Source organism: Novosphingobium sp. PhB57, from assembly GCF_004342985.1.
In the GTDB taxonomy this organism is placed as follows: Bacteria; Pseudomonadota; Alphaproteobacteria; order Sphingomonadales; family Sphingomonadaceae; genus Novosphingobium.
Map to the genome: position 1 here is coordinate 461,371 of NZ_SMBO01000004.1, position 57,671 is coordinate 519,041.

General features: G+C 66.7%; 39 protein-coding genes (2 of these 39 only partly in view). 19 read left to right on the forward strand and 20 right to left on the reverse strand.

Going from position 1 to position 57,671, the window contains the following annotated elements:
- Positions 1–2,135, forward strand: partial view of an indolepyruvate ferredoxin oxidoreductase family protein gene (locus tag EDF58_RS15150; RefSeq protein ID WP_132267051.1) — the 3' portion only. 1,327 nt of this gene lie to the left of the window's left edge; the window shows 2,135 of its 3,462 coding nt (coding positions 1,328–3,462); its start codon lies off the left edge, out of view; its stop codon occupies positions 2,133–2,135.
- A gap of 4 nt (positions 2,136–2,139) precedes the next feature.
- Here the strand turns inward: EDF58_RS15150 and EDF58_RS15155 are convergent, their stop codons facing one another.
- The 4 genes from EDF58_RS15155 to EDF58_RS15170 are packed head-to-tail and all read right to left on the reverse strand — an operon-like array spanning position 2,140 to position 5,528.
- Positions 2,140–2,469: a 2Fe-2S iron-sulfur cluster-binding protein gene (locus EDF58_RS15155; protein WP_207913001.1), complete on the reverse strand. Its 330-nt coding sequence runs from the start codon at positions 2,467–2,469 to the stop codon at positions 2,140–2,142.
- A 5-nt stretch (positions 2,470–2,474) separates the two neighbouring features.
- The gene (locus EDF58_RS15160; protein ID WP_132267052.1) at positions 2,475–3,320 is read right to left on the reverse strand and encodes a glucose 1-dehydrogenase; all 846 of its coding nucleotides are present in this window, start codon (positions 3,318–3,320) and stop codon (positions 2,475–2,477) included.
- 11 nt (positions 3,321–3,331) lie between these two features.
- On the reverse strand, positions 3,332–4,660 hold the full coding sequence (locus EDF58_RS15165) for a cytochrome P450 (RefSeq protein ID WP_132267054.1): 1,329 nt from the start codon (positions 4,658–4,660) through the stop codon (positions 3,332–3,334).
- Between the two features lie 16 nt (positions 4,661–4,676).
- The gene (locus tag EDF58_RS15170; RefSeq protein ID WP_132267056.1) at positions 4,677–5,528 is read right to left on the reverse strand and encodes an SDR family oxidoreductase; all 852 of its coding nucleotides are present in this window, start codon (positions 5,526–5,528) and stop codon (positions 4,677–4,679) included.
- 305 nt (positions 5,529–5,833) lie between these two features.
- On the opposite strand from EDF58_RS15170, the gene EDF58_RS15175 reads away from it, so the two are divergent.
- Together EDF58_RS15175 and EDF58_RS15180 are read left to right on the forward strand one after the other, a co-directional pair.
- Entirely contained in the window at positions 5,834–8,287 is a 2,454-nt protein-coding gene (locus EDF58_RS15175; RefSeq protein ID WP_132267058.1) for a TonB-dependent receptor plug domain-containing protein, read from the forward strand.
- A gap of 105 nt (positions 8,288–8,392) precedes the next feature.
- Complete coding sequence (locus tag EDF58_RS15180) at positions 8,393–9,364, forward strand: AraC family transcriptional regulator (protein WP_165921433.1); 972 nt, start codon at positions 8,393–8,395, stop codon at positions 9,362–9,364.
- Positions 9,365–9,401: 37 nt separating this feature from the next.
- On the opposite strand, the gene EDF58_RS15185 is transcribed toward EDF58_RS15180, so the two are convergent.
- Complete coding sequence (locus tag EDF58_RS15185) at positions 9,402–9,719, reverse strand: non-heme iron oxygenase ferredoxin subunit (RefSeq protein ID WP_132267062.1); 318 nt, start codon at positions 9,717–9,719, stop codon at positions 9,402–9,404.
- Between the two features lie 269 nt (positions 9,720–9,988).
- On the opposite strand from EDF58_RS15185, the gene EDF58_RS25915 reads away from it, so the two are divergent.
- From EDF58_RS25915 to EDF58_RS15195, 3 genes are read left to right on the forward strand one after another with little or no spacing between them, the layout of a single operon-like run.
- Positions 9,989–10,129 carry a hypothetical protein gene (locus tag EDF58_RS25915; protein WP_165921434.1) on the forward strand — a complete coding sequence of 47 codons (141 nt, stop codon included), beginning with the start codon at positions 9,989–9,991 and terminating at the stop codon, positions 10,127–10,129.
- Positions 10,130–10,158: 29 nt separating this feature from the next.
- Positions 10,159–11,973 carry a hydantoinase B/oxoprolinase family protein gene (locus EDF58_RS15190; protein WP_132267063.1) on the forward strand — a complete coding sequence of 605 codons (1,815 nt, stop codon included), beginning with the start codon at positions 10,159–10,161 and terminating at the stop codon, positions 11,971–11,973.
- 10 nt (positions 11,974–11,983) lie between these two features.
- The gene (locus tag EDF58_RS15195) at positions 11,984–14,068 is read left to right on the forward strand and encodes a hydantoinase/oxoprolinase family protein (RefSeq protein ID WP_132267065.1); all 2,085 of its coding nucleotides are present in this window, start codon (positions 11,984–11,986) and stop codon (positions 14,066–14,068) included.
- 38 nt (positions 14,069–14,106) lie between these two features.
- Here EDF58_RS15195 and EDF58_RS26355 read toward each other — a convergent pair whose 3' ends face one another.
- Entirely contained in the window at positions 14,107–16,527 is a 2,421-nt protein-coding gene (locus tag EDF58_RS26355) for a CoA transferase (protein WP_132267067.1), read from the reverse strand.
- 177 nt (positions 16,528–16,704) lie between these two features.
- Between EDF58_RS26355 and EDF58_RS15205 the strand changes: the two genes are divergently transcribed.
- The 3 genes from EDF58_RS15205 (at position 16,705) to EDF58_RS15215 (ending at position 20,355) form a co-directional block, all read left to right on the forward strand.
- Entirely contained in the window at positions 16,705–18,432 is a 1,728-nt protein-coding gene (locus EDF58_RS15205; RefSeq protein ID WP_132267068.1) for an FAD-dependent oxidoreductase, read from the forward strand.
- Between the two features lie 28 nt (positions 18,433–18,460).
- Complete coding sequence (locus EDF58_RS15210; protein ID WP_132267070.1) at positions 18,461–19,246, forward strand: enoyl-CoA hydratase/isomerase family protein; 786 nt, start codon at positions 18,461–18,463, stop codon at positions 19,244–19,246.
- 143 nt (positions 19,247–19,389) lie between these two features.
- Positions 19,390–20,355: an enoyl-CoA hydratase/isomerase family protein gene (locus tag EDF58_RS15215; protein ID WP_132267072.1), complete on the forward strand. Its 966-nt coding sequence runs from the start codon at positions 19,390–19,392 to the stop codon at positions 20,353–20,355.
- 10 nt (positions 20,356–20,365) lie between these two features.
- Here EDF58_RS15215 and EDF58_RS15220 read toward each other — a convergent pair whose 3' ends face one another.
- The 6 genes from EDF58_RS15220 to EDF58_RS15245 form a co-directional block, all read right to left on the reverse strand.
- Positions 20,366–20,932, reverse strand: a complete 567-nt coding sequence (locus tag EDF58_RS15220; RefSeq protein WP_132267074.1) for a hypothetical protein — start codon at positions 20,930–20,932, stop codon at positions 20,366–20,368.
- A 78-nt stretch (positions 20,933–21,010) separates the two neighbouring features.
- A complete protein-coding gene (locus tag EDF58_RS15225; RefSeq protein WP_132267240.1) occupies positions 21,011–22,711 on the reverse strand; it encodes a cation acetate symporter in 1,701 nt (566 codons plus the stop codon).
- Between the two features lie 14 nt (positions 22,712–22,725).
- Positions 22,726–23,049 (reverse strand): DUF485 domain-containing protein, encoded by a 324-nt coding sequence (locus EDF58_RS15230; protein ID WP_132267076.1) that lies wholly within the window; start codon positions 23,047–23,049, stop codon positions 22,726–22,728.
- Positions 23,050–23,280: 231 nt separating this feature from the next.
- Entirely contained in the window at positions 23,281–24,873 is a 1,593-nt protein-coding gene (locus tag EDF58_RS15235; protein ID WP_132267078.1) for an amidohydrolase, read from the reverse strand.
- A 5-nt stretch (positions 24,874–24,878) separates the two neighbouring features.
- Positions 24,879–26,483: an amidohydrolase gene (locus tag EDF58_RS15240; RefSeq protein WP_132267080.1), complete on the reverse strand. Its 1,605-nt coding sequence runs from the start codon at positions 26,481–26,483 to the stop codon at positions 24,879–24,881.
- Between the two features lie 75 nt (positions 26,484–26,558).
- Positions 26,559–29,432 (reverse strand): TonB-dependent receptor, encoded by a 2,874-nt coding sequence (locus tag EDF58_RS15245; RefSeq protein WP_207913002.1) that lies wholly within the window; start codon positions 29,430–29,432, stop codon positions 26,559–26,561.
- A gap of 641 nt (positions 29,433–30,073) precedes the next feature.
- Here EDF58_RS15245 and EDF58_RS15250 point away from each other — a divergent pair.
- From EDF58_RS15250 to gstA, 4 genes are all read left to right on the forward strand, one after another.
- Positions 30,074–32,527, forward strand: coding sequence for a zinc-dependent metalloprotease (locus tag EDF58_RS15250; RefSeq protein ID WP_132267081.1), 2,454 nt, complete (start codon positions 30,074–30,076; stop codon positions 32,525–32,527).
- Positions 32,528–32,612: 85 nt separating this feature from the next.
- On the forward strand, positions 32,613–33,161 hold the full coding sequence (locus tag EDF58_RS15255) for an Lrp/AsnC family transcriptional regulator (protein ID WP_243654277.1): 549 nt from the start codon (positions 32,613–32,615) through the stop codon (positions 33,159–33,161).
- A gap of 109 nt (positions 33,162–33,270) precedes the next feature.
- The gene (locus EDF58_RS15260; RefSeq protein ID WP_132267083.1) at positions 33,271–33,594 is read left to right on the forward strand and encodes a hypothetical protein; all 324 of its coding nucleotides are present in this window, start codon (positions 33,271–33,273) and stop codon (positions 33,592–33,594) included.
- Between the two features lie 19 nt (positions 33,595–33,613).
- A complete protein-coding gene (gstA, locus tag EDF58_RS15265) occupies positions 33,614–34,210 on the forward strand; it encodes a glutathione transferase GstA (protein WP_132267085.1) in 597 nt (198 codons plus the stop codon).
- Between the two features lie 47 nt (positions 34,211–34,257).
- Here the strand turns inward: gstA and EDF58_RS15270 are convergent, their stop codons facing one another.
- On the reverse strand, positions 34,258–35,667 hold the full coding sequence (locus EDF58_RS15270; protein ID WP_132267087.1) for a dihydrolipoyl dehydrogenase: 1,410 nt from the start codon (positions 35,665–35,667) through the stop codon (positions 34,258–34,260).
- Between the two features lie 397 nt (positions 35,668–36,064).
- Here EDF58_RS15270 and EDF58_RS15275 point away from each other — a divergent pair, with 397 nt between their 5' ends.
- The 6 genes from EDF58_RS15275 to EDF58_RS15300 are packed head-to-tail and all read left to right on the forward strand — an operon-like array spanning position 36,065 to position 43,867.
- Positions 36,065–36,154, forward strand: a complete 90-nt coding sequence (locus EDF58_RS15275) for a potassium-transporting ATPase subunit F (protein ID WP_132267089.1) — start codon at positions 36,065–36,067, stop codon at positions 36,152–36,154.
- Positions 36,155–36,165: 11 nt separating this feature from the next.
- Complete coding sequence (gene kdpA / locus EDF58_RS15280) at positions 36,166–37,869, forward strand: potassium-transporting ATPase subunit KdpA (RefSeq protein ID WP_132267091.1); 1,704 nt, start codon at positions 36,166–36,168, stop codon at positions 37,867–37,869.
- 10 nt (positions 37,870–37,879) lie between these two features.
- On the forward strand, positions 37,880–39,928 hold the full coding sequence (gene kdpB, locus EDF58_RS15285) for a potassium-transporting ATPase subunit KdpB (protein ID WP_132267093.1): 2,049 nt from the start codon (positions 37,880–37,882) through the stop codon (positions 39,926–39,928).
- An 11-nt stretch (positions 39,929–39,939) separates the two neighbouring features.
- On the forward strand, positions 39,940–40,530 hold the full coding sequence (kdpC, locus tag EDF58_RS15290; RefSeq protein ID WP_132267095.1) for a potassium-transporting ATPase subunit KdpC: 591 nt from the start codon (positions 39,940–39,942) through the stop codon (positions 40,528–40,530).
- The gene (locus EDF58_RS15295; RefSeq protein ID WP_132267097.1) at positions 40,527–43,172 is read left to right on the forward strand and encodes a DUF4118 domain-containing protein; all 2,646 of its coding nucleotides are present in this window, start codon (positions 40,527–40,529) and stop codon (positions 43,170–43,172) included. Before kdpC ends, EDF58_RS15295 begins: the two co-directional genes overlap by 4 nt.
- Positions 43,169–43,867, forward strand: coding sequence for a response regulator transcription factor (locus EDF58_RS15300; RefSeq protein WP_132267099.1), 699 nt, complete (start codon positions 43,169–43,171; stop codon positions 43,865–43,867). Before EDF58_RS15295 ends, EDF58_RS15300 begins: the two co-directional genes overlap by 4 nt.
- A gap of 46 nt (positions 43,868–43,913) precedes the next feature.
- Here EDF58_RS15300 and EDF58_RS15305 read toward each other — a convergent pair whose 3' ends face one another.
- The 7 genes from EDF58_RS15305 to EDF58_RS15335 form a co-directional block, all read right to left on the reverse strand.
- Positions 43,914–45,329, reverse strand: a complete 1,416-nt coding sequence (locus EDF58_RS15305; protein WP_207913005.1) for a glycoside hydrolase family 28 protein — start codon at positions 45,327–45,329, stop codon at positions 43,914–43,916.
- A 15-nt stretch (positions 45,330–45,344) separates the two neighbouring features.
- A complete protein-coding gene (locus EDF58_RS15310) occupies positions 45,345–47,558 on the reverse strand; it encodes a hypothetical protein (RefSeq protein WP_207913006.1) in 2,214 nt (737 codons plus the stop codon).
- Positions 47,559–47,712: 154 nt separating this feature from the next.
- A complete protein-coding gene (locus EDF58_RS15315; RefSeq protein ID WP_132267101.1) occupies positions 47,713–48,792 on the reverse strand; it encodes a PepSY-associated TM helix domain-containing protein in 1,080 nt (359 codons plus the stop codon).
- A complete protein-coding gene (locus tag EDF58_RS15320) occupies positions 48,792–50,936 on the reverse strand; it encodes a TonB-dependent receptor (protein WP_165921435.1) in 2,145 nt (714 codons plus the stop codon). The genes EDF58_RS15315 and EDF58_RS15320 overlap by 1 nt, the downstream gene beginning before the upstream one ends.
- A 265-nt stretch (positions 50,937–51,201) precedes the next feature.
- Entirely contained in the window at positions 51,202–54,150 is a 2,949-nt protein-coding gene (locus tag EDF58_RS15325) for a TIM-barrel domain-containing protein (RefSeq protein ID WP_132267105.1), read from the reverse strand.
- A gap of 38 nt (positions 54,151–54,188) precedes the next feature.
- Positions 54,189–55,826, reverse strand: a complete 1,638-nt coding sequence (locus EDF58_RS15330) for a DUF5597 domain-containing protein (RefSeq protein ID WP_132267107.1) — start codon at positions 55,824–55,826, stop codon at positions 54,189–54,191.
- Positions 55,823–57,671, reverse strand: partial view of a hypothetical protein gene (locus EDF58_RS15335; RefSeq protein WP_243654278.1) — the 3' portion only. Its footprint extends 422 nt past the window's final position; 1,849 of the gene's 2,271 nt are visible here — the last part of the coding sequence; its start codon lies off the right edge, out of view; the stop codon is at positions 55,823–55,825. Before EDF58_RS15335 ends, EDF58_RS15330 begins: the two co-directional genes overlap by 4 nt.

Below are 57,671 nucleotides of genomic sequence, written 5' to 3' on the forward strand. Positions count from 1 at the left end.
TGGCGATGGGCGCAACGGGCTGTCACGGCCTGGCCGCCTTCATGCCCGAGCGCCGCACGATGAATGTGGTCGGCATGGGCGCCGAGGGGCTGCCCTGGCTGGGCGCCCAGCATTTCACCGAGACCGGGCATGTCTTCTCGAACATGGGAGACGGCACTTATACGCATTCGGGCATATTGGCGATCCGGGCAGCGCTGTCGGCCTCGGCGAACGTGACGTTCAAGATCCTCTACAACGATGCCGTGGCGATGACCGGGGGCCAGCCGCTGGAAGGCAATATCCAGCCGGAGCAGATCGCCGCCGAATTGATCGCGGAAGGCGTCGATCCGGTGGTCCTGGTCTCGGACCGGCCCGAGCACTGGCACGGCAAGCTCCCGGCGCAAGTCCGCGTGCTCGATCGCGACCGGCTGGACACGGTCCAGCGCGAACTGCGCACGGTGCCCGGCGTCTCCGCCATCCTCTACGAACAGACCTGCGCCAACGAGAAGCGCCGCCGCCGCAAGCGGGGCGATGCGCCCGATCCGGACATGCGGCTCTACATCAACCCCGCCGTCTGCGAAGGCTGCGGCGATTGTTCGCGCCAGTCGAACTGCGTCAGCATCACCCCGCTTGAAACCGCCTTCGGACGCAAACGCGCCATCGATCAGTCCGGGTGCAACAAGGACTACAGCTGCGTCAAAGGCTTCTGCCCCTCGTTCGTTTCCGTGCGCGGCGCCCGGGTCGCGCGGCGCGGCGCCGATATGGGCGCGCTCAAACCGCTGATCGCAAGCCTGCCCGAACCGGCGCTCGCCGCTGTCCCGGATAGCTATGCCATGCTGGTGACGGGGATCGGCGGCACCGGCGTGCTGACGGTGGGCGCTGTGCTGGGCATGGCCGCGCATATCGAGGGCAAGGCGGCCAAAGTGCTCGACATGACGGGCATGGCGCAAAAAGGTGGCGGGGTGATGAGCCACATCCGCTTCGCCGCGGATCCTGCGCGCATTCCGAGCGCCCGACTGGGCACCGGCCAGGCCGACCTGCTGCTCGCCTGCGACCTCGTGGTCGCCTCCGCCCCCGATGTCGTCAGAACCTTGCGACCGGACAGTCGGGTGGTTGCCAACGCGGATGTCGTGCCGACCGGCGAATTCCAGACCCGCAAGGACATGGACTTCCGCGCCGCCACCTTCCTGCCTGCCGTCGCCGCACGGGTCGGGGAGGGAAACGTCGCATCGGTGCGCGCGCTCGCCCTTGCGGCCCGGTTGATGGGCGACACGATCTTCACAAACCTGCTGATGGTCGGCTTCGCCGCGCAGAGAGGTCTTCTGCCGGTGAGCGTGAGCGCCATTGCCGAGGCGGTGCGGCTGAACGGCACCGCCGTGGAGGCCAACTTGCGCGCGCTGGCGCTGGGCCGAATCGCTGCGGCGTTCCCCGAGGAACTGGAATCTGTCGCCAGGCTCGATCCGGTTTCGCCCATGCCCGCCGATCTGGGAACCCTGACGGAAAGCCGCAGCCGCCACCTAGCCGCCTATCAGGACGAGGCCCTGGCGGCAGACTATCGCGCGTTCCTGCATGATATCGCCGGACGGCTGGCGGCGCGCGGGATCGCCGATCCGCAGCCGTTTCTCATGGCCGCGGGAGAGCAGCTTTCCCGCCTGATGTCGTACAAGGACGAGTACGAAGTGGCACGGATCTACACCGCGCCGGCATTCCTGGCGGGACTAGCTGCGCAGTTCGACGGCGACTACCGGCTGGAGGTCAACCTGGCCCCGCCCCTCCTTGCCTTCCGCAAGGATGCGAAAACAGGAAGACCGCGCAAGATCGCGATGGGGCGCTGGATCTTCCCCCTCTTCGCGCTGCTCGCCCGCATGAAAAGCCTGCGCGGCACCCGGCTCGACCCTTTCGGCATGACTGCGGAGCGCCGCATGGAGCGGGCGCTGATCGGCGAATATCGCGCGCTGATCTGCTCGCTGGCGGATCGCATGACCGAGGACGGACTCGCCACCGCGACCGAAATCGCCGCATCGGCAGCGCTCATCTGCGGGTTCGGGCCGGTGAAGATGGACGGTGTCGCCGCCTATCGCGAACAGCTCGGCCCCTTGCTGGAACGGTTCGATGCCATCGCCACCGGCGCGGCGCCGAGACAGGCGGCGGCCTGACCGCTCAATAGCCGTTAGGCGCCACTTCGACGCGCAGCCCGTCCAGCTCTTCCCGCAAGCGGATCTGGCAGGAGAGCCGGCTGTTCGGCTTCTGGAATTCCGAAACGAGGTCGAGCATTTCCGCCTCGATCGCATCGGCGCTGCCGACTTTCTCCATCCAGGCATCGTCGACATAGACATGACAGGTCGCGCAGGCGCAGGCGCCCCCGCAGTCGGCCAGAATGCCGCTCACGCCGTGCGTGCGGCCCACTTCCATCAGGGACTGGGACGGCTCCACGCCCTCGAACTTCCGCTCCGCGCCGCCTTCCTCCACGAATGTCACTGTCACGCCCATCGCCATCACGCCCCTTCGCCCAGAGCCGCGGCACGCGCTGCCATCAGCTCCCTGAAATGATTGACCGGATCGCCTGCGGATATGCCGCCATCCACGGCGAGCACGGTGCCGGTGATCTGGGCCGACCGGTCTCCGGCGAGGAACAGGACCGCCTGCGCCACGTCTTCGGGCGTACCCTGGCGCTTCAGCGGCTTGTTCGCATCCCACACCGGCTTCATGGCCACCTGGATACGCGCGGCCGCCTCTGGCGATGCGCCCGGGGGCGCGAAGGCATTGAGATCGGTGGGAATATGACCGGGGGCCAGGCAGTTCACCCGGATGCCATATTGCGCCAGATCGATCGCCATGGACTTGCTGGCATGGATCGCGGCCATTTTCGAGGTGCGATAGGCGAGCATGGCCAGACCCGGAATGAGCCCGGCGATGGACGTGTTGTTGATGATAGATCCGCCGCCGTTCCTGCCCATGTGCCGCGCGGCGCGCTGCGTCCCCAGGATCACCCCCAGCACGTTGACGCGCATCACCTGTTCGAAATCCGCAAGATCGTCGTCGAGGAAATCGGCGCTCGGCCTGCACGAGACGCCGGCATTGTTGAACATCACGTCCAGGGCGCCGAAGCGGTCGACGGCCGCCGCCACCAGCGCGTCGATGTCCTCAGTCCGGCCGACATCCGCCTTTCGGAAGATCGCGGCCTCCCCCAGGGCAAGGGCGGCGGCCTGCCCGGCCTCCTCGTCGATATCGCCGATCACCACCCGTGCACCCTCCGCCACGAACAGCGCGGCGGTTGCGCGGCCGATGCCCCGTGCCGCGCCGGTGATCACGGCGACTTTTCCTGCCAGCTCCTGACCCAAGTGCCGCTCCCTCATGCCCGCTTGGAGAAGGCGATCGGCAGGCACTCGATCGAATGCGTGGCGACCGTGGGCAAGTACTTCAGGTCCCCCGCCGGAACGGTCAGCCTGAAATCCTCCATGCGCCGGATCACCTCGCGCGCCGCCACCCGGATCTCCATGCGCGCCAGCGACAGCCCGATGCAGCGGTGCGGACCGCCTCCGAACGAAACGTGACGGCCCAGGTTGGAACGCTCCATGTCGAACGTGCGCGAACAGGGAAACACGTCCTGCTGGTCATTGGCCGAGGCATACATGAGCAGCAGATGCGCGCCTTCGGGCAGGCTCCTGCCGCCCAGTTCCACCGGCCGCGTGGTCATGCGCGAAAGGCCGCGCACGGGCGGCTCGATCCGCAGAAGCTCCTCGACGAAGCGCGAGAGCAACCGGTCATCGTCGGCCGATTCCTTCAGCAGTTCCGCGACCTCCGGCTGCGTGGCCAGGATGTAGAGCATGTTCGACATCGCCGTCGCCGTCGTTTCGTTGCCCGCGATCATCAGCGCGCGCACCAGCGAGACGGCTTCCCCGAAAGCAAGGGTGGGGTTGTCCTCCCCTTCCGCCCGGGCGTGGACGAGATCGGAGATCATGTCCTCGCGCGGGTTCGCCTCACGGTCGCGCATATGGGCGATCAGGAAGTTCTGGAGGTCGCAGATGTCCCTGGCATTGGCGATCATCTGCTCGCGGTTCTGCATGCGGCCGATCTGCTGAGTCACGGCGATGGACCAGCGCTGGATCTTGTCCGCGTCGTAGACGTCGATGCCCAACTGCTCGCAGATGACGCGGATGGTGACCGGCACCGCGAAGTCCTTCACACCGTCGCACTCTCCGCGATCGATGAAGCCCTCGATCGTCTCGCGCACGATGGTCTCGATCAGGGGTTCCAGCTGCCGGACGCGGTGGGCCGAAAAGGCATTGTCCATCAGCTTGCGGATGCGCGTGTGGTAAGGCGGGTCGGACATGATGGCGTCGGGAAAATAGCCCTGCCCGTCGCGTTCCAGGATCTGCTGGAACTCCTCGAAGAAGCCCGCCGCATATTGCGCCTTGTAGCCATGCTCGACCGAATAAGTGATCGGATCGCGCTGGACGGTCTGGATGTCCTCGTAGCGCGAGACCAGGTACATCCGCAGCTTCTCGTCGTAATGGACGGGATCGAGCGCCCGCATCGCATCGTAATAGGCAGTGGGCTGGGCCGAGATGGCCGGATCCGTCAGCGAGGCACTGCCGAGAAGCGCCGATCCCTGCGCCGCGGGGCTTTGTCCCGCCTCACGGGGCGCGGAGCCGGTGACCTGAGTTTCAGCAGCAGCCATGTCGTATCTCCGCTTTTCAGAGGCTTGCAGCGGCACCGGCCGCCTGCGGAAGCACGCGGTCCGCGACGAGCGCCTCGGTTGCCAGGAACTTGGTGGTCGTCCAGCCGCCGTCCACGGCGATGGATTGCCCGTTGATGTAGCTGCCCTCCGGCGAGGCCAGGAAGAACACCGCATTCGCCACGTCCTGAACCGTGCCCTCGCGGTCGAACGGGGTCATTTCCTGGTTGAGGCGCCGGAATCCCTGCAGGTCCCAGTGGTCGCGGGTCATGTCGGTCTTGATGACGCCGGGCGCCACCAGGTTCGAGCGGATGCCCTGCGGTCCGTACTGGGCGGCCAGCGTCTGCGTCAGCCCCACCAGCGCCGCCTTGACGGCACAGTAGATGCCTCCGTCCAAGCCGCCGATCAGGCCGAAGGTCGAGCCCACCGTGACGATCGAGGAGCCGTGCCCAAGGGCGGGCACGGCCTCTCGGCAGAAACGGAACGTGGCCTTGAGGCTGATGTCGATCACTTCGTCCATCGCTGCGTCATCGGTCTGGTGGACGGGCGCCCAGCGGCCGGAACCGGCGTTGTTGACCAGGCAGTCGAGCCGCCCGAACCTGTCGAGCGCGAAACGGACGGCACGAGCGGCACTCGCGGGCTCGGCCACGTCGAGCGAGAGGGTCTCCACTTGCGTCAGGTGCGACAGGCCGCGCGCCAGCGCATCCAGCTTTTCCTGCCGCCGCGCCACGGCGACGATCCGGTAGCCCGCCGCCGCGAAACGATGCGCAATCGCCTCGCCGATGCCGGCGCTGGCCCCGGTGATCAACACGACCGGCACAGATGCCGGATGTTGCCCCGAACCCTTGCCCAAGCCCGCTTGCTCCCTCATCCGCCATCCTGCTCCGTGCTTCCGGTTTCCGGACGCAGCGCCTGCCTGCAAGGGCTTGGGCCACGTCCCCGGTGCCGCCACTTAGCCCGAGGGAAGAAGACATCGCCAAGGCAAAACGTGCCTTCGCAGAGCGCTGACAGCCCAGAGCAATTGCCATGGCAGTTTCCGGCAAGGCCCATCGATCGCGCGGCGGTATCTCGCCCACAGGCGCTTGCCGTTGCTGATGCAGGCATAGCGGATCACTCTGGGGCAACTTAGAGTCGAACCGAACTGGGGAAGGTTCCGGCAAGGACAACTTGCGGAAAATGCCAAGCGGGGAGGACCATCTGAAAACCTATCGCAGCCGCTCGCACGTTTCCGGCACAGGCACGGCCGGTCTCGCTTCGCCGATGGCCATGGCCGTGGCTATGGCAATCACCGCGCTGACGCCTGCGCCGGCCTTCGCGCATGAGGAACAGCCGACTGCCACCGTCCCGATCGGTCCCGACGAAAGCGGCGTCATCGTCGTCACGGCGCGACGGCGCGAAGAAAGCCTGGCCGACGTGCCGATCTCGATCACGGCAATCGGATCCGAGGATCTCGTCTCGCGCGCGGTGGTGACCGACGCCGACCTCCAGCGGACGGTACCCGGCCTGACGATCCGCCAGACGCAGGGCAACAATTCGCTGACCTACTCCCTGCGCGGGCAGAGCGCGGACATCTTCAGCGGCTCGCCCTCGGCAGTCGTCACTTACCTGAACGAAGTGCCCATGCCGGTGAGCGGCGCCTCCACCTTCTTCGACCTGCAATCGGTGCAAGTGCTGAAAGGGCCGCAAGGCACGCTGTTCGGCCGCAACGCAACGGGCGGCGCCGTGCTGTTCACGTCGGCCCGGCCGACCGACAGGTTCGAAGGCTATCTGCGCGGCCGCTACGGCAATTACGACCGCCGCGAAGTCGAAGGCGCGATCAACATTCCGCTGGTGGCGGACAAGGTGCTGCTGCGCGCCGCTTTCAACCTGACATATGCAGACGGATATATCCGCGATCTCTACACAGGGGAGGACCTCGGCAGGGTCAATCGCGAAAGCGGCCGCATCTCCCTGACGCTCAAGCCCACGCCCGACCTCGTCAATACGACGGTGGTGCAATACGCGCGCAGCGGAGGGAACAATACCGGCGCCTCCTATACCTACAGCGTCTACGGCTGCGGAGAGACGAACAACGGCTTCGCCCTGTCGTGCAGCGCGGGCCTGCTGTTCGGCCCCTCGCTGGACGGCGTGCTGGGTCCGGGCGCCTGGGCACGGTACCTTGCCGCGCATCCGAACGCCTATGCTCCGGGCCTGATCGCCTATGTCGAGGAGCAAAGACGTCTCGGCCTCTACAAGACCAACCACCCTGCCGGAGCCGATCATTTCGGCGAGAACTGGAACGTCTCGAACACGACGGAGATCGAGCTGGGCGGGGACTTGCGGCTGCGCAACATCTTCGGCCTGGTGGATTCCTACACGGATTCGCAGCAACCCCAGCTCGGCGCGCCCTTCGCCACCATCCTGACCGCCAATGCTCCCGCAGGCGAGTTCGGAAACGTGGAGGACCTGCGCTCCTATTCGGAAGAACTGCAGCTACAGGGCAAGGCTGCCGACGGCGCGCTGGAATTCATCGTCGGGCTCTATCTCCAGCGGCAGAACACCCGGTCGCTCTACCCGCAGACCTATTTCGATCTCTCGCCCAATCCCGGTTTCCCGACTTATGCGGTCAACCATTTCCGCATCAAGAACCACACCGACGCGCTCTACGCGCAGGGCACTTACGATCTCGGGCGCATCGGTGCGCCGGGCTTCCGGCTGACGGCCGGGCTGCGCTACACGCGCGAGCGGGTCTACGGGGTGCAGCTTGCCGGATCGGACAATTTCGGCCCGCCCCAGCAGAAGCGCACCTACCAGGATCCGAGCTGGGAAGTCGGCCTGGAATACAAGCCCGATACCGATTGGCTGCTCTACCTCAAGACGCGCGGCAGTTTCCGCAGCGGCGGGTACAACGGCACGCTCGATCCGGTAGGCATCGTCACGCTGGGCGGCAGCAACTTCTTCGATTCCGAAACGACGCAGGACATAGAGGCCGGCGTCAAGTACGGCGGCCGCGCCTTCGGCCGGCCCGCCTCGCTGAGTCTGGCGCTGTTCAACCAGTGGATCCAGCACGTCCAGCGCGTGGAGTTCCCGGATCCCGACGGCCCTGCAGGTCCCCTTGCCTCCATCGCCTTCACCACCAATGTGCCGGCCGAGCGGGTGCGCGGCATCGAGGCCGAGGGTACGGTGATGCCCATGGAATGGCTGCGCCTCGGCGGCCAGCTGGCCCTGACCGATGCGGACTTCACCCGCAACCAGGTAGAGCTGTTCGGCAGCACCTACTTCTACGGCCCGGTTGGCGACACGCCCAAGGCCTCTGGCACCGGCTGGGCGGAAGTGATCCTGCCGGTGGCGCAGGATGCCGGCGAGATCAGCCTGCGCGGCGAAGTCTATACGCAGACCGGCCAGTATTTCTCGAATACCGCGGCCAGCGTCTCGCCGCGCACGAAGCTGCCCGGCTATGCCCTGGTGAACAGCCGCCTCAGTTGGAAGAAGATCATGGGTTCGGACTTTTCCGCGGCGCTCTATGGCGAGAACCTGTTCGGAGAGGACTATTTCGTGGGCGGCATGCAGCTTGCCGTCGCGCTGGGCCACAACGGCGCCGTCGTGGGCAAGCCGCGTACTTACGCGCTGGAGCTGTCCTACGCATTCTGACCGGGCCCACGACCGGGCCTCACGACCAGCCTACTGTCGCTGGGCCCACGAATGAGCTATGGTAGATCACAATGCCGCAAGAGCATTTCGGAGAAGGATAAGCAGATGCCCGTTCTCGCGTTCGACATGACCACGGCGAACCACGAATCCCGGCGGTTCGAATTTCGAGGCACGAACAAGGCGGACTACTACGACGGCGATCTGGTGCCACTGTCGTCGCACAATATCGACGTGCGGATCGAGAAGAGCCTCGCGGGCGAATACACGATCTGCAAGGAAGTCTCGCGTTCGGGCCTCGCGTTCCGGCGCTCCTGGGGCCACATCCGCAACGACAAGACCAACCTGGTGATCTTCTGGTTCCTGCGCCGGGGCCAGATGACCATTTCCCATGCCGGCGGACGGCATGTCGTGAACGCCGGCGAATGTGCGATCACGCGCTCCACGCGGCCCTTCTACATGGAGCTTGTCCCGCCCGAGAACAGCGAGCTGGAGGTGATGCACGTCGTCGTCCCCTCCCACAAGATCTACGCGGTCCTCAGCGAGAACATCGAGGCGGGCCGGGCCTTCCCGGCCTCCAGCGGCGAACTGGCCCTGACCGACCGCATACTCGAACTGGTGTTCGAACAGGACGACCAGATCGACCAGGACATGGCGGAGCAACTGGTGCAGGCACTGCTCACCGGCATCAGCAAGACGATCACGCGGCTTTCAGGGAACCCGCCCGCGCGCGAAACCATCTGCGACAAGCGGATCGGCGACATCACCCGCTACATCAACCAGAACTTCGCCAACCCCGATCTCAATGCCCGGATGGTGGCGGACAGCTGCGGCATTTCGCTCCGGTACTTGTGCCATGTGCTGAAGAAGAGCGCGCTTTCGTTCTCCAACCTGATCTGGGACAAGCGCATGACCACCGCGCACGACTGGCTGGGCGACGAAAAAATGCAGCACTATGCCATCAGCGAGATCGCCTATCTGGCCGGGTTCAAGAGTAGCGCGCATTTCAGCCGCATGTTCAAGTCACGCTACGGCCTCGCTCCGCGCGAATATCGTGGGCATCCGTCCATCCCCGCGTAACGGCAACGGACCTGTCGAGCCTCTTCCGGATGGCAGCCTAAGGCATTTCCACCTCGATCCATCCTTCGACAAGGCGAACCGCATAAGTAACGATGGGGCGTTTTGCCGGCGGGTTTCTGGGCTTTCCGCTTGCCAGATCGAAGCGCGCGCCGTGGATGGGACAGGCGATCCAGCCATTGCCCATCCGGCCGCACTCCAGCCGCTCCTCGGCGTGAGAGCAGATGTTGGACACCGCGAAGAACCGTCCGCCGACATGGCAGATCAGGATGGACCTGCCTGCCAGGTCGACGGCTTTCTTCTCGCCCGGCGGCAGGTCGTTTTCGTGCAGGGCGCGCAGGAATGTGGGCTCGGTCATAGGATCGCAGGTTCGCTCGCCATGGCTGGGTCGCCTCAGCGCTAGCACGGGCCGGGCCTTGCCCGCTGTGCTGACGTTGCACTCTGTCTTGCCGGACGTTGCAGCCGCTGCGGCACTGCTTGCGGGGCCGGAAATGGGGCCGTAGCGACCGGATGCAGAGGCTGCGCGATCGCGCGATGCTCAGGAGGGGGGACAGGATGCGGCGAAGCCCAAGATCCGCAGGATCCGGTCGCGAGAAGCGCGGCGCCGCCAGGCCGAAGCAGCCCCCCGTGGTAGCCGGCGAAGTCGATCTCGGCCTCGCGCTTTCCATCTACGGCAAGCGGGAGGACGGCTCGCTGGTGGAGATCGGCGATCCCGCCTCGCCGCTGGCCCATCAATCCGCCGCCGGCACCTGGCCGACCGAACAGTGACGAGCGAACAATGAGGAGCAACTGGCACCGTGTCCTTTGAACTCAACCGAAAGCTCGCGGCCCGGCGTGCTCCTCTGCCCACGGGGGCCGGGATCGATGCCGTCACCGCCGAGATCATCCGGGGCGCCTTCGAGACGGTGTGCTTCGAGGCCGCGACCCATCTCGGCCGCGCGGCGTCCTCGCCGATCATAAACCAGTCGAACGAGCGCAATGCCGCGATCGTGGATGCCCACGGCCGCCTTGCCATGGGTGCCATCGGCACGCCGCACCTGACTTTCGTCAACCCGATGATGGTCCGCTGGGGCCTGATGAACTTCGAGACGTTCGACTGGGGACCGGGCGATGTCTTCCTCGCCAACGACCCCGACCATGGCGGCGGCCATCTGCCCGACTACTGCATCTATGCGCCCGTTTTCGACGATGCGGGCGAGCTGATCGTGGTGCAGACGCTTCAGGCCCACCAGGGCGACACCGGCGGCAAGGACCCCGGCGGTTTCACGCTGGAGGCCACCGACATCTTCACCGAAGGCGTCTCCTATCCCTGCCTGAAGCTCGTGCACCGCGGCGAGCCGCGCAAGGACGTGCTGCGCATGGTGGAGCGCAACAACCGCTTTCCCTCGTTCGCAGGCGATCTCGCCGCCATGATAACCGGCGTGCAGAAAGGGGCGGCGCGGTTGCAGGGCCTGATCGCCCGCTATGGCTCGGACCGGGTGAAGGCGGCGATCAATCACTCGATCGCTCACACCGCCGCGCGCTGCCGCGAAGAAGTGTCCGGTTGGCGCGACGGCACGTACGAGGCCACCGTCTTCATCGACCACGACACGGCGGGAACCAAGGACATCCGGGTCCAGGTTGCCTGCCGCGTGGCGGGGGACCGGCTGACGATCGACCTCACCGGAACCGACGCGCGGCCCGAGCTGGTGGGCGTGTGGAACACTTTCGCGAACACGCGCAGCTATATCATGACGCAAGTCGTGGCGGCGATGGCGCCGGACATCGTCAAGAACGAAGGCTTCTTCGATGCCGTGGAGATGATCGTCCCCGAAGGCTCGATAGCGCAGCCGCCGCCGAACAAACCTGCCGCGCTCGGCTCTTTCCATCCGGCCTGCGAGATCACCGAAGCCGTGTGCCTCGCGCTCAGCAACGTCGCGCCGCAGCGCTCCGCCCCGCAGCTCTACAAGATCGGCATGCCCAATGCGGTGATCGGCTTCGACGAAGCCGGCACGATGTGGATGGACCAGGGCGTCGATTGCCGCTCGATGGACGTATCCGCCGTGCCGGGGATCGACGGCTGGGGATCGTGCCCGGTCAGCCTCGGCAGCCTGATCCTGTCCGAGGCCGAGGATGCCGAAACGCGCTATCCCATCCTCAACATCAGCCGCGAGATGACGACCGACGCCGGCGGCGCCGGGCAGTGGCGCGGCGCGCCGGGCAGCCTCAACGTCAAGCAGGTGCTGCAACCCGTCACGGCGATGGCCTGGATGGTCTCGGCCGACCACCCCTTGCGGGGCATGTGCGGCGGCGAGGACGCCATTCCCTATTCCAACCGGTTCGAGGTGGGCACGCCGAACGAATACCGGATCGAGCAAACCGCCCAGGCCATGCTCCCGACAGGCGCGGTGATCGCCTATCAGCATGGCGGCGGCGCGGGGTTCGGCCCGCCGTTGGCGCGCGATCCCGAAGCGGTCAAGGAGGACGTGCTCGACGAATACGTCAGCATCGAGGCCGCGCGCAGCCGCTACGGCGTGATCCTCAAGGGAAGCATCGAGGAATACGACCTCGAAGTGGACCACGATGCCACGGCAGCGCTGCGCCGGAACATGACCATGGCTGCGGCCGCCTGAGGGGAAAACGATGGGCTATCGCGTCGGCATCGACATCGGGGGCACGTTCACCGACTTCGCCCTGCTCAAGGGTACGGAGGTCCGCCTCCACAAGAACCTCTCCACGCCGGAAGACCGCTCGCTCGGCGTCATGACCGGGCTGCAGAAGCTGGCCGACTTGGAAGGCCTTGCGCTCGCGGACTTTCTGGGCGCCTGCGACACCATCGTCCACGGCACCACCGTCGCGGACAATACCCTGATCGAGATGAACGGCGCCGTCACCGGCCTCATCACCACCGAGGGGTTCCGCGACGAGGTGGAGTACCGCCGGGGTTACAAGGAGGACATCTGGGACGTCCGCCTGGAGCCGCCCATCCAGATCGCCCCGCGCCGCCGCCGCCTGACGGTGCCCGAACGCATGTTGCATGACGGGACGGTGCACAAGCCGCTCGACGAAGCGGCCGTGCGCGAGACTTGCGCGCGGCTGCGGAAGCAAGGCGTGGAGTCGGTGGCGATCTCGCTCCTGTTCTCCTTCGTGAACCCCGCCCACGAAAGGCGCATCGCGGCGATCCTGGCCAAGGAGCTGCCCGGCGTGCAGGTCTGCGCCAGCCACGAAGTGCTGCCCCGCGCACCGGAATACGACCGGACCAGCACCACGATCGTCAACGCCTATGTCGCCCCGCGGGTCTATTCCTATCTCGAAAAACTGGTGAACCGCGTCAGGGACGCCGGCTATGCCCGGCAACTCATGGTCATGCAGGCGAGCGGCGGGGTCATGACCGTGGACTATATAGAAGGCGCGCCGATCCGCGTGCTGGCCTCGGGGCCGGCGGGGGGCGTGATCGGATCGGCCCATGTCGGATCCGCCAAGGGTTACCGCGATATCCTGTGCGTCGACATGGGCGGGACCTCCTACGACATCTCCGTCGTGCGGGATGGCAGCGCGCCGGCCGAGGCGGGCTGGAACATGCACCACCGCTACCTGATCGGCGTGCCCATGGTGAAAGTGGAGACCCTGGGCGCGGGCGGCGGTTCGATCTGCCACGTCAGCGGCGGCGCGCTCCAGGTCGGCCCTGCCTCGGCCGGATCGGAGCCGGGACCGATCTGCTACGGGCGCGGCGGCAGCGAACCGACGATCACCGATGCCCTGGTCATGCTGGGCATCCTCTCGACCGACGCGGGTTTTGCCGGGGGCAGCTTCTCACTCTCGCGTACCGGCGTGGACGAAGCCTTTGCCGCGCTGGGGCGGGAACTGGGCTACGGCGCGGAGCAGGCCGCCTTCGACTGCTGGCGCATGGTCAATGCCAGGATGTCGCAAGGCGTGCGGCGGATCACCGCGGGCAAGGGCATGGATCCCGCCGAAATGGTCATGCTGGCCTATGGCGGCAACGGCCCGGTGTTCGCGGCGATCCAGGCCGAGGATCTGGGCATCGCGCGCGTGCTCGTGCCCAAGGCCTCGCCAACGTTTTCCGCCCTCGGCACGCTCGTGGCCAATCCAAGCATAGACGAGGAGCGATCCTACATCGTGCCCGCGCTTGCCGCCGACAACGACCGCCTGCGGGCGATGTGGCGCGAACTCTCCGACCGGGCGCAGCGCCATTTCGAAGCCGCGCAGTTCGCCGCCGAACGGATCACCGCGCGCTACCAGATGAACATGCGCTATCCCGGGCAGAATTTCGCGCTGACTTTCGACATCCACGCCGGAGACCGGCTGGGCGACCTGGCCTTCGTCGATGAAGACCTGCCCGCCCGCGCCATCGCGCTGTTCAACCAGCGCCATCAGGAGGAATACGGCCACATTCGCGAGCACGAACTGCCCGAGATCACCGGCGTCCGTCTCGCCAGTTCGGTGGAGACACCCTCTCCCGCGGTAGGCAGGGGAACCAGCGTCGCCGCCCATGCCCCCCAGCCGGCCCTGATGCGCCGCGCCAACCTGGGCCAGGGCTTCGAGGAAACGCCGATCCACCGGGGTGCCGAACTTGGGCCGGGGCACGAAATCCTTGGCCCCGCGATCATCGAGGAAACCTTCACCACCATCGTCGTCTACGCCGGCTGGAAGTGCCTGGTCGACGATGCGGGCGATTACGAACTGGTCAAGACGAGCGAGAGCGGCTGACGCCATCCCGCGCTGGGGACAGACCTTTTCGCGGGTTCTCAGCGCAAGGCGCCTGCTTCGTGGAGGCGGGCCTGCTCTTCCGCCGAAAGCCCCATGATCTCGCCCAGCACATAGCCATTGTGCTCCCCGAGGCGCGGCGCCGCGAGCGTGATGGCAGCCGGGTCCGACAGGCGCCATGACGGGCCGAGAACCGCGCGTGGCTGACCGTCCTGATCCTCGACATGACGGTAGAACCCCCGCGCCCAGAGGTGCCCGTCGCCGATCAGGTCCACCGAATTGGCGCTCTTGGCGGCGGCTATCCCCGCCGCCTGCAACGCAGCGGCAAGCGCGGCGGCATCCTGCTTGCGCGTCCACTGCGCGATCAGGCCGTCCAGCGCGGCCTCGTTGGCCTTGCGATCCGCAAGCGCGGCGAAACGCCGGTCCTCGGCCAATCCCGGCACGCCGATGCGGGAAGCCAGCGCCCGCCACTCCGCATCGGACTGGACGGCCAGCGCAATCCAGTCCTCTCCGGTGCAGCGATAGAGGCCGTGCGGCGCCATGTCCGCATGGCGATTGCCGTCGCAGGCGGCCACCCTGCCGTTCAGGCTAAAATCCATGACCGTATCGCCGATCAGGCTGGTCAGGGTCTCCACCGCGGAGACGTCCACGAACTGGCCTTCGCCGGTCGCCTCGCGGTGGCGCAGCGCAACCAGCGAGGCGAAGGCCGCGGCCGCTCCGAAGCTGGAATCGGCATAGCGGACATTCATGCCGGAAGGCGCCTCGCCTTCGTAGCCGACCAGCGAACTCATCCCACTGAGCGCCACGAAGCACGGCGCATAGCCGGTCTGGTAGGCAAGCGGCCCATCCGCCCCATACATGCTCATCGATGTGAGAATGATGTCCGGACGCACCGCCCTCAGGGCCTCGTAGCCCAGCCCCAGCCGCTCCAGCGCGCCGGGGCGCATGTTTTCGAGCACGATGTCGCATGTACCCGCCAGCCGCTTGAGCAGCGCCCGTCCCGCCTCGCTCTTCATGTCGATCTGGACCGACAGCTTCTGCGGATTGACCGCCATGAACCCCGGCGCCTTGTTCACATCGCTGACGCCGTAACTCCGCGTCACGTCCAGCGAGCCCAGACTCTCCACCCGGATCACCTCGGCGCCCAGGAACGCCAGGAGCTTGCCGGCATAGGGTCCGGCCCAGACTTTGGTCAGTTCCAGCACACGGACCCCGGCGAGCGGCCCCTTTCCGGCCGTCTTGCGGGCTGGCGGTCGCGGCGGGCGATTGTCCGGCGGAAGGTGGTCCGGCGGGGGGTGGTCCGGCGGGGGGTGGTCCGGCGCGGCGCTCCCCAGTTCGGGAGCCGCCGCCGCGATCCTGGCAGGGGTTGCCGCGAGCCGGTAGCCGACGGTCGGGAACAGCGCGCTTCCCGCCCCGCCCGGCAATTCGGCGCGGGTGAAGTAGTTCCGGTGGCGGACTTGCGGCGATTGGCCGAGATCGCCCATGTCGTTGATCGGGACCAGCGTGATGCCGCTGGCCTGCGCCGATGCCGCCGCCTCGTCCTTGTCCAGCCCCGCCAGCCAGCCCACCATGTGCTTGCGGCAAGCCGCGATGCGCTCCGGCGATAGCCCCCGCTCCAGCCAGTCGGCCGGGAAGTCGCGCAGTTCCTCGGGGTCTCCCATCAGGCCGCGCAGCGCATGCCAATGGCCCGGCGTGGTCAGGAACACGTAGATGAACCCGTTGCGGCACGGGAAGATGCCGCCCGGCCCGCCAAGGTCGAACTGCCGCCGGCTCTCGCTGACATCCATGTCCCCGGCGATCATCTGACCGAGCACGTAATCGAGCCGTCCCGCGAGCACCTCCTGCGCCGAGACATCGATGAAGGTCCCCTGCCCCGTTCGCCCCTGCCGGTGCAGCGCCGCGGCAAGGCAGAGCGCGCTTTCGAGGCCCGCCTCGTAGCTGGCCAGGAAGCGCCCCGGCCCCTTCAGCGGCGGCCGCTCGGCATCGGCGGCGCTCGGCGTATGATAGCCCAGGCCGCTGGCGTGCGTGACGATGAGGTCCGTCGCATGGGCGCGTTCGGGCGGTGGGTCCAGCCCGAACGGCGTCACCGAGCATAGGATCAGGCCGGGATGCTCCTCGCGGACCGTGGCGGGAGAGAGGCCGAGCGCGGTGAGCCAGGCGCCGCCGTGGTCGTCGATCACCGCGTCGGCGCCGGCCAGGAGCCGGTCCAGCCGCAGACGCCCCGCACGCGTTGCCAGGTCCAGCACCAGCGACTGCTTGTTGCTGTTGAGGTAGGCGAAGAGCCCGCTGCATCCGCTTTCCGGGCGGTCATTCAGGAACGGGCCGAGGCGCCGGGTCGGGCTGCCTGCGGGACGCTCCACCTTGATGACTTCCGCGCCGAAATCGGCCAGCAGCTTGCCGCAATATTCCCCGGCGACCTGCTCGGCCAGTTCGACGATCCTTAGCCCCTTCAAAGCCGACACGTCCGCTCCCCCTGCACGCTGATGCTGTCTCGCCTTGCGGTATAGGCCGGGGCCGGGCGGGCATAGTTGTCCTGATTTGCAGCCGCACCAGCCCGAGAACGCAGTGAGTGAAGAAGGGCAGCGAAGGCGCGGCCGATCATGGCTAGGCCAGGCAGGGAACAGAACGGGAGGATGGCGATGAGCGACATTTTCGACGTGATCGTCGTCGGTTCGGGTGCGGCCGGGCTGACTGCCGCCCTGCGCGCGCACGATCTCGGCCTGCGGGTGTTGGTGGTGGAGAAGGCGCACAAGTACGGGGGCACGTCCGCCACCTCGGGCGGCGTCGCCTGGATCCCCAATCACGGGCTGGGCGGCACCAGCGACACGCGCGAAGAGACGCTGACCTACCTCGACGCCGTCATCGGCGGGCCGATCGACCGCGACCGGCTGGAAGCCTATGTCGATACCGGGCGCGAAATGCTGGACTGGCTCGGGCGGGAGGGCATCGCGATGATGCCGATGCCCTGGCCGGACTACTTCGCCGAACTGCCCGGATCGCGCAGCGACCGCAGCCTGGTGATGCCGCCCTGGGACGGTCGCCTGCTGGGAGACAGGTTCCCGCTGGTGCGCGAGCAATATCCCCGCTTCAAGCTGTTCAACCGCTATGCGATGAATCTGGAGGAAACCTTCACCATCGCCGCCCGCAGTGCCGGCTGGAAGCGCATGATCGCCAGGGTTATCGGGCGGTACTGGAAGGATCGCAGCACCCGCAGGATCACTCGCCGCGACCGGCTGTTCGTTTCCGGCGCGGCGCTGATCGGCCCGCTGCTCGCCAGGCTCTTCGAGAAGGGCGTCGAGATCCGGCTGGAGACCGGGCTGGAGCGGCTGCTCGTCGCAGACGGCAAAGTCACCGGCGTCGCCGTGAGCCATCGCGGCCGCCGCCATGAGATAGAGGCCCGCCACGCCGTGGTGATCTGCGCGGGCGGGTTCGAGTGGAATCAGGCGCTGCGCGATCGCTTCTATCCGGTCAGGACCTCGATCTGGTGGAGCAGTACGCCGCAGGGCGCGAATGCCGGCGAGGCGCTGATCGCCGCCGAAGCCATCGGCGCGGCCACCGAACATACCGGCGAAGGCTGGTGGGCACCGACGATGATCCTGCCCAGCCGCTCCGCATCCAATTTCGAGGAAGTGCACCAGGCGGTGTTCGACGTGGGCCGTCCCTACAGCGTCTGCGTCAACCGCGAGGGGGACCGGTTCGTCAACGAAGCCTGCTCCTACGATCGTTTCGGCGCGGCGATGGTGGCCGATCAGCGTACGACCGGTGCCAACACGCCGTGCTGGCTGGTGTTTGACGCTGCCTTCCGCAGGAAGTTCACGGCGGGCGGCATCCTGCCCGCCGCGATCATGCCGGACCGCGCGATCCCGGTCGACTGGTGGGATCACTATATCTTCCGGGGAGACACCGTGGGCGAACTGGCGCGCAGGATCGACGTCGATCCGGTCAAGCTGGAAGACGTGACGCGCCGGATGACCGAGTATGCCCGCAAGGGCGAGGATCCCGAATTCGGCCGTGGCTCGACGATCTATGACAAGACCTTCGGCGACCCTACCTGCAAGCCCAATCCCGCACTCGGCGCGATCCGCGAGGCGCCCTTCTACGCGGTACAGATCCACCTGGGCGACCTGGGCACCAAGGGCGGCCTGAAGGCGGACCGCCAGGCGCGCGTGATCGATACCGGGGGCACACCCATTGCTGGTCTCTATGCGGCTGGAAACGCCGCCGGAAGCCCATTCGGCCTCAACTATCCCGGCGCCGGGGGGACGATCGGCCCGGCCATGGTGTTCGGCTACATCGCCGCGAACGACATCGCGCGGCGGGCCGCCATGCCCGAGGCCGTGGACGTGCGGGAACCGGCGACAATCTGAGCGCGGTCACATTCTTGCAGGAGGGCCCATGGCCTTTATCACCGTCGAAAGGATTGCGAACCTGGCCGTGGTACGGCTGGCCCGCGCCGAGGCGCGCAACGCGCTTACCGTCGCCATGGCGCAGGAGCTGACGGCTGCGCTGGCGGGCGTGAACGCCGACGATGCGTGCCGGGTCGTCGTGCTGGCGGGAGACGGCGCGACGTTCTGCGCGGGCCTAGACCTGAAGGCGGCGATTGCGGAAGGGCCGGAAAACGCGCCGGAATGGATGGCGCTTCAGGAAGTGTTCTCGGGCCTGATCGAGCAAATCCGCAAGATGCGCCAGCCGGTCATCGGGGCGATCCAGGGGGCAGCGGTGGGCGCCGGTCTGGGCATTGCGCTCGCCTGCGACGTGCGCATCGCCGCGCCGTCTGCGCAGTTTCTGGTCGGAGCCGTGAAACTGGGCCTCAGCGCGGGCGAATGCGGTATCAGTTATCACCTGCCCCGCCTGATCGGCGCCGGCCGGGCCTTCGAGATCATGCTGACCGGCCGCGCCGTAAACGGCGAGGAAGCGCTGGCTATCGGCCTCGTCAGCCATCTGGCAGAACCCGGCAGCCTGCTCGACCGTGCGCTGGAAGTGGCACGAACGATCGCGGCCAACGCGCCTTATGCCGTCAAGCACACCAAGCAGGTGATGTGGACCAATCTCGATGCCCCGCTCCAAAACGCCCTGGAACTGGAGAACCACGTCCAGGTCCTGGGGTTGCTAACCCAGGATTTCGCCGAGGCCGCCCGAGCCTTCGCCGAAAAGCGCGCGCCCGCCTTCACCGGCCGGTAGCGGCGGGATGGCGCGAAGAGGGTCGTGTCAGTTCACTGCCAGTCATTGCCGCCGCAGGACCGCAAGCCGAGTGATGGGCCGAAGTCGGCCTAAAATCTGGACGGGCCGCCGAATGAGCGTCCTTGCGCGAAAAGGAGAAGACGATGGCTGAAGCGGATCGCCCGAACCCGGAGGACATCATCCTCTACGAAAAGGATACCGCCACCAAGATCGCCACGATCACGCTCAATCGTCCGGACCTCCTGAACGCACCCACCACCGCGGCGCGGCTGCGCTATGCCGATCTCATCCACCGCGCGAACGTGGACGATGACGTCAAGGTGCTGGTGATCCGCGGCGCCGGCAACAACCTGGGCGGCGGCGCAGACCTTCCCGAACAGGAAGAGATGCTGGCCGCGGAAGGCGAATATTCGCTGCTGCACGAATTCCGCATCGGTGCGGGGGAAGACGTCCGCTATCCCCCCAAGGGCAGCTATCGCTATCTGGCGCAACTGACGCAGCTATACGCCAATTCGAACTTCGGGTGCCGCACGCTGCAGGACTTCAAGAAGATCAGCATCCTGGAGGTGAAGGGCTATTGCTACGGCTGGCACTTCTATCAGGCCGCCGATGCCGACCTGGTGATCTCGTCCGACGATGCGCTCTTCGGCCATCCTTCGTTCCGCTATGTCGGCTGGGCCCCGCGCATGTGGCAGTGGGCCCAGATGATGGGCCTGCGCAAGTTCCAGGAGATGGTCTTCACCGGACGCCCCTTCACCGCAAAGGAGATGCAGGACTGCAACTTCCTGAACAGCGTGGTCCCACGGGACCGGCTCGAGGCGGAAGTCGCGAAATATGCCCATGCCTGCTCGATCACGCGGCCTACCGACGTCGTCTTCATGCAGAAGACCCTGTTCGAGACCTACAAGCAGCAGCAGGGCGAATACATGGGCTCGATCATGACCGCATGGCTGGAATCGATGCTGGCCCAGGTGAAGAACGATGCCGACGAATTCACGCTCAACAAGGAGACGTTCGGCCGGGGTCTCAACAATGCCGTGAAGGACAACGATTCGCTCTACCCGCCCGAATGGCGCCTGAGCAAAGGCGGTCGCAAGGCGGCGGAATGAAACGAGCCGGTCAGTAGGGAACCGCTGTGGCGGGGAGGGTTGAAGAGTTCGGGGCCCAAGAGTTCGAGGTTGGAGAGTTCGGGGTTGAGGCATTCGCTACCGGGGCTATCGAAACGGGCGCGCGGGGGGCTTCCAGCTCGCCCACTTCGGCTTCCCTGACTTCAGCCGCTGCCCGCGCGGCGGCGGCCGCGGCTTCGGAGGCCTTGTCCGGTGATGTCGATCCCGGATCGTCGGACAGCGGATCTTCCGCTGCGGAATAGGCCTCATCGAAGCTCTGCCCCGCGGCGCCATATGTCGCGGCCTGCCAGAGCTGGCCGTCCGCGCCGGTGCCATGGTCGTCCTGGCTTTCCAGCCATCGCGGCATGCCCTGGCCGGTGAAGCCGGTATCGCTGACGAAAGAGGCTCCGCTTCCCGATTCGCCATAAGCCGGATCGTAGGCGGGCAGCGCATCCGAAGAACCTGACCGTTGCGCGGCTTCCTCCGGCATCTTCATATGCGTGGGAATCACGCTGGTCGCCGCGAACCCGAGGGCGGCAGCACCCAAGGCACCCGCTGCGACTAGAACGTAACTGGGCAAAGCATCGGCTCCGGCTTGCCCCCCTCCTCCCTCTCAACGCGGCTTGCGCCCGGCCGTTCCTCGGCCGCTGCAATTCGCCTAGTGCGCGCTGGCGCCTGCTGCGCCGATCCCGGTTTCCGACCGGATGCGCTGTGCCGGATAGCCGCTTCTGTCCACCGCCGCCCGCCCGGACCGGTCCAGCAGCGAGACGATCCAGATGGTGAAGAAGGCCAGCGGCATCGAGAACAACGTGGGCGAGGAATAAGGGAACACCGGCTCTGCATTGCCCAGCACCGTCACCCATACCGTGGGCGAAAGAACCGTGAGCACGAGCGCGAGGGCCAGGCCGAGCGAACCGCCCCAGACGACCCCGCGCGTCGTGCAGCCCTTCCACAGCACGGACAGAAGCAGCACGGGGAAATTGCCGGAAGCCGCCAGCGCGAAAGCCAGGCTGACCATGAAGGCCACGTTCTGCTTCTCGAAGAGAATGCCCAGCACGATCGCGATTGCGGCGAGAACCAGCACCGTGCGCCTGGAAATGCGCAGTTCTTCCGCCGAGCTGGCCTGTCCCTTGCGCAGGACCGAGGCGTAGAGATCGTGGCTCACCGCCGATGCGCCGGCCAGCGTCAGCCCCGAGACGACGGCCAGGATCGTCGCGAATGCCACGGCGCAGACGAAGCCGAGGAACAGATTGCCGCCGATCGCGTCGGCCAGGTGGAGAGCCGCCATGTTGCTCCCGCCGCGCAGGCCGCCCGTCAGCGGGTCCAGGAATGCGGGCTCGGTAGCGACCATGACGATGGCGCCGAAGCCGATGATGAAGGTGAGCAGGTAGAAATAGCCGATCCAGCCCGTGGCCCAGAGCACCGACTTCCGCGCCGCCTTGGCATCGGGCACGGTGAAGAAGCGCATCATGATGTGCGGCAGGCCCGCCGTACCGAACATGAGCGCCATGCCGAAGGAAATCGCCGAGATCGGGTCCTTGATGAAATTGCCCGGCCCCATGATCGATCGGCCCTTCGCTGCCGCCGAGGCCGGGTCTGCCCCGGCCTGCCCGGCCAGCATCGTCTTCACTTCCACCGCTTTGGCGAACAGAGCGTCCGGCGAAAAGCCGAAGCTGGCCATGACGGCAAAGGCCATCACGGTGGCGCAGCCCAGCAGCAGCACCGCCTTGATGATCTGCACCCATGTCGTCGCGATCATGCCTCCGAACAGCACGTAGAGCGTCATGAGCACGCCGACGATGACCACGGCATAGGAGTAGGGCAGGCCGAACAGGAGCTTGATCAGCTGCCCGGCGCCGACCATCTGCGCGATCAGGTAGAACAGGACGACCGCCAGCGTGCTGAAGGCCGCGAAAAGCCGAACCGGGGTCTGCGCGAAGCGGAACGAGGCGACATCGGCGAACGTGTAGCGGCCCAGGTTTCTCAGGCGCTCCGCCAGCAGGAACAGGATGATCGGCCAGCCGACCAAGAAGCCGGTGGAGTAGATCAGCCCGTCATAGCCGTCCGCGAAGATCTGCGCCGAGATGCCCAGGAACGAGGCGGCGGACATGTAGTCGCCGGCGATCGCCAGGCCGTTCTGGAAGCCGGTGATGCCGCCGCCCGCCGTGTAGAAATCGGCGGTGGTCCGGGTCTTGCCCGCCGCCCAGCGCGTGATCATCAGCGTGCAGAGCACGAAGGCGCCGAACATGAGGATGGCGGGCCAGTTCACGGCCTGCTGCCGGGTTTCCTGCGTCAAGGCATCGGCCAGGGCGGGCAGCGGCAGGCAGCAGGCGGAAACGACAGCGGCCCAGCGCGTCATGCGGAATGGCGCGATCACTGTTCGGCATCCTTCCTGATGGCCTGCAGCAGCGGATCGAATTCGCGATTGGCGCGGGACACGTAGATCCCCGTCAGCGCAATGCCCACAAGGATCACGCCCAGACCCACCGGGATCCCCCAGGTCGTCACATGGTTGCCGATCGGCGTCGCCAGAAGGTCCTTGCGGAAGGCGATGGCCAGGATGTAGCCGAAGAACACCGCCAGCATCACCCCTGTCAGCGTCCAGCTGAAACGCGACCTTCGGGCCACCAGCGCGTGATAGCGCGGGTCTTCGGCAACACGCTGCAACGCGCCGCCTGCCGGTTCTGCAGGATCCATGCTTCGCACCCTCTCTCGCCATTATTGCGGCGGATGCTATGCCGAATTTCCCGGAATATCTAATGTTTAATGCGCAGCCGCGACGGGCCTTCCGGGCCATGTCCGCCCGGCAGCCGGGCTGCGCGGCCAGCCGATGGCGCCGCCGAAAGCGCAGTACCAGGAAAGAAGCCGGCCGGGGCAGTTGGCTTTCGTCAGGGTGATCTTGGCCCCGGCCGGTCGGCGCGCCTGAGGCTAAGCGCCGGAGTTTTCGCGACCCGCGGCTTCGTAGTCTATGCCGAGCTGCTGCAGGTAGGAATCGTACTTGGCCGGATCGTAGTATTTGGGCTGCATCGCCGGCCGGATCTGCGCCATCGTGCGCGCATTGCGGTCTATCGCGGGCATGTCGGTGGCGGCGATGAGCGGATCGTACTTCTGGTCCTTCAGCTGGACATCACGCATCCAGCCCTTGGCATCGGTGATGAGCTGCGGCGTGGTGACGAGGTCGAGTATCGTCATCGCCACCGCCTTGGCGCCGACCACGGTCCCCTTGTGCGCGATCGGCGTGGCCATCGCCATCGCGGCAGTGGCGTGGTGGAAGATCACGTTCGGCACGTTCGCCGGATAGCCGATGGTGACGGTGGGCACCGTCCACATCACGTCGCCGATGTCGTCCGAGCCGCCGAAGCTGGCATTGCCGCGGGTGTCCGGTGTCGAAAGCGGCGCCACCTTGTCGGGCAGCGGCTCGACCTTGAGGTGGTTCTTCACCTGCACGGCCCGGGCAAAGCCCTGGTCGGCGGCGGACCATTGCGGAACACCCACCGTCTCGATATTAGCATAGAGCGCCTCTGCCAGGGGCTTGTTGCCGTAGTTCGGCGCGGCGAAGCCCAGGACCTTGCGGCTCACCGTCGTACCCGTGGCCAGCGCCGAGGCTTCGGCCACCTGGTTCCCCGTCTCATAGAGACCGCGCAGCGCGGCGAAGTCCTTCTCGCGGAAATAGTACCAGCTGCTGGCCTTGTCGGGCACGACATTGGGCTGGCCGCCGCCATTGGTGATGACATCGTGCGAACGCTGCGTGAGCGGCAGATGCTCGCGCCGGAAGTTCCACATGACGTCCATCAGCTCCACGCCGTCCAGCGCGCTGCGGCCTTCCCACGGCATGGCCGCGGAATGCGCGGTCTTGCCCTTCCATTCGTATTCGACCGAGATCATGCCGGTCAGCCCGAGATCGCCCCAGCCGGTGCCGAAACCGGTGTTGACGTGAGCGAAGATCGACGCGTCGACATCCTTGAACAGGCCGGCGCGCACGTAATAGGCCTTGGTTGCCAGCAGTTCCTCGGCAACCCCCGGCCAGAGCATCAGCCGCCCCTGGATGCCGTGCTTCATCATGACCTGCTTGGCGGCAAGGGCCGCGGCCACCATCAGCGGCATGCCCGAATTGTGCCCCTCGCCATGCCCCGGCGCGCCCTCGACCAGCGGCTTCACGTCCGCCACGCCGGGAACCTGGGACACGCCGAGCAACCCGTCGATGTCGCTGCCCAGCGCGATCTTCGGCCCGCCGGTCCCCCATGTCGCGGTGAAGGCCGTGGGCACGCCGGCAACGCCGCGCTCCACCTTGAAGCCGTTCCTTTCCAGGATCCCGGCGAGATATTCGCTGGTCTTCACTTCCTGGAAGCCGGGTTCGGCGAAAGAGTAGATCTCGTCCACCATGACCTGGATCTGCTTGCGCTGCGCCTCCACGGCGGCGCTGACTTCCTGCTTCAGCGCCGGATCCGCGGCGGCCTGGGCGGCGCCGGGAAGGAGCGAGGCTGCCGCAAGGGCGGCGGCGACAAGGGCTTTCTTGCGCATTAGGCTCACTCCGCCGGCTTCGTCAGCGTGGGATACTTCACCCCGAGCTGGTCAAGGTACGAGGGGTACTTGGCGGGATTGTAGTAATATTTCTCCATCAGCGGGCGGTAGAGCTGCATGTTGCGCTCGTTCAGCCAGATCGCGGGCACGTCCTTGTCCGTGAGGACAGGCGCGTAATTGTCCGTCTTGAGCTGGACGTCGGTGAAATAGGCCTTGGCGTCAGTGACCAGCTGCGGTGTGGTCAGGATGTCGAGCACGGTCATCGCCACGGCCTTGGCCCCCGCTTCCACGCCCTTGTGTGCGATCGGGGTCGCCATCGCGAAGGCCGAAGTGGAATTGTGGCCGATCATGTTCGGGATGTTCGACGGGAAGCGGATGGTGATCGTCGGCACGGCCCACATGATGTCGCCGATGTCGTCGGAACCGCCGCCCGTGGAGGGCTTGCGGTTTTCAGGCGTGGAGAGTTCGGTGACCTCGTCCTTCAGCGGCTCCATCTTGCGCTCGTTGAAGGTCTGCGCGGCCTTGGCGAAAGCCTGGTCGTCGGCGCTCCATTTCGGCATGCCTACCGCCTTGATATTGGCATAGGCTGCCTCTGCCAGCGGCTTGTTGCCGAAGTTGGGCGCCGCATAGCCGAGCGTCTGCTGGCTCATCGTCGTGCCGGTGGCCAGAGCTGCGGCCTTGGCGATATCGTTGCCGGTTTCGTAGAGCTTGCGGATATCGTCGAAGGTGCGTTCGCGGAAGAAGTACCAGATGCTGGCCTTGTCCGGCACCACGTTGGGCTGTCCGCCGCCGTTGGTGATGATCATGTGCGAGCGCTGGGTCAGCGGCAGGTGCTCGCGCCGGAAGTTCCAGGCGACATCCATGATCTCCACCGCGTCGAGCGCGCTGCGGCCTTCCCACGGCATGCCCGCAGAGTGCGCGGTCTTGCCGTGGAAGGTATATTCCACCGAGACCATGCCGTTGCCCCCCATCTCGCCGTAGCCGGTCGAGAAGTCCGAGCTGACATGCGTGAAGATCGAGGCATCGACATCCTTGAACAAACCGGCGCGCACGTAATAGGCCTTGGTCGCCAGCAGTTCCTCGGCAACGCCCGGCCAGAGCATCAGGCGGCCTTCGAGCCCGTGCCTGGTCATGACCTTCTTCACCGCGATGGCCGCGGCCACCATCAGCGGCATGCCGGCATTGTGCCCCTCACCGTGCCCGGGCGCGCCTTCTACCAGCGGCTTGAGGTAAGGCAGGCCGGGGGTCTGCGAGACGCCGAGCACGTCGTCGATGTCGCTGCCCAGCGCGATCTTCGGGCCGCCCTTGCCCCATGTGGCGGTGAAGGCGGTGGGAATGCCGGCAACGCCGCGCTCCACCTTGAAGCCGTTCTTTTCCAGGATGCCGGTGAGGTATTCGGACGTCCGGACTTCCTGGAAACCGGGTTCGGCGTAGCTGAAGATCTGGTCCACCATGACCTGGATCTGCTTGCGCTGGGCCTCCACTTCGGCGGAGACTTCGTCCTTCAGCGCCTGGGGCGCGGCGGCATGGGCCGGCACGCTGCCCAGCCCGGTGGATAGGAGAGCGGCTGCAAGGGCGGCCGCGAACGCCGGGCGCTTGAACGTCTTCATGATACGATCATCCTCTCATGGAGCGTTTTTCCACCGGGCACTGCCGCCCGATGGAAAAACGCGGCAATTGGAACCTCAGAACTCGACCTTGGCGGACATGCGGAAAGTGCGGCCGATCACGTCGTAGCGGCTCCGGTTGGTCTGGGCGTAAGCCGGCACGTTGTTGCCGTCAGGCCCGTTACCCACGAGCACGGGGTCCTTGTTCAGCAGGTTGTTGACGATGAAGGTCAGGTGTCCGACCCCGCCCATCGCCGGGAACTTGAAGTCCACCGAAGCGTCGAAATAGGTCGCGCCCTTGATCGAGTTGTCGTTGATCGTGCGGTATTGCGCGGTGCTGACCGGGCAATCGCCGTCGCATTCGATCCAGTCGTTGCCGTAGACCCCATCGGTGAAGCCGCGCGCCACCAGGTTGAAACTGACCGGGTCGATGTCGTAGAAGGCGCTCAGTCGGTAGACCCAGTTGGGCGAGGCATACGTGCCGCTGGTCAGGACGCCGGCATAGTCGATCGGGAAGCTGATGCCGTCGTCGACGACGTTCTTGATGTAATGGGTAGTCTGCCCGTGCAGGCGCAGGGTGCCGGGGCCGACCGGGACCGCGTAGCTGGCCTCGATGTCGAAGCCGCTGGTCTTCTGGCGCGCGAAGTTGATCGGCGTGAGGTCGATCGTGCTGAGCTGCCCGTTCACGAAATGGATGTTCGGGCAATAGGAGCTGATCCCCTGCTCATAGCACAAGTCCACGGTCTGCTGGGCGGTGATCGAACCGATCGCGTCCTTGATCCGGATGGAATAGTAATCGAACGAGAGCGAGAAGCCCGGCAGGAACGTCGGTTCGAACACGGCGCCAAGAGTCCAGCTGTCGGCGACTTCGGGCTTCAGGTTGCGATTGCCGAAGGCGTTCTGCACGAATTGCAGCGATCCGGTCTGCGGGGCATCGGCGCCGGTCGGGATGATGACCGAATTGGTGCGCGCGGTACCGGCGGCGAACAGTTCCTCCAGGTTGGGTGCGCGGATGTCGTGGCTGATGTTGCCGCGCAGGCGCAGGGAGTCGATGGCCTGCCAGTTGGCGCCGACCTTCCATGTGCCGACCCAGCCCGACGTCGAGTAATGCGTGCCGCGCGCGGCGGCATTGACGTTCATGCCGTCGAAGATGGGCACGTCGAGTTCGAGGAAGCCCTCGTAGACGTCGTACTTGCCCTGGTTCACGCGGAAGTTGCCGTAGAGCCAGCCGGAATTGTACTGCGGATCCACCGAACCGTCGATCTGCTCGCGCCGCCATTCGACGCCGGTGGCGAAGGCAAGGTCTCCGGCCGGCAGCGCAAAGGCCTTGCCGGAGATCGTGGCGGCGGCAACGTCCTGCTTGATCGTCTGGTGGCGCAGCGGCTGGTTGCCGTCGTTGTAGATGTAGTTGAGCGCTTCCTGCGAGGGACCGTCGGTACCCAGCCTGTCGATGGGCACGCAGCCGTTACCCGGATTGGTCAGGGTGGAGCGGCAGACGATATTGCCCGTGCCGTCGAACACGGCGTCCTGCGCCAGGGCCATGCGGGAATTGAGCCAGGTATTGGTCAGCTCCTCGCGCGCCTTGGTGACGCCCTTCTGGTAGTAGACATCCCAGTTCATGGCCTTTTCGAACATGTCGAACTGGCCCTTGGCGCCCACGACGCCGCGATAGACCTCGCGCTTGATATTGCTGCCCGGGATGGGGAAGCCGGCATTCGACGTGCCCACCGTGATCGAGGACAGCCCTTGCGCCGCCATCGCCGCGGCAACGGCGGGATACTGGCTGAGCAGGTAGGCATTGTCGGCCGCGATGGAAACGCCGGTGCTGGGCGTCTGCTGATACGAGCTGGCGCTGACCGAGCGGTTGTAGGAGAACTGCCCGAAGATCTCGACATCCGGCGTGATCTCGAAGCCGGCGCGCTGGAACAGGCTCAGTCGCTCATCGAGGGGGACCAGGGTATTGGTGCCGAGGTGGCCATCCAGCGTGGTCTGCCAGTCGCCGCCGATCATCCAGGGGCTGGAGACGGTTCCATACGTGAGCTGGGCGGTCTGCCCCTCGCCCAGGAAATAGGTGCCGCGCAGCGGTCCGCTGGAGATCAGACCGCCTGCCGTGTAGCCGGCCGGGCCGATGCCGCTGCCGACCAGTCGCTGCGGCGCGCCGTTGGTGCCGTCATAGGCGGGGTTGTTGATCTGGAAGTAGCCGCTGTCGTTCCAGTCACGGTTGATCCCCTCCTCGCGGGTCTGCTTGAAGTAGGACACGTTGGTCAGGAGGTGCAGGCGGTCATCCAGCAGCGAGAAGCCTGCCGTGCCGGTGAAACGGTAATTGTAGGCGTCGCCATAGGTGGAGAGGCCGGTATCGACCCCCAGCTTGACGCCTTCGTATCCCGTATCGAGGATGAAGTTGACCACGCCGCCCACTGCGTCCGAACCGTAGGCGGCAGAGGCGCCGCCGGTGATGACTTCGACGCGCTTCACCAGATCCTGCGGGATCGTGTTGATGTCCACCGTGCCGCCCACGGTCGAGGCCACCGAGCGCTGCCCGTCGACCAGCACCAGCGTACGGCCCACGCCCAGGCCGCGCAGGCCGATCGAGTTGATGCCCGCACCCGCGTTCGACAGGCCGCCCGAGCTGTTGCCGGACGTGCCGCTGCCAGCGATGGCGGGAAGCTGGTTCACGAAATCGGAGATGTTCGCAGGCGCCTGGGCGGCGATATCCGCCTCTCCCAGTACCGCCACGGGGGTCGGCGCGCTGTAGCCGTCGCCGACGATGCGCGAGCCGGTGACGACGATATCGTTGACCGGTTCCTCATCGACCGTAGCGCTCTGGGCCAGCGCCGGCGTCGCCACCAGCAAGGGCGCCGCCACGCCTGCCAGCAGCAGGGCACGGATCGAGCGCGCTGAAAAGGTATCCATATTGCCTCGGCGCCGCGAGGTCTGGACTGCATTGCGCATCGCGAAAACTCCCTGTGACTGTTTCTCGCCACAGGCGCCCTCATCCCGATGGATGGAGAACTGGCAGCCCCGGACAGGCGCGCGAACACGCACCGCCCTCACGGTGCCTTGTCGACGCCCAACTGTGTCGGAACCCCTGTTCCCCGCACCCGCCAAATCCGCGGGCACTCCATCATCCGGCAATGTCCGCTTCGATGTCGGTTGCTCCCGACCCGGACTGCTGCCTGACTACTGCGATACTATCCGCAAGGGTGCGAACGATCCCACGAAAGTTCAGGAGATTTTCACCCCCTCGTGACGGATTTCATCACCGATTAGCAATATCGCGCAAGAAAGATGCATCCGCTCTCGCGAAGACGCACGTTCCTGAAATCAGCCATGGCCTGATTCGCGAAATGCAGTGCAGCATCGCACCTAAGGGCTGGGACTTTCACGAGAGGCAGTGCGCCCGCGCCGGAATTTCAAGCCCTTGCGATCATTTGCGCAGGATTCCATCACGGCGCGGTGCGGCCGGCCCGATAAGTTCGGGGAAGCTGCGTCCGGTTTCGGCTAGGCTTGCTGCAAGAGCGAGACAAGCGCGGCGAACAGGGGCCGCCGTCTCGTTGTCCTTCGAACGTCCGCTCCCAGGGGAACCTTCCAAGATGTCCATCGTCGCCCGCATGAAATCCATTCTCGCCGCCGGTTGCGCCGCAGCCTGCCTCACGCCCATGGCCGTGGCGGCGGCACCGGCCGCGGTGGTCTCGTCGCCGGACGGGGCCCTGCTTCCGGTTCTGGTCGACGCCGCCAAGGGGCGGTTGCTGCTGACCCTGCCCGCGGCCGACGCGGAGGGTCTGTCGGGCCGCTACCTGTTCACGCAGGCGATCAAGACCGGCCTCGGCTCGGCGGCGATCCGCATCGACCGCGGCATGCAGGGCGATACCAAGATCCTGGTCTTCCGCCGCATGGGCGGCAAAGTCGCGGTGCTGTTCGAAAACCCCCGCTACCGGGCGAGCGGCGATGCCGAAGTGGCCAAAGGCGCCCGCGCGAGCTTCCCCTTCAGCACGGTAGCCATGCTCGAAGTGGTGAGTGAAGCGGGCGGCGGCGTGACGGTGGATGCGACGCCGCTCCTCACCAGCGACGCCATGGACCTTGCCGGCGCCATCGGCGAAAGCGCCAAGGGCTACAAGCTCTCGGAGAAACTGAGCGCCCTCGACCCGGCGTCGGTCAAGGTCTTTCCCCGGAACGTCGAGTTCGAAACCGTCCAGACCTTCACCGCCGATAGCGCGGGCAAGGAACTCGACGTGCTCGCCCCGGATGGCCGCGCCGTGAGCGTCACCGTCCATTCCTCGCTGGTGGCCCTGCCCGAGCCGGGCTTCGTGCCCCGCAAGTTCGACATTCGCTCCGGCAGCCACGCCACCCAGGTCTACGATTTCGGCACGCCGCTGGGCAGCCCGATGCTGGTGGAATATGCCAACCGCTTCCGGCTGGAGAAGACCGACCCCAGCGCGGCCCGATCGCCGGTGAGGAAGCCTATCGTCTTCTACATAGACAGCGCCGCACCCGAGCCGATCCGCTCCGCCCTGGCGAGCGGCGTGCGCTGGTGGGCCGATGCCTTCGACGCAGCCGGCTTCATCGACGCCTTCCAGGTGGCCATCCTGCCCGCCGGCGTCGACCCGCAGGATGTGCGCTACAACGTGGTCAACTGGACCGACCGGCAGAACCGCAGCTGGTCCTACGGCGGGGGCGTGATCGATCCGCGCACCGGCGAGATCGTGAAGGGCGTGGTCGTGCTGGGCGCGCTGCGCGTGCGGCAGGACATCACCGTGTTCGAAGGCCTAGTCGGCACGGCGCAGAACAACACCGGCGGCGCCAACGACCCGGTTCGCGTGGCGCTCGCTCGGATCAGCCAACTGGGCGCGCACGAAGTGGGCCATGCCATCGGCTTCGTGCACAACTTCAAGGCCAGCCTGCAGGACCGCGCCTCGGTGATGGACTATCCGGGGCCTAAAGTGGGCATCGCCGACGGCCGGCTGGACCTCGGCGATGCCTATGCCACAGGCATCGGCAAGTGGGACAAGTTCACGGTAGACTGGCTATACGGCCAGCCCGCACCCGGCGTCGACGGCGATGCCGAAGCGGCGGCCAAGGCCGACGCCATTCGCAAGGCCGGCCTGATCTACGGCACCGACATCGACGGCCGCGCCCCCGATCTCGCGGTGCCCGGCGTCAACATGTGGACCGAAGGGCAGGACACCCCCGCCGATCTCGCGCATACGATGGCGGTACGCCGGCTCGCGCTATCGGGCTTCGGTCCGAACGTGTTGCTGGCGGGTGAGCCGCTCTCCAACTTGCGCCGCAAGTTCGTGCCGATCTGGCTGTTCCATCGCTATTCCATCGACGCCACCGGCAAGCTGGTAGGCGGGGTGAACTACGAATACGCGGTCGTCGGCGATGGACGCGACACGCCCCGCCCTGTCCCGGCCGCCGACCAGATGGCGGCGATGGATGCGCTCATCGCCACGCTCTCCCCCCGCGAACTGACGGTTCCGGCGGCGCTCTCCATGCTGCTGTCCAGCGGCACGAGCGCCCGCACCGATGCCGAGGCAGCGCCCGAAGTGCTGCGCGGGGCCGGATCGGCAGTGTTCGATCCGCTCGTCGCCGCGCAAGTGGGCGCGCAGATGACGCTCGACAGCCTGCTTGCCCCCGCGCGCCTGACGCGCCTGCACATCCAGCACGGCTACGATGCGGCCCAGCCCGGCGTCGCCACGCTGCTCGACAAGCTGTCGCCCGTCATCGCCGCCCATGGCGATGCGGTTTCGCGCCGGATCGCCCAGACCGCCCTGCTGGCGATCGCCTCGGCCCGGCGCGATCCGGAGACCCCCGCAGACGTCGCCGCGCTGCTGGACGGCTATCTCAAGGATACCGCAAAGGGCTTTGCCCGGGCCAGGAGCGGCTCCGAGGACGGCCTGTGGCAAGTCTCCATGGCAGCCCTGCTCGGCGATCCCGAGCGGCTGGAAACCGAGATCGGCAAGCTCAGCCGCCCACGTCCGCCGATCCCCGCCGGCATGCCGATCGGGGGCGAAACCGGCTGGTTCGACAACATTCTGTCCGAATAACACCTCAGACCCGCACCTTTTGTTTGAAATCGAAGGGAAACCCGGCACTATGGTTTCGAAACAAAAAAGAGGGGCGCTCATCAGGATGGATATGCAATCCAGCAAGCTGCATTGGCTTGAGGCAGCACGCGGCAAGCCAATGCAGCACGAACTGGACGACACCGACCTTCGCCTGATGCGCGCGCTCGTTTCGGACGGCCGTGCATCGGACGTGTGGCTGGGCGAAAAAGTGCACTTGTCCAGCACCGCCGTGGCCCGCCGCCGCAAGATCCTGGAGGAAGCGGGCTACATCACCCATTACTCGGCCAACCTCAACGTCCGCGCGCTGGGTTACGGGACATTGGTGATGGTATCGATCGAGCTTGTCTCGCAGGCCGAATCCGTGCTGCAGGACTTCGAGAAAGCCGTGCTCGACAGCCCCTCGATGCAGTTCTGCGCCTTCGTCACCGGCGATACCGATTTCCTGATGATCCTCAATGTCCAGTCGCTGGAAGACTACGACATGATCTACCGCAAGGAGCTGTCGGTGCTGCCGCATGTCCGCCGCATCCGATCGAGCTTCGTGCTGCGCGAAGTGGCCAGCCGCCAGATCGCGCCGGCCATCCTCAACCGGCCACTTCACGCCGCGAAGTAGTCGCCCCGCGCCGGTATTCCGGCCGGGAAAACCGACAAGGCGCGCGTCTGCAGCGAAACCGCCCGATGCCTGGCGACGTTGACCTGTCGTCAGATCGGGAGAGCGATGGATGACCGAGCCGCATTTCAGGCCCACGATGAAGATGGCCGCAGCCGCGAGACGCGGGCTTCGCCTGCGCGAAAAATTCGGCCGCGGCGGGACCAAAGTGGGCGTCGAGCGCGCGCACCAGCTGGCCGGGCGCCACGATCTTCGCGCAGGCGACGTGAAGTCCATGCACAGCTACTTCGCCCGTCACGCCGTGGACAAGGACACCGCGACTCACAAGTGGAATTCCAACAGCGACCCTTCGGCCGGGTTCATCGCCTGGCTGCTGTGGGGCGGGGACGCCGGCAAGGAATGGGCCGATCGCAAGGCCCGGACGCTTGAAGCCTGATCCAGGAAGAGGAACCGTCATGAAGCTCTATTACGCACCCGGCGCCTGCAGCCTTGCCGACCATATCGCGCTGATCGAAAGCAAGCTGCCCTTCACCACCGACAAAGTCGATCTCAAGGCCCGCACCACCGCCGAAGGCGAGGACTATACTGCCGTCAATCCCAAAGGTTACGTCCCGGCCCTCGGCCTCGACGCAGGGGGAGTCCTGACGGAGAACGTGGCGATCCTGGGCTATATCGCCGACCGGGTCGGAAACCTCATGCCGCAGGGGCCGCTCGGCCGGTTCCGGGCGCTCGAGGCCCTCGCCTATATCTCGACCGAATTGCACAAGAGCTTCGCGCCCTTCTTCAAGCCGGGCTCCTCGGACGAGGCCAAGTCCGCCGCGAAGACCCAGCTGGGCAAGCGTTTCGGCCTGTTCGAGGATGCGCTGGCCAGCCAGGAATTCGCGCTGGGCGATCAGTTCGGCGTCGCCGACTGCTACCTCTTCGTCATGCTGTTCTGGGCCAGGGAGAAAGTCGGCCTCGACCTGCCGCCCAACCTCTCGTCCTACTACGAGCGTCTCTCGCAGCGCGCCGCGATCCAGCAGGCGTTGGCAGAGGAGGGGCTAGGGGACTAGGGGACTAGAAGGCTAGGCGGCCCAGAGTCAGGACCTGGGCCGGGCCGTCATCCGCCGGGCATGAAGCCATCGTCCCGGTCGGAGGCGGTGGGTGCGCTGATCGCATCGCAGATCGCCCTAAGCGCCGGTTTCAGGCCTTCCTCGTAAGTGGGATGATAGAACGGCATGGCGAGCATCTGGTCGGCGGTAAGCCCTTGGTCGATGGCCAGCGCGAACAAATGGGCGCTGTGTTCCACGGCCGGCCCGACCATCTGGACCGCCAGCAACCGGCCGTCTTTCGCATCGGCATCGATCTTCACGCAGCCCGCGTTCGTGGCGAAGACTTTGGCGCGTCCCTGGTCTTCGTAGGAGGCGGCGCCGCGCACCGTTGCCGCGCCTTCCGGCACTTCGCCGACCCGGGCCATGGCGGGCGAAGTGAACATGATCGAGAGCGGCGGCATGCGGCGCCCCGGCTTCACCTCGGGAAAGCGGGCGGCGTTGCGACCGGCGATGGTGCCTTCGGCCTGCGCCTCGTGCAGCACCGGGCGGCCATGCTCAGCGTCACCGGCGATGAAGATGGCCTGATCGCCGCACTGCATCGTCCGCGGATCGGTCTTCGGCGCGCCGTGCTTGTCGAGAGCGAGGCCGGTGGTTTCCAGCCCCAGATCGGCAAGCTGCGGAGGGCGCCCCGCCGCGGCCAGGATATGGTCGAAAGTCGCATCCCCCCTGGACATTCCCGTCCAGGACAAGCGGACCTGCTTGCCCGAGGCTTTCGCCGAGAGCTTCACGCCGAGATGGACGGCGAATTCGGCTTCCAGACATTGGCGCAGGCTTTGCGCGATTGCCTCGTCTTCCAGTCCGGCCAGGCTCTCGCCTTCATCGAACACGGCAACGTCCACTCCCAGCCGCGCCAGCGCCTGCGCCAGTTCGAGGCCCAGGGGTCCCGCGCCGATCACGCCGACGGAGCCGGGCAGCGCCTCAAGCTCGAACAATGTCTCGTTCGTCAGCACGGCATGACCGACCTCGCTCAGGAAGTCGGGAACCGAGGGTCTGGCTCCCGCGGCGATCACGACGGCTTTCGCCGTGACGCTGGTGCCGTCGTCGATGGCCAGCTTGCCCGCACCGTCGAACCGGGCGCGTCCCTTCAGTATCGTGCCCTTGGGCAGCTTCTCGAACTCGGCCTTCACGCCGGCCACGAACCCGTCCCGCAGCGCCCGCAGCCGCGCCATGACTGCGGCGCCATCCACGACAGGCTCCGCGCGGACGCCGAAGACTTGCGCGTGACGGGCCGCATGGGCCGCCTGGCCCGCGGCGATCAGAAGTTTCGAAGGCATGCACCCCACCGTGGTGCAGGTGGTGCCGGCAAAGGCCGGATCGATCAGCAGCGTGGCGGCGCCATTGGTCCGGGCCGCACGCTCGGCAGCAAGGCCCGCCGTGCCCGCGCCGATGATGGCGACATCGCAGGTCCGGTCAGTCATGCCGGGCCGCACCGCCATGGCTGTTCCAGCGGGCCCTGCCGCCCGGCTGCCATATCTTCTTCATCGCTGTCTCCTTTGCCTGGAACAACTCGCGAGGGCGCCAAGTGTTCGCGCCTTCCGCCGGGACTTGCGGCTCATGAAGCAGGCGGCCCAGGCAGCGGCCCCGTGCGGGCCATCATATGCAAATCCTATGCGACCGGCCCCAGCCTCGTCTCGAATGTTTACGGCGGGTGGGGCTAGCGGGGCTGCTGCAATCGCTTCCGCCGCACTGCGCGGCGATGGGCGTGCAGGAGCATCACCATGCAGGACATCCTCTGGATCGGCCTCTTCCTGACCTTGCTGGCGGCGAGCCTCGGCTACGCGGCGCTGTGCGACAGGGCGTGAGGAGCAGGCAGCCATGACCATCGATCTCTGGCTGGGCGCGGGAACCGCGCTCGGTCTTCTCGTCTACCTCGTCGCCGTGCTCGCGCGGCCCGAACGCTTCTAGGAGGCGATCCCATGACTTATCAGGGATGGCTGCTGATCGCAGCTTTCGTCTGCCTGCTGCTGGCGCTCGTCCGGCCGATGGGCCTCTGGCTCTTCGCGCTCTACGAGGGCCGCCGTACCCCGCTCCACGCCGTGCTCGGCCCGGTCGAGAGCGGTTTCTACCGCCTCTCCGGCATCGATCCGCAGGAGGACCAGTCCTGGCGGCGCTACGCCGTGCACATGCTGATCTTCAACGCCGTGCTGCTCCTGCTGACTTATCTCGTGCTGCGGATGCAGGCGCTGCTGCCGCTCAACCCGCGCGGCCTTCCCGCCGTGGGCGAGCACCTCGCGTTCAACACGGCGGTCAGCTTCACCACCAACACCAACTGGCAGAGCTACGCAGGCGAATCGACGATGTCGAACCTCAGCCAGATGCTGGGCCTGACACTGCACAACTTCCTATCCGCCGCCACCGGCATAGCGCTCGCCTTCGCGCTGTTCCGCGGCTTTGCCCGAAGGAGCGCAGCGGGCATCGGCAATTTCTGGGCCGACATGACGCGGGTGACGCTTTACCTGCTGCTGCCGCTCTGCGCCGTGCTGGCGCTGTTCTACATCGCCAGCGGCGTGCCGCAGACCCTGGCGGGATCGGTCGATATCACGACCCTGGAAGGCGTGAAGCAGACGCTGGCGCTCGGCCCCGTGGCGTCGCAGGAGGCGATCAAGATGCTGGGCACCAACGGCGGCGGCTTCTTCAACGCCAACTCGGCCCATCCCTTCGAGAACCCCTCGGCACTGACGAACCTGGTGCAGATGCTTTCGATCTTCGCGATCGGGGCCGGGCTGACTCACGCTTTCGGCAAGGCCGTGGGTGATGCGCGCCAGGGCTGGGCGATCCTGGCCGCGATGATGGCGCTGTTCCTGGCGGGCACGGCCGTGACGTACTGGCAGGAAGCCGCCGGCAACCCGGTGCTTCATCATCTCGGCCTCGGCGGCGGCAACATGGAGGGCAAGGAAGTCCGCTTCGGCATCGCCGCTTCCGCGCTGTTCTCGGTTGTCACGACGGCGGCGAGCTGCGGCGCGGTCAATGCCATGCACGACAGTTTCACCGCGCTCGGCGGGCTGGTGCCGCTGTTCAACATCCAGCTCGGCGAAGTCGTGGTCGGCGGCGTGGGCGCGGGGATCTACGGGTTCCTGCTGTTCGCGATCCTGGCCGTTTTCGTGGCGGGGCTGATGGTCGGGCGCACGCCGGAATATGTCGGCAAGAAGATCGAAAGCCGCGAGGTCAAGCTGGCGGTGCTGGCCATAGCCGTCCTGCCGCTCGTCATCCTGGGCTTCACCGCCCTCGCCTCGGTCCTGCCCGCCGGGCTGGCCGGACCGCTGAACAAGGGACCGCACGGATTTTCCGAGATCCTCTATGCCTTCACCTCCGCGGTCGGCAACAACGGCTCCGCCTTCGCCGGGCTGACGGCCAATACGCCCTTCTATGACGGCATGCTGGGCATCGCCATGTGGATCGGCCGCTTCTTCATCATCATCCCGATGCTGGCCGTGGCAGGCAGCCTCGCCGCCCGCAGGCACACCCCGCCCACCGCGGGCAGCTTCCCCACCACCGGCCCGCTCTGGACCGGCCTGCTGATCGGCATCGTGCTGATCGTCGGCGGCCTGACCTTCCTGCCCGGCCTCGCCCTTGGCCCCGTTGCCGATCATCTCGCGATGATCCGCGGCCAGCTTTTCTGAGGATCAACCCATGGCTCGATCCGCCAAGACTTCCCTTTTCACCGCAGACCTGATCCTCCCCGCGATCGGCGATGCGTTCCGCAAGCTCGACCCGCGCGAACTGATCCGCAATCCGGTGATGTTCACCACTGCCGTCGTCGCCGTCCTGCTCACGATCCTGCTGATCGCCGGGCATGACGGACTGGCCGCCGGCTTCAAGATCCAGCTCGTGCTCTGGCTCTGGCTGACCGTGCTGTTCGGCACGTTTGCCGAGGCGCTGGCCGAAGGGCGCGGCAAGGCGCAGGCCGCGTCCCTGCGCGCCGCCAAGGCCGAACTGACCGCCCGGCGGCTGAAGGGAGACGGCCTCGGCGCGGACGACCGCTACGAGGAAGTGCCCGCCAGCGCCCTGCGGCGCGGCGACGTGGTACTGGTCCGGACCGGCGACCTCATCCCCTCCGACGGCGAAGTGATCGCGGGCGTCGCCTCGGTCAACGAAGCCGCCATCACCGGCGAGAGCGCCCCCGTCATCCGCGAGGCGGGCGGCGACCGCTCGGCCGTGACCGCCGGCACACGCGTGATCTCGGACGAGATCCGCGTGCGTGTCACCGTCCATCCCGGTCAGGGGTTCCTCGACCGCATGATCGCGCTGGTCGAAGGCGCGGAACGCCAGAAGACCCCCAACGAGATCGCGCTGACCCTGCTGCTGGTGGGCCTGACCATCATCTTCCTGATCGCGGTGGGCACGATCCCGGGCTTTGCCAGCTATGCCGGCGGCACGGTGCCGGTGGCGATCCTGGCCGCCCTGCTCATCACCCTGATCCCCACCACCATCGCCGCGCTGCTTTCCGCCATCGGCATTGCGGGGATGGACCGTCTGGTGCGCTTCAACGTGCTCGCCAAGTCCGGCCGCGCGGTCGAGGCGGCGGGAGACATCGACGTGCTGCTGCTCGACAAGACGGGCACGATCACCGTGGGAGACCGCCAGGCCAGCGAGTTCCGCCCGGTCGGCGGCGCCACCATGGCCGAACTGGCCGAAGCCGCGCTGCTCGCCAGCCTGGCCGACGAGACGCCGGAAGGGCGGTCGATCGTCCTGCTCGCCCGCGAGACATGCGGACCTGGCCCGGACGCGCTGCCCGAAGGTGCGACCGTCATACCCTTCACGGCGCAGACCCGCATTTCCGGCATCGACACCGATGAACGCATGGTTCGCAAGGGCGCGGTCCAGGCGATCCTGCGCGCCCATCCCGAGGCCGCCGCCACCGCCGCCGCCACCGAATTGCGCCGCGTGACGGACGAGATCGGCCGGGCGGGCGGCACCCCGCTGGCCGTCGCTGCGAACGGCCGCCTGTTGGGCGCGATCTTCCTCAAGGACATCGTCAAGGCCGGCATCCGCGAACGCTTCGGCGAACTGCGCGCCATGGGCATCCGCACCGTCATGATCACCGGCGACAATCCCCTGACCGCCGCCGCGATCGCTGCCGAGGCCGGGGTGGACGACTTCCTGGCCGAGGCCACGCCGGAGGACAAGCTGGCGCTGATCCGCAAGGAACAGCAAGGCGGACGCCTGGTCGCCATGTGCGGAGACGGCACCAACGACGCACCCGCACTGGCGCAGGCGGACGTGGGCGTCGCCATGAACACCGGCACCCAGGCCGCGCGCGAGGCGGGCAACATGGTCGATCTCGACAGCGACCCCACCAAGCTGATCGAAGTCGTGGGCCTCGGCAAACAGCTGCTGATGACGCGCGGCGCCCTGACGACGTTCTCGGTCGCCAACGACGTCGCCAAGTACTTCGCGATCATTCCCGCCATGTTCGTGGCGCTCTATCCGGGGCTCGGCGTGCTCAACGTCATGCGCCTCGGCACCCCGGAAAGCGCGATCCTTTCGGCGATCGTCTTCAACGCCCTGATCATCCCCTGCCTGGTGCCGCTGGCGCTGCGGGGCGTGACGTATCGGCCGATGGGCGCCGGCCCGCTGCTGGCGCGCAACCTAGCGCTCTACGGGCTGGGCGGACTGATCGCGCCCTTCATCGGCATCAAGCTCATCGACATGGCCGTGAACGGCCTGGGCCTCGCCTGAGGAGACATGGAATGAACCGGGATATCCTTTCGTCGCTGCGTCCGGCCCTCGTGATGACGGTGCTCTTCGCGCTGCTGCTGGGCCTCGCCTATCCGCTGGCCATCACCGGACTGGGGCAGTTCCTGTTCCCCGCCCAGGCGGGCGGCAGCCTCATCGCGGAACGCGGCAGGATCGTCGGCTCCTCCGTGGTGGGGCAGGCCTTCGTTACCGAACGCTACTTCCACACCCGCCCCTCGGCAGCGGGCAAGGGCTACGACGGCCTTGCCTCCTCCGGATCGAACCTCGGCCCCGCCTCGCGCGTGCTGGCCGAGCGCGTGGGGGGCGACATTCACGCGCTGCAGACTGCGGCACCCGGTCGACCCGTTCCATCCGACCTGGTGACCACCTCCGCCTCGGGGCTCGATCCCGACATCAGCCCCGAGGCGGCCTTTTACCAGGTGGACCGCGTCGCCCGCGTCCGCAATCTCGATCGCGCGGCCGTCGAGGCCCTGGTCGAACAGTCCGTGGAGCGGCCGATCCTGGGCTTTCTGGGCGAACCGCGCGTGAACGTCCTGATGCTCAATCGGCGGCTCGATGCCATCGGCCGCAAGCCCGTGCCGTGACCGAAGCCGATCGGCCTTCACCCGAAGCCCTCCTGCGCGCCGCGGCGCGGGAGGGACGCGGCCGCCTCAAGATCTTCCTCGGCGCCGCACCGGGAGTGGGCAAGACCTGGGAAATGCTCACCGAAGGCCGCCAGCGCCGGGAAGCCGGCGCCGACGTCATCGTGGGCGTGGCCGAAACCCATGGCCGGCGGGACACCGAGGCACTTCTGGGCGGCCACGAGATCATCCCCCGGCGGCAGGTCGATCACCGGGGCCATGCGCTGGACGAGATGGACCTCGACGCCATTCTCGAACGCTGCCCCGGCCTGGTGCTGGTCGACGAACTGGCGCACAGCAATGCGCCCGGAAGCCGCCATCCCAAGCGCTATCAGGACGTGGTGGAACTGCTCGACGCCGGGATCGACGTCTATTCCACACTGAACATCCAGCACGTCGAGAGCCTGAACGACGTCGTCGCCTCCTTCACCCGCGTCCGCGTGCGCGAGACGGTGCCGGATTCGATCCTCGAACAGGCCGAGATCGAAGTGGTGGACATTCCCCCGGACGAGTTGATCGAGCGGCTGCGGGACGGCAAGGTCTATATCCCGCATGAGGCGACGCGGGCGCTCGGCCACTTCTTCTCGAAATCCAACCTCACGGCCTTGCGCGAACTGGCTCTGCGCCGCGCGGCCCAGGCGGTCGACGCGCAGATGCTGGAGCACCTGCGCGCCCATGCCCTCGCAGGCAGTTTCGCCGCGGGCGACCGGATCATGGTCGCCATCGGCGCGGATGCCCACGCGGCCGGGCTGGTTCGCGCGGGCAAGCGCCTGGCCGATGCGCTGAGGGCGCCCTGGAGCGCGGTCCATATCGAGACCCGGCGCGACCGCCAGTTCCGCGAGGAAGATCGCCGCCGGTTGGCCGAAGCACTGGCGCTGGCCTCCCGGCTTGGCGCGTCCACCGCCAGCATTCCGGCCGTCGGTGTAGTCGAAGGGCTGCGCGACTTCGCCCGGCAGGAACGCGCAACCCAGTTGGTGATCGGCCAGATCGTGACTGGTCAGATCATGACTGGCCAGATCCTGCCCGGAAAGTCTCACCGCTCCCACTGGCGCGTGCGGCCGCGCGGATCGGCGGTGGACCGTCTGCTGGGCAGCATCGGCGACGTGGCGATCCATGTCCTGCCGTTCGCGGCGGAGCCCGTCCCGCGAGGCCGGAGGGAGCGTGGCCCGCGCCGGCGCTGGGGGCCGCCGTCGCACTATCTCTGGTCCCTGCTCATGGTCGCCGCAGTGACCGCGGCCGGGCGGGTGCTCGTCGAAGTGCTCGATCTTGGCAATATCGCGTTGCTGTTCCTGGTGCCGGTCATGTTCGCCGCCGCGACATTCGGCCTGCGCGCCGGACTGTTCACCGGGCTCGCGGCCAGCCTCGCCTACAATTTCTTCTTCCTGCCGCCCACCGGCACACTGACGGTCAGCAACCCGGAGAACGTCGTCTCCATCCTCGTCCTCCTGGGCGTGGCCTTTGCCACCAGCCAGTTCGCAGCCCGCGTCCACGCGCAGGCGGAGCTTGCCGGATCGAGCGCGCGCCAGAACGCCGCGCTGGCCGGCTTCTCGCGCCGGCTCACCGCCGCGGCGACGCAGGAGGCGCTGCTCCAGGCGATCTGCGCGGAAGTCGCCCGGCTGCTCGACGTGAAGACGGTGCTGCTGCTCCCCACCCCCCAGGGCCCCGAGCTTCGCGCCGCCTTTCCGCCCGAGGACCGACTGGGGCAGATCGAGATCGCCGCCGCGCAGTGGGCGCTGGACAGGGGTTTGCCCGCCGGACGCGGCTCCGCCACGCTGACCGCATCGGACTGGCTGTTTCACCCGCTGCGCACCGCGCGCGGTGTCCTCGGCGTACTCGGGATCGCCCGGAGCGACGCCCGCGACCCGCTCCGGTCCGACCGACTGCCCCTGTTGATGAGCCTGCTCGACCAGGCCTCCATCGCCTTCGACCGCATGGCGCTGGAAACGGAGCATTCGCAGGCGCGCCGGATCGCCGCGCCGGACGGGCTGAACGCGGCGTTGGTTTCCGCGCTGGACCAGGATCTGCGCAGTCCCCTCTCGGCGATCGTCGCCGCGGCCCGGGACATGAAGCGCCGTCCCTCGGCAGACCTGGCGGGCATCATCGAAACCGAGGCCGCCCGGCTCGACCGCCTGGCAGCGGCGCTCATCGATCTGGCCCGCCTGGAAACCGGCGCCCTGCCCGTGCAAGCCGAAGCGACGGACCTGTTCGGCGCCGTCGCGGATGCCTTGCACGAAACCCGCCGGTCACGGCAGGATTCCGCAGTGACCATAGACATCGCGCCCGGCATGCCCCCCGTGCGGCTCGACCCGGTGCTTCTGCGCCATTGCCTCGTCATCCTGCTGAACAGCGCCGGCGGCGCCGCGGAACCGGAACTCATGATCCGCTGCCGCCGCCTGCCCGACGCGATCACGCTCTCGATAATCGGGGCCGCGCCCCAGCACGCCACCGGGTCCGCGCGCGTTCAGGGCATTGTGAAAGCCTTCGCCCGGGCTATGGATCTGTCGGTGGACGCGGCGGGCGATGACGCGGCCCCGGGCCCCGGCTTCACCATTCGCATTCCCGCAGCGCTGATCGGCGTGCCTCTCGATAGCAAGGACCTTCCATGACGGCCCCGAAAGTCCTCATCGTCGACGACGAACCGCACATTCGCTCCCTCGTGCAGAGGGCCATGGCGGACGCGGACTATGCCGTGGTGGCGGCGGAAAACGCGCGCGAGGCGCTGGAACTGCTGGCGCAGGAGGAGCCGGACCTCGTCCTGCTCGATCTCGGCCTGCCCGATCGCGATGGCCTGGAACTGGTGCCGCTGATCAAGCGGCATGGCGACAAGGCGCTCATCGTCATTTCGGCCCGCGACGCGGTAGAGGAAAAGGTCGCAGCGCTCGACCTTGGCGCCGACGACTATCTCACCAAGCCCTTCGACATCGCCGAACTGCTCGCCCGCGCGCGCGCGGCGCTGCGAGGCAGAATGACACGCGGCAGCGGGAACGGCCGCGTTCTCGTGATAGGCGATCTCTCTATCGACCTGGCCTCGCGCCGGATCGTGAAGGGCGGCCGCGAAGTCCGCCTGACCCCCAAGGAATATGCCGTGCTGTCCCAGCTCGCGGAATTCCCCGGCCGGGTCATCACCCATGACCGGATCATGGCACATGTCTGGCCCGACGCCGCAGAACGCCATGTCGAATACTTGCGCGTCCTGGTCCGGGCCTTGCGCCAGAAGCTGGAAACCGACCCCCAGCGCCCGCGGATCATCGGCAATGACGCAGGCATCGGCTACCGCCTGCGCCTTGCGGAAGACCTCTGATACCGCGTTCCGCGTTCCTAGCCACTGGCCGCTCGCCACTCACCGCTCAGGCGCGGTTCGTGAAGCCTTCGACGTTCTTCGTGACGACCGCGGGGCCGGTGAGCGCGCGAACCTCCACGCCTTGCAGCGATACGTTGCGCACGGGGAGTTCGCTTTCCCCGGCGATCGCGCAGACCGAGCGGGCATGGCCGACTTGCACGTCCCGAACGTTAAGCCCTTCGATGGGGGTCAGCTTGCGGACATACGTGGGCAGCAGGGTCTTCCACTGGTAGAGCACGTCCGTCTCCACGGCCAGAACGCTGCCGGCCAGCGTCGTGGCCGTGACGTTCGACATGTGGATGTTGCGGACGAAGCCGCCCCGGCGCTCGTTGGTCTTGACGAACAGCAGGTTGTCGATCGGCACCGCCGTGCCGTCCTTTTTCTGCCCGTCTCCCACGAAGTGGCAGTTGTCGACCCAGACGTTCTCGATCCCGGCCGATAGCTCGCTGCCGATCGCCATCAGTTGATGGCCGTTCACGATGCGGCAATTGCGCATGACGATATTCTTCGCGGGCACGCCCAGTCGCCAGGCGTCCATGTCGCGCCCCGATTTCACCGATACTGCGTCGTCGCCCTGGTCGAACTGGCAATCCTCGATCAGCACGTTCTGGCTCATCTCCGGATCCACGCCGTCGTTGTTGTGCCCATGCGCGTGGATCCTGACCCTGCGGATGACCACGTCGCGGCAAAGCAGCGGATGGAGGGTCCAGAACGGGCTGCCCTCTATCGAGATGTCCTCCACCAGCACGTTGCGGCAGCGGTTGAACTGGATGAAATGCGGCCGCAGGTTGTTCTCACCCACCGCCATCTGCCGCTCGGCCACCGGCCTGTCGCTGCGCGCCATCTGATAGAGCGCGACCAATGCGTCCATATGCGCCTTGGGGCGGGCGTACCACCGGCTCCAAAGCTCAAGTTTCGCCTGGAGCTTCCCCGGCCCGCTGATCGCGACGTTGTAGCACCCATAAGCGTAGATCAGCGGCGAATAGTTGTAGCATTCGATCCCTTCCCACGATGTCTGCACCGCTGGCAGATAGTCCTGCGGATCGTCGGAAAAGAGCAGCGTCGCGCCTTTCGCGAGGTGAAGATTGACGTTGCTGCGGAGGTGGATCCTGCCGGTCGGCCACAGGCCCGGCGGGACCAGTACCGTGCCGGCCCCCGCAGCGCTGGCCGCTGCCACCGCCTTGTCGATGGCCATGCCGGTGCGCTGCTGGTCGTCCTGCCGCGCGCCGAAATCGGTGATCGGGAAGATCCGGCTCGCGGAGAAATCGGGCACCTCGATATCGGGCATGGCGAAAGGCGCCTTCAAGCGCACACGCTGCTGCCGCGGGGCCGTTCCGCCAGCGGCAGCGAGGGCGGGCATGGTCAGCAGCGGCGCGGCGCTCGCCGCCTGGAGCAATGTGCGGCGGGAAAGGATGCGGTTCAACGGCCTGGCTCCTGATCAGCTTCGATAGATGGGCACATGGCGAGCACCCGGCACGAACGGCGCCGGCTCCGGCCCGCCGAGCGGCTTGACGATGATGTTCGCGAACCAGGGACGACTGACCCGGTCGGCTGTCTGCCCGACCAGCAAGCCGGCCATGCCCTTTCCGTAAAGCCCGTCCCGCGCGGTGAGCACGGGCTCGCCGTCCAGCAGGGCCGTGATCTGTTCGCCCTGAAAGCGCAGGCTCAGGTCATGCCAGCGGCCCGGACGCAGCGTCGGCACGGCAGCATGGGCGAGCAGCAACTCCCCGCCCTGCGCGGCGCCTGCCCCCTTGCCGAGAAGCGCCTGCTGTTCGGCATCGCCGACCGGGGCCTTGGGATCCTTCTTCCCGCGAATGGCGACCAGACGGCAATGGCCCCCGTCGGCGACTTCGAAGAAATAGCCCTTGGGGATGAAGCCATAGCCGGTGCCGACATGGTTGATCCGCCCCATGATGCCTGCGACGTCCCCGGCGCCAAGCCAGACCCGGCTCGCGATCTCGTAATCGGACCAGGCCGCGTCGCCCAGGATCGTATAGGGCCGCCAATCCGGCGCCCAGGAGATCGTGGGCACCGGCACGACCTGCCGCAGGCACTGGCCCTTGCCGTCGGGCCGGTCGGTGAGTTCGAAGACGCCGGCGATATCCGCCGTATATCGCGGCAGGTACCCGCTCTCTTGCGGCACGCGATAGTCGCCGAAGCGGTCGTGATAGGGAAAGGGAAAGGCTTTCGGCGCCGGGATATCGGAGAAGGCGCCCTTCTGCTGGCCGGTGGTGGTCGACAGCGAGTAGATCGCGTCCGGCTCCAGCATGACCGAGACGCTGCCGCCTTGCGGGTGGAGATCCCCCTGCCGGGCGAACTGCTCGCGCGCGGTGCTGCGCCAGAGGCAGAGCGGCCGGCGCGCAAGCCCCGGGCCGATGTCCAGCCGGATCCGCTGCTGCCCTTGGGCGCCCTTCGTCTCGATGATCGTGCTGAAGTTGCCGTCCGGCGATTTCAGCGTGACGAAAGAGCCGCCTTTCGCCAGCACCCCGCTGCCGCCCGGCACGTAAGTCCAGCCGATCTCGGTGAACTGCCCGTAGTGCGCATAGCCCCAGAGCGCCTCGCGCACCCGGTAGTGCCCGCTCCATGGCTCGTGCGCCAGCAGAGCTGCGGGGTCTTCGGCGTAAGGCTCCAGCGGATAGAGCGCGGCGATGTCATACCAGTTGACGATCTTGGTCGCGCCGCTGTCGATATAATTGCGATTGAAGCATTCGACGATGCCCAGGGCGCAGTCGAAACCCTTCTTGTAGACGTGGTCCTCGCTGTTCCAGATCGCCTTGCCCATCGCCCTGGCGGCCGCACGTACCTCCGGCGTGGTCTTGAAGTTGGAATGGAACGTGTGAGCGCTGATGATGTCGATCGAGTCTCGCAGTTCCTTGTCGGCCAGCATCTGCGGCACGAAATCCAGCTTCCATTCGGGCCAGTTGTCGAAGGCATGCAATTTGACCTGCCCGAAACCGCGCGTTCTCAGCGCCGTCTTGAAAGCCTTGGCGAAAGCGAAGGAGACGCCCTTTTCGTTGCGGACGCCGATCGCGTCCAACTCAAGCCCGTGAATGCTGCGCAGGCCCTCCAGCCATTTGAGGTAATAGTCGACGGTATCGGCCGAGAAGAATTTGGCGTCGCCCTGTCCCGGCATTTTGTCGAAGTGCCCGCCCGCATCCCCCAGCCAGCCGGGCGCGCTCCAGGCCGTGGCATCGAGACTGAGACCGGGATTGCGCGCCTTCGCCTCCTTCATGATCCACCAGGTGTAGCCGCGGCCGTAATCCAGATCGTCCCGCGCGTGCATGTGGCTGGGCATGGACCCCTGGGTGGCATTGCCGTCGCCGGGGATTTCCACGAGCAGGGCGCTGACCGATGCGCCGAACCTGGGCTTGAAAAGCAAGTCGAGGATCTGGCTGCGCTGCGGCTCGGGATAGTCCTTGAGCAGCACGGAAGTGGCACCGCCGCCGTTCACCACGCCGATCCCGTCGAAGCGCTCGCCCGGCCGGTCCCCCCGCAGCCTCAACCGGGTTTCGCCGGGCTCCGCGCTTTCGCGTGCCATCGCGGGGAAGCTGCGCAAAGCGGCATAATGCAGGGCGGCAAAGGCGCCGACCAGGAGGTGCCGGCGCCTGCCGCTATCGACCGTGCCGTCTGCTTGCCGCAGCCATTTCCGCATCCTCCACCCTCTCCGCCGCAAACGTCACACAGTCCCTGACCGCGTCCGCAGGATCGTTTGTGCCAACGCTGGCACAACCAAGTGCTGGCACAATTGAAAGGGCTGTACAATCGCTCTTGTGCCGCGGAACGCCGCGAAGCGGCCGAAAGGCGGATCAGCGGCTGGAGAGCGGCTTTGGCGAAGCGCGCCGCCGCGGCCGTCTGAACCAGAACGACCACAGAGTGAAAGTACCCAGCATGGCAAGGCCGAGGCCGGAGAGCGTCATGACCAGGCGAAACGGCAAGCCGCCCACTTTTCCGGCATGAAGCGGGTAGAGCGCATTGTACGCCGTCACCCTGCCGGAGAGATCGGCGGCGTCGCGGGCCGCGACGATGCGGCCGGTGTCCGCCGCGAACCATACTGTCGTGCGGCCGTTGGGCAACCATTCCCCCGGACCGCGCATCCGCAGGGTTATCAGCCCGCCATCGGCGCGCGGCAGGGCAAGGCTGCGCACTTCCGCAGCGGGGAAGCGCCCGCGCGCGGCGCGGATCATCGCTGCCCAGTCGAGATCGTCGGCCAGCGCGGCTGCCGGTGCAGTGGGCGGCTTCAGCGCCCGGTCGATCTCGCCGGGCGCGCCGGGGCCGAGGATGACGGCGGCCAGCGGCCGGAACACGAGCACCGTGCCGGTCACCAGCGAGAGTGCCAGCAAGGGGGCGATGACGATGCCCAGGTCGCGGTGCTGGCGCACGATGGACGGGCGCGTCATGCGGGCAGGCCAGAGCCGGAATTCGAATGTCCGGCGCGTCCGCCACCACAGGATGGTCCCGCTGATGACGAAGAACAGGCCGCAGAGGCCGGCGATCCCGATCACGGTCTCGCCCTCTTCGCCCGCGAACAGGTGCTGGTGGAAATCGGAAAGCCACAGTTCGGGCCGTGCCCACTGGCTGCTCCAGTCGATCACCGGATCGCCCGCCTGCGTGACATAGGCCCCGGCGCCGCCCTTGTAGGCCAGCCGGTCCAGCCCGAAGTCCGCATTGGCGAAGGTGATCGATTGCGGCCGCCGGGCCGGATCGGCCATGAGCCTGGCGGCCGTCGCCGCCAGAACTTGCGTGCCCTGCACTTGCGCGTCGCCGGCATGAGGCAGCGCGACCCAGGCATCCCGATGGACGAGGATCGCGCCCGTCAGCCCCATGATCGCCAGCAGCAGGCCGACCAGCCCCCCGGTCCAGCGATGCAGGGTGTCCAGCAGCTTCATCAGAAGCGGTAATCCCAACTCAGCGTGAAGTTGCGGCCGCGACCGGCGAAGAAATGGGCATTGTCGGTCGGGCGCACCGTCTGGGTGTAGTAGTCGATGTAGAAGGTGTCGAAGATATTCTGCGCCGCCAGCGTCACGCCGCCGAAGCGCGTATCGTAGCGCAAGCTCAGGTCGGTCACGTCGTATCCGCCGAAGCTGTAGGTCTCGTTGTAGTCGCCCGGTGCCCGTTCGAACTTGTTCGAAAGGAAGAACTGGGTCTGGACCCGTGCCGAGACGGCGCCCTGGCGGTAGCTGGCCGCCAGGTTGAGGCGATCGGGCGAGATGTTTGCCCCGTCGAGATCGCGGTCGACTTTGTCGATGCCGTCGTCCGAACCGTCGGTGCGCCCGATGAGGTGGGCATAGCCGGTGGAAAGCGTCAGCCCCGGCACCGGGGTCTGGGCCGAGAGGTTGATCTCCAGCCCCTGGATTTCGACGCGCTGGCGCTGCACCTCGAACACGCCGCCGCTCTGCACCAGCAGCGATCCGTTCTTGCTGGTCGACCAGAAATAGGCCGCGCTGGCATCCAGCGGACCGCGCTTCACCTCGACGCCCAGTTCGCGGTTGTTCGACACGATCGGGCTGATGTTGACGTAGTTGTCGATGTCGACGCCGGGCCGGCTGACGGCGCGCGCGATGCGGCCGACGTCGGGTACCGTATAGCCCTCGGCATAGCTGGCATAGGCGCGGATGCCCTTCCACGGCTCCAGGATGACGCCGCCGTTGAGCAGGTTGTCGCTGAACTTCGGCGTGCCGCCCGAAACCGCAAAGCCGCCGCCGTAGCTGGCGAGCGTGCGATAATCCTCGACGGTGATCCGCACGTCCTCATGGCGCACGCCGGCCGCAAGGTGCAGCACGTCGTCCAGCAGGGCGAGGTTGAACTGCGCGAAAGGCGCCAGGCTGCGATATTCCGCCGGCGGCACCCACGAACGATCCGTGGCGATCAGGCGCTGCTCGGTCTTGTCGAACAGCACGTCGAGACCGACGATGACGGTCAGCGTCTCCAGGCCGGGCACCTTGCGTTCGTAGGAGAACTTGCCGCCAAATTTGCGGCTGCGGTTCTGGGACTGGTCGAACAGGGTTCCCAGCGGGGCGATCGCGGCATCCTGGAACGTGGCGATCGGGGCGATCTCACCGCCGTAAGTGTCGCGCGAACGGTTGAGGAAGCCCTGAAGCATAAGGTTGCCACCCCAGAGCGCGGTATCCGTATAGGTCAGCGCCGCACTTTCCGTGCGATTGGTGGCCGGCACGCCCGGCGGGGTCCCTCGAACCGAGGTCGTGGGCAGGTTGCGCGTGTAGTCCCCATTGGCGGCGACGTAGTCGCCCTCGCCCTTGAGCTGGAAGCGGTTGACCATGAGATCCAACCGCGCCGTATCCGATACCGCATAACCGAAGCGGCCGAACACCGACCACGAGCGGCTGTCCTGGGTCTCGCCCTGGGTCAGGTCGGTGCCGATGCGATCCCCGTGCCCATCGTAGAACACGCCGCGCTTTTCGAAAGCCCCGCCGACCGTGGCGTCGAAGCGCCCCTGCCGCCAGCCGACCAGGCCGGCGACTTTGCCGCCCATGCCGTCATCGCTGAAGCCCGTGTCCGAATTCCCCTGCACCAGCACGCGCCCGGAAATCCCGTCCTGCCGCGGCGGTCCCACCGTCACCTGGTTGACGATGCCGCCGGTGCCGCCGATTCCCTGCAGGGCGTTGGAACCGTAGATCACTTCCACGCGGTCGACGAAGAACGGATCTATGGAGAACCCGTCACGCGCGCCGTCGCGCAGAGGTGCCGTCTGAGGAATGCCGTTGATGGCATAGAGCGGCGAGCGCCCGCGCAGCGTCTCTCCCGCGCCGGACAGCTTCTGCCGGGTGGGCGAAAACGAAGGCGTGAGCGCCGAAACCGCATCGACGATGGAGCCGCCGATGGCCACCTGCTGGCTGAGCGCCGCGTTGTCGATCACGTCGACCGTCATCGGCAGGGTGTTGATCGGCAGCGCGGTGCGGGCCGCCGTGACCACGATCCCTTCGTCCAGCCCCTGGTCCGGTCTGAATTCCTGCGCAGCGACGGGCGCCGCGGTCAGCACAAGCGGCAAGACGAGCATCGAATGACGGATCATGATTTTTTGAGGCCTCCCTTATCGGGCGGCCTTCTAACGCCATCCCCCTCGAATGCAAGTCACTCGCATTAGCGACTGCTGCCAAGTGACAGCGGGAAGCGGCCCGAGGGCAGCAAGGGCTGCGCGAAGGCCCTTCAAGTCGCTTCAGGTCCCTCTCGGAGTACGCGATACCGCGCCTGTCGTCGCCGGCCACGCGCGGCGGGCGAAAGACATGCCGGAGCGGCCCCGACTCTCGAAGGCGAGAGCGAGGCCGCTCCGTTCATGCTCAGCGCTTGGGGCGCTTCACCTGCAGCGCCTTGCCGGTCCAGCGCACTTCGGCGTCGAACGTGGTGGCTTCGGCCACGCTCTGGCCCGGGGCGACCCATTTGACGCGAACCGTGCGGTTCTGCGGCATGCCGGCATAGCCCTTGCCCTCACGCGCGCCGATGGTGACGGTGCCGCTGGCATCGTCGTAGCGCACCGGCATGCGTTCCCACGCGCCGTCGCGGTATTGCTGCGAACGGCCATCGTCGTTGTAGACCGAGAACGCGCCATTGGTGCCGGTGTAGACCACCAGCGTGATCGGCGCGTCGGGCTTCTCGTCGGTATACTGCATCACCGGACCCATAGGCACGATGGAGCCAGCGCGGACGAACAGCGGCATGCGCTCGGCCGGGGCCGAGATGGTGGCGCTGGAGCCGCCCTGATAGGTCTTGCCCGTGCCGAATTCGTACCAGGTCACGCCGGTGCCGGGGAAGTAGACCTCCCGCTCGCGCGCCTGATAGGTGGTGACCGGTGCGACCAGGAAGGCCTTGCCGAACAGGTACTCGTCATTGGCCTTGCGGACCTCCGCGTCCTCCGGGAAGTCCATGACGAGGCCGCGCATGATCGACCCGTCCTTCTGGTACGTGTCCGCGCCCAGTGTGTAGATGTAGGGCATCAGGCGATAGCGCAGCTCGTCATACCACACCATCGAGGCGCGCATGGGCGAACCTTCCGGCGAAATCTCGTAGATCTCGCGCCAGGGCTGCTCGCCATGGCTGCGGAACAGCGGGCTGAACGCGCCGAACTGGAACCAGCGCAGGTTCAGTTCGCGCCATTCGTCGAGGTCCGCCGCCTTGGGCTTTTCCGCTGCGAAACGCGGTTCGACCGAGAAGCCGCCAATGTCGTGCGTCCAGTTGGCAAGGCCCGACATGCCGGTGTTCACGCCGGCCGAGATCTGCGCGTGCAAATCGTACCAGCGCGTCGCCACGTCGCCCGACCAGACGGCCGCGCCGTAGCGCTGGAGGCCACCGAAGCCCGAACGGGTCAGCAGGAACGGGCGCACGTCCGGCTTGAAGCCGCGCCAGCCTTCGAAGAACGAACGGGCGTTCATCAGCGGGTAGGAGTTGAAGAACTCCGTTGCCGGACCCATCGCCGTCGGGCCCATCGTATCTATGCGCTTCTCGATCGACAGGTTCGAATGCATGTCGGGTTCGCTGGCGTCCGCCCACCAGGCGTCGAAACCGAACTTGGCGATGCGGTCTTCCACCTGGCGCCAGAAGATCTGGCGGCCCTTGGCCGAGTACGGATCGTAGAAGGTGTTGGCGAAGCCCGGGCCGACCCAGTCCTTGTTACCCTGGCGCAAATTGCCGTGGTAGATCGCGCCGGCCGCGTCCAGTTCCTTGAAGGTATCCGTGGTCGGATAGAACTTCGGCCAGACCGAGATCATGATGTTGGCATGATCGCCGTGCACCGTGCTGACCATCGCGGCGGGATCGGGGAAGCGGCTGGGGTCGAACTTGTGGCTGCCCCAGGAATCGTCCGTCCAGTAGCGCCAGTCGAGCACGATATTGTCGAGCGGGTACTGAAGCTTGCGGTACTGCTCGACAACGCCGGTCAGTTCCTTCGCGGTGTCGTAACGCTGGCGCGACTGCCAGAAGCCGTAGACCCACTTGGGCATCATTTCCGACTTGCCGGTCAGCTGGCGATAGCCGGCGATCGCGCCGTCCATATCGCCGCCCGCGCCTTTGTTGTCGCCTCCGGCGCCTTTGTTGTCGCCTCCGGCGATGAACCAGTAATCCTTGTCCCGCGCGACTTCGCTGGTGAACCAGACCGAATGGCGGTCCGCCTCAGGCAGCGGATCGTTGTGGAGCAGCGCCATGTAGCCCGCGTTGGGATCCCATTCGATGCGGATGTGCGCGGGCTTGCCCGCCGTCATCGGCACTTCGAAATTGGCGTACCAGGGGTTCCAGTTCTGACGCCAGCGATCGAGCTTCAGCTCACCGTCGACATAGACCTTGTAGTAGCTGGAACCGTAGAGCTGGAACTTGTGCGTGCCGGTCTTGTCGGGCTGGAGGTCGCCCTCCCACACCACTTTCTGCGTCTGCACGGCGTTGCCGGCGGTGTTCTGGCCCTGCTCCGACGCGACGGTCTTGGCCTTGCCTGCTTCGGGCCACTTCGCCTGATCGTCCAGGAACTGGTAGTCCACCGTGGCTTCCTGGCGGGCGACGGCCAGCTTGTCGTCCAGGTAGTACTTGGCGGAGAAGCCCGGCTTGCCGCCGCTCGTCACCTTCATGCCGCCGCCGGGAGCCGATGCGTCACCCACCAGGGTATAGGCGGCGGGGTTGCCGAAGCGGGTGATGCTCTCGTTATCCCAGAGCAGGCCATAGCCCTTGCTGGAAACGAGGAAGGGCACGCCGATGTCCATGTTGTGCTGGGCGAGTTCCACGTCCTCGCCATTGTAGTCCATCACCGCCTGCTGGTGCTGGCCAAGGCCGTAGAGGCCTTCGTCCGTACCACGGTTGAACTGCTGCGAAACGGTGACGTAGGGGGTGCCGTCCGCCTTGGTCTGGGTGAAGACGGTGGCGGCCGATTCCCCCAGCAGTTCCTTGCCCGCCGCGTCCAGGAAGCGCACCTGCCCGCTGGCAAGATCGATATCGGCGGTGGCCTTCGCGGCCTTCACGGTAACGTGGCCGGCGTTCTGGCTGACGGTGTACCGGCCGGCAGCCGGCGGGTTCGGCGCCATCAGGCTGGCGCTGGCGGTCGGGGCCTGCATCCCGCGCGCATGGGCGACCACGTGGAAGATGCCATCGCCATGCAAGGTCACTTCCACACGGTCCGAAGGGCCGCTTTGCGGGATGACTGCCACGCCGCCGGGTACGTTTTCGACGCCCGCTTCGGCGGCCGGCGCGACCGCCGGCACCAGCGACAGGGCAGAGCCCGCCAACAGCGTTGCCATCGTGAATTGCTTCATGTCGTGATCCCCTGCCCGCCTTCAGCGGTTACTTGCGTTTACTTGGAAGAATAGAAGCCGGTGGTGACCTTTATCACCTGCGGCCGGTCGATAAGGTTGATGCCGTAGTCGGTCTGGTCACCGTTCCAGACGCGTGTGGTCACCCACTTGCCATCCTTGAACGTGCCTTCCTCCACGGCGACGATCACGCCGTTGCTCTCTCCCTTCGCGGGGGAGAAATTGACGCGCACGTGATCGCCCATGATCAGGTATTCAGTGTCCGAAAGCTGGGCCACGGCCATGCCTCCCACCGGCTGATCGGCCCAGGGTGCGGGCTTGGTGGGGATCCAGGTCCAGTCCTTCTGGCCGAACTGCCACTGGCCCCAGTCGGCGGAGATCTTCCACTTGCCCATCACCGCTTCGCGGGGCGAATTGTCGTCCGGCTTGGCAGTGCCCCAGGTGGGACGCGACGCGGCGATCCGGGCCCAGTCGCTGGCGATCGGGGCCAGCGTGCCATAAGGCAGCGCGAAAGCGGCCAGCGTCTCCTTGTCCAACGCTGTCGCGCCCAGCGGATAGTTGAAGTAGCCGGTGTCATCCATGCCGAACGGCGCGAAACCGATGCCGCCGCGGCCGATGGTAGCCCAGAAGAAGCGCGCGAATTCCTTCGCGTTGCCGATCTCCGGCACCATCAGCGCATTGTCGGGACGGGTATACTTGTCCAGGTACTGGATCACGTTACCGCTGTTGCGGTCGTAGATATCGGGCGCGGCGAAGTCGATCGCGGGCGCGCCGGCCTTCCAGATGTCCAGCACGTCCCACTGCGGGCCGCCGCTGGCGACGCCGGTGGGATCGGGCACGTTGGACGGCCCGGCGAGCGAGGCGTTGACGTACATCGGCAGCGGCTTCACCGCCTTGCCCGCCTGCGCCAGCGCATCGACGAACTGGGCGACGTACCAGGTGTTGAACGCGCGCGGTGCCTGCTTGCCGAACGCCGCTTCCCAAGTGCCGGACTTGCCGATCTTCTTCGCGAGCGCCGCCGGAATCGGCTTTGCGAACAGGGCATTGGCTTCAGACGAGAAATCGCGCGGCACGCGGTAGGATCCGGTCTCGTTCTCCGGCTGAACCATGATCACGGTGTTCTGCCGGTCATGATCGCGCAGGTATTCCATCACCTTCACGAAAGCGCGCCGGTCGGCAGCAAGCGTGTTCTGCGACAGCGGCGTCAGTACGTAGTGATCCGAACCGTCCGGCGCCTTCATGCGTGGGAAGCGCTTGTTGTCGAGCTTCACCCACGAAGGTGTGTAGCTGGGGCTGGTGTTCTTCCAGGTGCCGAACCACAGCAGCACCACGCGCTTGTCATGTGCGCGTGCGGCATCGAGTAGGGTCTGGAGGTACGTGAAGTCGAACTTACCCTCGACCGGCTCCACCTGTTCCCAGGCGACCGGGATTTCCAGCGTGTTCGCGTGGATCGCATCGAGCACCGGCCACACGGCATCAAGCGATCCGGCATAATTGCTGGAATTGTTGGCCTGCGCGCCCAGCATCAGGAACGGCTTGCCGTCCACGATCAGCGCGTGGCGGCCGTCGCGGCTTTCCATGCGCGGAATCTGGGTTGCGGCTTCCTGGGCATGGGCCGGTGCGGCCACGCCGATGGCGGCCGCCAACATGAGCGATGCGATGAAGTCTTTGCTTTTCATTCTGTCCCCTCCGCAGGCCGTGGATCGCCATAGACGATGCCCCGGCCATCCGTGCCAATGTAGATGCGCCCGAACTGGCGCGGGTCGCCGGAAATCACGCGGATGCGCAGGCCCCACTGGTGGGCCTCGTCATTGATCCGCTGCCATGTCGCGCCGCCGTCGATGGAGCGCCAGACCGCGCGCAGCCCAGCGATCGAGCCCAGCGCGTAGAGCGCCGCCACATCGCGGCCCGGCGCGGCTTTGCCAAGGCCGTAGCGCTCGATGGCGATGGCCTGTCCAGTGCGCACCCACGTCTCACCAAAGTCGGTCGAGCGATAGAGCGCGCCGCCCAGATTGAGCCAGAGCGCGCCCGCCCGGTTGGCATCGGCCAGAATCGGCGCAGGCGCCTCGCGGTTGTCGTTGCGCGCTGAGGAAAGGTCGGCCGGCAGGCCCTTGCCCGCGACCGCATGGAATTGCGCGCCGCCATCATCGCTGCGCACCACGCGATTGTTCGCGAAGTCGATCGCGTAGAAGCGCCGGGCGTCCTGCTTGTCGGCCGTCACGCGCACGCGGCTCGGCAAGCCGGTGACGAGTTGCCATGCCGCGCCGCGATCACGCGTGATCCGGGGCTGGTCGGTCTCAACCAGGAAAGTACCGCCATCGGCCGAGACAGCGATCGCCGCATTGCCCGTCTCTTCCGGCAGCGGACTACCGTCAGCATGTGGCGTACCCTGCGGCACGCGCAGCGGCGTCCATGTCGCGCCGCCATCCGCCGACCATGCCAGCGAGCTATCGGGCACCACCCGCGCATGCGTATTGCCACTGCGCACCATCACCAGCGGCGCACGGCCGCCGAAATCCAGCGTATTGGTGTTCGACAGGAACGGGTTGACGTACTGGCTGGCGGGCGAGACGGCAAAGTCGTCGTGCCGGAAACCACCGATATCGCCGAAGCCGGAAACCAGATGCGCGCCGCCGGTGGGGCTGACGAAAGTGATGATCGCGGTCTGCTCGATCCCCTGCGTCCACGGCGCCCATGCCATAGTGCCCGGCCTCTGCAATTCGTCAGTCGCGTAGACCGTTGCGCCCGTCACATAGGCGGCGTGGTTGGCGTCGAACGGATCGATCGCAAGGCCCGCAATCCAGTGCCCGAAGTTCGCCTTGGCGCCGAAATCGAGGAACGGCGTTGCCGACACATCACGGGTCGAGCGCTTCCACAATTCGTCCCAATGCGCGCCGCCATCATGGCTAAGCCACACGGTGTCGACCGGTTTGCCGCGATCCACCGTGCTGACGGCGATGGTCTGCGGGTCGGACGCGGCCACCGCAACGCCCATGTAGCCGCCGACAGGTGCCTCCGCGCCCTTGATCGGCGTGACATCGCGCCATTCATCGCGCGCCGGATCGAAGCGCCACACCGCGCCGCGCGTGATGCCGTTAGGGCCGATGCCGTCGCAATAGGTGATCGTCAGCAGTCCATCGCGCCCGATCACCGCCTTTACCGGCAGCAGATCACCCGCCGGGCCGCCCGCAACGGCGCGCCACGTCCTGCCGCCATCGTCCGACCGGAACAGGTGGCGCTCGCCCGGATCGGCGCTGCCCACGAAGACGCGGCCGCGCACTTTGGCATCGAACACCACGAACGAGAGCCCGCCATGCGTCTCGCGCCGATTGGTCGGCAGGCCCAGCCCGGCGAGCGGGAAGGTATCCAGCTTGCGCCAGTTCGCCCCGGCGTCGTCGCTGGCCCAGAGGCCCTGATGACGTGAGCCGAACAGCAGGCGATCGTGCGCGAACGGATCGATGGCGAGCCGTTCGCCCAGCCCGCGCCCGTTCTCGTTGCCGCCCATCGCGAAAGGCACGCGCGTC

Excerpts from the sequence above, each read along its gene's own strand:
- gstA (WP_132267085.1), top strand. The coding sequence starts at position 33,614 with ATGAAGCTCTATTACGCACCCGGCGCCTGCAGCCTTGCCGACCATATC.
- EDF58_RS15320 (WP_165921435.1), bottom strand. The coding sequence starts at position 50,936 with ATGATCCGTCATTCGATGCTCGTCTTGCCGCTTGTGCTGACCGCGGCG.
- EDF58_RS15235 (WP_132267078.1), bottom strand. The coding sequence starts at position 24,873 with ATGCGCAAGAAAGCCCTTGTCGCCGCCGCCCTTGCGGCAGCCTCGCTC.
- EDF58_RS15250 (WP_132267081.1), top strand. The coding sequence starts at position 30,074 with ATGTCCATCGTCGCCCGCATGAAATCCATTCTCGCCGCCGGTTGCGCC.
- EDF58_RS15180 (WP_165921433.1), top strand. The coding sequence starts at position 8,393 with ATGCCCGTTCTCGCGTTCGACATGACCACGGCGAACCACGAATCCCGG.
- EDF58_RS15255 (WP_243654277.1), top strand. The coding sequence starts at position 32,613 with ATGGATATGCAATCCAGCAAGCTGCATTGGCTTGAGGCAGCACGCGGC.
- EDF58_RS15315 (WP_132267101.1), bottom strand. The coding sequence starts at position 48,792 with ATGAAGCTGCTGGACACCCTGCATCGCTGGACCGGGGGGCTGGTCGGC.
- EDF58_RS15230 (WP_132267076.1), bottom strand. The coding sequence starts at position 23,049 with ATGGATCCTGCAGAACCGGCAGGCGGCGCGTTGCAGCGTGTTGCCGAA.
- EDF58_RS15245 (WP_207913002.1), bottom strand. The coding sequence starts at position 29,432 with ATGCGCAATGCAGTCCAGACCTCGCGGCGCCGAGGCAATATGGATACC.
- kdpA (WP_132267091.1), top strand. The coding sequence starts at position 36,166 with ATGACTTATCAGGGATGGCTGCTGATCGCAGCTTTCGTCTGCCTGCTG.
- EDF58_RS15330 (WP_132267107.1), bottom strand. The coding sequence starts at position 55,826 with ATGAAAAGCAAAGACTTCATCGCATCGCTCATGTTGGCGGCCGCCATC.
- EDF58_RS15325 (WP_132267105.1), bottom strand. The coding sequence starts at position 54,150 with ATGAAGCAATTCACGATGGCAACGCTGTTGGCGGGCTCTGCCCTGTCG.
- EDF58_RS15175 (WP_132267058.1), top strand. The coding sequence starts at position 5,834 with ATGCCAAGCGGGGAGGACCATCTGAAAACCTATCGCAGCCGCTCGCAC.
- EDF58_RS15300 (WP_132267099.1), top strand. The coding sequence starts at position 43,169 with ATGACGGCCCCGAAAGTCCTCATCGTCGACGACGAACCGCACATTCGC.
- EDF58_RS15195 (WP_132267065.1), top strand. The coding sequence starts at position 11,984 with ATGGGCTATCGCGTCGGCATCGACATCGGGGGCACGTTCACCGACTTC.
- EDF58_RS15270 (WP_132267087.1), bottom strand. The coding sequence starts at position 35,667 with ATGACTGACCGGACCTGCGATGTCGCCATCATCGGCGCGGGCACGGCG.
- EDF58_RS15260 (WP_132267083.1), top strand. The coding sequence starts at position 33,271 with ATGACCGAGCCGCATTTCAGGCCCACGATGAAGATGGCCGCAGCCGCG.
- EDF58_RS15205 (WP_132267068.1), top strand. The coding sequence starts at position 16,705 with ATGAGCGACATTTTCGACGTGATCGTCGTCGGTTCGGGTGCGGCCGGG.
- EDF58_RS15170 (WP_132267056.1), bottom strand. The coding sequence starts at position 5,528 with ATGAGGGAGCAAGCGGGCTTGGGCAAGGGTTCGGGGCAACATCCGGCA.
- EDF58_RS15310 (WP_207913006.1), bottom strand. The coding sequence starts at position 47,558 with ATGCGGAAATGGCTGCGGCAAGCAGACGGCACGGTCGATAGCGGCAGG.
- EDF58_RS15210 (WP_132267070.1), top strand. The coding sequence starts at position 18,461 with ATGGCCTTTATCACCGTCGAAAGGATTGCGAACCTGGCCGTGGTACGG.
- EDF58_RS15165 (WP_132267054.1), bottom strand. The coding sequence starts at position 4,660 with ATGGCTGCTGCTGAAACTCAGGTCACCGGCTCCGCGCCCCGTGAGGCG.
- EDF58_RS15275 (WP_132267089.1), top strand. The coding sequence starts at position 36,065 with ATGACCATCGATCTCTGGCTGGGCGCGGGAACCGCGCTCGGTCTTCTC.
- EDF58_RS15215 (WP_132267072.1), top strand. The coding sequence starts at position 19,390 with ATGGCTGAAGCGGATCGCCCGAACCCGGAGGACATCATCCTCTACGAA.
- kdpB (WP_132267093.1), top strand. The coding sequence starts at position 37,880 with ATGGCTCGATCCGCCAAGACTTCCCTTTTCACCGCAGACCTGATCCTC.
- EDF58_RS15225 (WP_132267240.1), bottom strand. The coding sequence starts at position 22,711 with ATGACGCGCTGGGCCGCTGTCGTTTCCGCCTGCTGCCTGCCGCTGCCC.
- EDF58_RS15155 (WP_207913001.1), bottom strand. The coding sequence starts at position 2,469 with ATGGGCGTGACAGTGACATTCGTGGAGGAAGGCGGCGCGGAGCGGAAG.
- EDF58_RS15185 (WP_132267062.1), bottom strand. The coding sequence starts at position 9,719 with ATGACCGAGCCCACATTCCTGCGCGCCCTGCACGAAAACGACCTGCCG.
- EDF58_RS15240 (WP_132267080.1), bottom strand. The coding sequence starts at position 26,483 with ATGAAGACGTTCAAGCGCCCGGCGTTCGCGGCCGCCCTTGCAGCCGCT.
- kdpC (WP_132267095.1), top strand. The coding sequence starts at position 39,940 with ATGAACCGGGATATCCTTTCGTCGCTGCGTCCGGCCCTCGTGATGACG.